General features: G+C 68.8%; 53 protein-coding genes and 1 pseudogene. 39 read left to right on the top strand and 15 right to left on the bottom strand.

Translation table 11 applies throughout. The features are described 5' to 3' along the window. Window positions 1-69: 69 nt before the first annotated feature. The 12 genes and pseudogenes from M4D53_RS14715 to M4D53_RS14660 all read left to right on the top strand — a co-directional run. Window positions 70-693 (top strand): annotated as a pseudogene (locus M4D53_RS14715) (YggS family pyridoxal phosphate-dependent enzyme); the annotation flags it as partial. A 43-nt stretch (window positions 694-736) separates the two neighbouring features. Further along, window positions 737-1,210 carry a cell division protein SepF gene (locus tag M4D53_RS14710; RefSeq protein WP_259954731.1) on the top strand — a complete coding sequence of 158 codons (474 nt, stop codon included), beginning with the start codon at window positions 737-739 and terminating at the stop codon, window positions 1,208-1,210. Window positions 1,211-1,213: 3 nt separating this feature from the next. Next, entirely contained in the window at window positions 1,214-1,513 is a 300-nt protein-coding gene (locus M4D53_RS14705) for a YggT family protein (RefSeq protein WP_187661789.1), read from the top strand. 181 nt (window positions 1,514-1,694) lie between these two features. Beyond that, window positions 1,695-2,294, top strand: a complete 600-nt coding sequence (locus tag M4D53_RS14700; RefSeq protein ID WP_187661788.1) for a DivIVA domain-containing protein — start codon at window positions 1,695-1,697, stop codon at window positions 2,292-2,294. Window positions 2,295-2,303: 9 nt separating this feature from the next. Then, window positions 2,304-2,876, top strand: coding sequence for a signal peptidase II (gene lspA, locus M4D53_RS14695; protein ID WP_396817685.1), 573 nt, complete (start codon window positions 2,304-2,306; stop codon window positions 2,874-2,876). A gap of 2 nt (window positions 2,877-2,878) precedes the next feature. Then, window positions 2,879-3,799 carry an RluA family pseudouridine synthase gene (locus M4D53_RS14690; protein ID WP_259954730.1) on the top strand — a complete coding sequence of 307 codons (921 nt, stop codon included), beginning with the start codon at window positions 2,879-2,881 and terminating at the stop codon, window positions 3,797-3,799. Between the two features lie 53 nt (window positions 3,800-3,852). Beyond that, complete coding sequence (locus M4D53_RS14685) at window positions 3,853-4,434, top strand: GNAT family N-acetyltransferase (protein WP_259954728.1); 582 nt, start codon at window positions 3,853-3,855, stop codon at window positions 4,432-4,434. A 74-nt stretch (window positions 4,435-4,508) separates the two neighbouring features. Next, window positions 4,509-8,027, top strand: coding sequence for a DNA polymerase III subunit alpha (gene dnaE, locus M4D53_RS14680; protein WP_259954726.1), 3,519 nt, complete (start codon window positions 4,509-4,511; stop codon window positions 8,025-8,027). Between the two features lie 67 nt (window positions 8,028-8,094). Then, on the top strand, window positions 8,095-9,342 hold the full coding sequence (locus M4D53_RS14675) for a hypothetical protein (RefSeq protein WP_259954724.1): 1,248 nt from the start codon (window positions 8,095-8,097) through the stop codon (window positions 9,340-9,342). Between the two features lies 1 nt (window position 9,343). After that, the gene (gene hisD / locus M4D53_RS14670) at window positions 9,344-10,648 is read left to right on the top strand and encodes a histidinol dehydrogenase (RefSeq protein ID WP_259954723.1); all 1,305 of its coding nucleotides are present in this window, start codon (window positions 9,344-9,346) and stop codon (window positions 10,646-10,648) included. 10 nt (window positions 10,649-10,658) lie between these two features. Further along, window positions 10,659-11,129, top strand: a complete 471-nt coding sequence (nrdR, locus tag M4D53_RS14665) for a transcriptional regulator NrdR (RefSeq protein ID WP_187661782.1) — start codon at window positions 10,659-10,661, stop codon at window positions 11,127-11,129. Between the two features lie 10 nt (window positions 11,130-11,139). Next, window positions 11,140-12,177 (top strand): quinone-dependent dihydroorotate dehydrogenase, encoded by a 1,038-nt coding sequence (locus tag M4D53_RS14660; protein ID WP_259954722.1) that lies wholly within the window; start codon window positions 11,140-11,142, stop codon window positions 12,175-12,177. On the opposite strand, the gene M4D53_RS14655 is transcribed toward M4D53_RS14660, so the two are convergent. Continuing rightward, entirely contained in the window at window positions 12,152-12,724 is a 573-nt protein-coding gene (locus tag M4D53_RS14655) for a DUF3043 domain-containing protein (RefSeq protein WP_259954721.1), read from the bottom strand. The two genes, M4D53_RS14660 and M4D53_RS14655, sit on opposite strands and share 26 nt — an antisense overlap. A gap of 45 nt (window positions 12,725-12,769) precedes the next feature. Between M4D53_RS14655 and M4D53_RS14650 the strand changes: the two genes are divergently transcribed. From M4D53_RS14650 to M4D53_RS14630, 5 genes are all read left to right on the top strand, one after another. Further along, the gene (locus M4D53_RS14650) at window positions 12,770-14,173 is read left to right on the top strand and encodes a dipeptidase (protein WP_187661780.1); all 1,404 of its coding nucleotides are present in this window, start codon (window positions 12,770-12,772) and stop codon (window positions 14,171-14,173) included. A 66-nt stretch (window positions 14,174-14,239) separates the two neighbouring features. Next, complete coding sequence (gene erpA, locus M4D53_RS14645) at window positions 14,240-14,602, top strand: iron-sulfur cluster insertion protein ErpA (RefSeq protein WP_187661779.1); 363 nt, start codon at window positions 14,240-14,242, stop codon at window positions 14,600-14,602. Window positions 14,603-14,741: 139 nt separating this feature from the next. Then, the gene (ctaC, locus tag M4D53_RS14640) at window positions 14,742-15,638 is read left to right on the top strand and encodes an aa3-type cytochrome oxidase subunit II (RefSeq protein WP_187661778.1); all 897 of its coding nucleotides are present in this window, start codon (window positions 14,742-14,744) and stop codon (window positions 15,636-15,638) included. Between the two features lie 3 nt (window positions 15,639-15,641). Continuing rightward, on the top strand, window positions 15,642-17,375 hold the full coding sequence (gene ctaD / locus M4D53_RS14635) for an aa3-type cytochrome oxidase subunit I (protein WP_187661777.1): 1,734 nt from the start codon (window positions 15,642-15,644) through the stop codon (window positions 17,373-17,375). A gap of 3 nt (window positions 17,376-17,378) precedes the next feature. Continuing rightward, complete coding sequence (locus M4D53_RS14630; RefSeq protein WP_025105064.1) at window positions 17,379-17,813, top strand: cytochrome c oxidase subunit 4; 435 nt, start codon at window positions 17,379-17,381, stop codon at window positions 17,811-17,813. 63 nt (window positions 17,814-17,876) lie between these two features. Here the strand turns inward: M4D53_RS14630 and M4D53_RS14625 are convergent, their stop codons facing one another. The 7 genes from M4D53_RS14625 to ctaE form a co-directional block, all read right to left on the bottom strand. Then, on the bottom strand, window positions 17,877-18,296 hold the full coding sequence (locus M4D53_RS14625; protein ID WP_187661776.1) for a rhodanese-like domain-containing protein: 420 nt from the start codon (window positions 18,294-18,296) through the stop codon (window positions 17,877-17,879). 77 nt (window positions 18,297-18,373) lie between these two features. Next, window positions 18,374-18,901, bottom strand: coding sequence for a GNAT family N-acetyltransferase (locus M4D53_RS14620; protein WP_259954720.1), 528 nt, complete (start codon window positions 18,899-18,901; stop codon window positions 18,374-18,376). Next, on the bottom strand, window positions 18,898-19,185 hold the full coding sequence (locus tag M4D53_RS14615; protein ID WP_259954718.1) for a Rid family hydrolase: 288 nt from the start codon (window positions 19,183-19,185) through the stop codon (window positions 18,898-18,900). Before M4D53_RS14615 ends, M4D53_RS14620 begins: the two co-directional genes overlap by 4 nt. A gap of 77 nt (window positions 19,186-19,262) precedes the next feature. Beyond that, a complete protein-coding gene (gene qcrB / locus M4D53_RS14610) occupies window positions 19,263-21,077 on the bottom strand; it encodes a cytochrome bc1 complex cytochrome b subunit (RefSeq protein ID WP_259954717.1) in 1,815 nt (604 codons plus the stop codon). Continuing rightward, on the bottom strand, window positions 21,074-22,150 hold the full coding sequence (gene qcrA / locus M4D53_RS14605; protein WP_187661772.1) for a cytochrome bc1 complex Rieske iron-sulfur subunit: 1,077 nt from the start codon (window positions 22,148-22,150) through the stop codon (window positions 21,074-21,076). Before qcrA ends, qcrB begins: the two co-directional genes overlap by 4 nt. 36 nt (window positions 22,151-22,186) lie before the next feature. Beyond that, window positions 22,187-22,987: a cytochrome bc1 complex diheme cytochrome c subunit gene (qcrC, locus tag M4D53_RS14600; RefSeq protein WP_187661771.1), complete on the bottom strand. Its 801-nt coding sequence runs from the start codon at window positions 22,985-22,987 to the stop codon at window positions 22,187-22,189. A gap of 20 nt (window positions 22,988-23,007) precedes the next feature. Further along, complete coding sequence (ctaE, locus tag M4D53_RS14595; protein WP_101845082.1) at window positions 23,008-23,661, bottom strand: aa3-type cytochrome oxidase subunit III; 654 nt, start codon at window positions 23,659-23,661, stop codon at window positions 23,008-23,010. Window positions 23,662-23,853: 192 nt separating this feature from the next. Between ctaE and trpD the strand changes: the two genes are divergently transcribed. Both trpD and M4D53_RS14585 read left to right on the top strand, forming a co-directional pair. After that, entirely contained in the window at window positions 23,854-24,924 is a 1,071-nt protein-coding gene (gene trpD / locus M4D53_RS14590; RefSeq protein ID WP_187661770.1) for an anthranilate phosphoribosyltransferase, read from the top strand. 2 nt (window positions 24,925-24,926) lie between these two features. After that, window positions 24,927-25,913 (top strand): PHP domain-containing protein, encoded by a 987-nt coding sequence (locus M4D53_RS14585; protein ID WP_187661769.1) that lies wholly within the window; start codon window positions 24,927-24,929, stop codon window positions 25,911-25,913. Between the two features lie 12 nt (window positions 25,914-25,925). Here the strand turns inward: M4D53_RS14585 and M4D53_RS14580 are convergent, their stop codons facing one another. From M4D53_RS14580 to M4D53_RS14570, 3 genes are all read right to left on the bottom strand, one after another. Beyond that, window positions 25,926-26,876 (bottom strand): 5'-3' exonuclease, encoded by a 951-nt coding sequence (locus M4D53_RS14580; RefSeq protein WP_259954715.1) that lies wholly within the window; start codon window positions 26,874-26,876, stop codon window positions 25,926-25,928. A 32-nt stretch (window positions 26,877-26,908) separates the two neighbouring features. Then, entirely contained in the window at window positions 26,909-27,409 is a 501-nt protein-coding gene (locus M4D53_RS14575) for a hypothetical protein (RefSeq protein ID WP_259954714.1), read from the bottom strand. 227 nt (window positions 27,410-27,636) lie between these two features. Continuing rightward, window positions 27,637-28,176 carry a hypothetical protein gene (locus tag M4D53_RS14570; protein WP_259954712.1) on the bottom strand — a complete coding sequence of 180 codons (540 nt, stop codon included), beginning with the start codon at window positions 28,174-28,176 and terminating at the stop codon, window positions 27,637-27,639. A gap of 235 nt (window positions 28,177-28,411) precedes the next feature. Between M4D53_RS14570 and rpsA the strand changes: the two genes are divergently transcribed. The 7 genes from rpsA (at window position 28,412) to M4D53_RS14535 (ending at window position 36,616) form a co-directional block, all read left to right on the top strand. Further along, a complete protein-coding gene (gene rpsA, locus M4D53_RS14565; protein ID WP_259954710.1) occupies window positions 28,412-29,866 on the top strand; it encodes a 30S ribosomal protein S1 in 1,455 nt (484 codons plus the stop codon). A gap of 143 nt (window positions 29,867-30,009) precedes the next feature. Next, window positions 30,010-30,858 (top strand): ABC transporter ATP-binding protein, encoded by an 849-nt coding sequence (locus M4D53_RS14560; protein ID WP_259954708.1) that lies wholly within the window; start codon window positions 30,010-30,012, stop codon window positions 30,856-30,858. Next, on the top strand, window positions 30,855-31,895 hold the full coding sequence (locus M4D53_RS14555; protein WP_259954706.1) for an aliphatic sulfonate ABC transporter substrate-binding protein: 1,041 nt from the start codon (window positions 30,855-30,857) through the stop codon (window positions 31,893-31,895). The genes M4D53_RS14560 and M4D53_RS14555 overlap by 4 nt, the downstream gene beginning before the upstream one ends. After that, window positions 31,892-32,749: an ABC transporter permease gene (locus tag M4D53_RS14550; RefSeq protein ID WP_259954705.1), complete on the top strand. Its 858-nt coding sequence runs from the start codon at window positions 31,892-31,894 to the stop codon at window positions 32,747-32,749. Before M4D53_RS14555 ends, M4D53_RS14550 begins: the two co-directional genes overlap by 4 nt. After that, entirely contained in the window at window positions 32,740-34,746 is a 2,007-nt protein-coding gene (gene acs / locus M4D53_RS14545) for an acetate--CoA ligase (protein WP_396654770.1), read from the top strand. The genes M4D53_RS14550 and acs overlap by 10 nt, the downstream gene beginning before the upstream one ends. Beyond that, entirely contained in the window at window positions 34,743-36,047 is a 1,305-nt protein-coding gene (locus M4D53_RS14540; RefSeq protein WP_259954704.1) for an O-acetylhomoserine aminocarboxypropyltransferase/cysteine synthase family protein, read from the top strand. Before acs ends, M4D53_RS14540 begins: the two co-directional genes overlap by 4 nt. Then, window positions 36,044-36,616 (top strand): CoA-binding protein, encoded by a 573-nt coding sequence (locus M4D53_RS14535; RefSeq protein WP_259954702.1) that lies wholly within the window; start codon window positions 36,044-36,046, stop codon window positions 36,614-36,616. The genes M4D53_RS14540 and M4D53_RS14535 overlap by 4 nt, the downstream gene beginning before the upstream one ends. Window positions 36,617-36,641: 25 nt before the next feature. Here the strand turns inward: M4D53_RS14535 and M4D53_RS14530 are convergent, their stop codons facing one another. Genes M4D53_RS14530 through M4D53_RS14520 form a run of 3 tightly spaced genes read right to left on the bottom strand, consistent with a single transcriptional unit; the run spans window position 36,642 to window position 38,280 of the window. Further along, window positions 36,642-37,175, bottom strand: coding sequence for a hypothetical protein (locus M4D53_RS14530; RefSeq protein ID WP_187661759.1), 534 nt, complete (start codon window positions 37,173-37,175; stop codon window positions 36,642-36,644). Beyond that, on the bottom strand, window positions 37,172-37,687 hold the full coding sequence (locus M4D53_RS14525) for a signal peptidase I (RefSeq protein WP_187661758.1): 516 nt from the start codon (window positions 37,685-37,687) through the stop codon (window positions 37,172-37,174). The genes M4D53_RS14530 and M4D53_RS14525 overlap by 4 nt, the downstream gene beginning before the upstream one ends. Before the next feature lie 35 nt (window positions 37,688-37,722). Further along, window positions 37,723-38,280, bottom strand: a complete 558-nt coding sequence (locus tag M4D53_RS14520) for a hypothetical protein (protein ID WP_187661757.1) — start codon at window positions 38,278-38,280, stop codon at window positions 37,723-37,725. A 126-nt stretch (window positions 38,281-38,406) separates the two neighbouring features. Between M4D53_RS14520 and coaE the strand changes: the two genes are divergently transcribed. The 3 genes from coaE (at window position 38,407) to M4D53_RS14505 (ending at window position 41,506) form a co-directional block, all read left to right on the top strand. Next, complete coding sequence (gene coaE, locus M4D53_RS14515) at window positions 38,407-39,006, top strand: dephospho-CoA kinase (RefSeq protein ID WP_259954699.1); 600 nt, start codon at window positions 38,407-38,409, stop codon at window positions 39,004-39,006. A 71-nt stretch (window positions 39,007-39,077) separates the two neighbouring features. Continuing rightward, the gene (gene uvrB, locus M4D53_RS14510) at window positions 39,078-41,150 is read left to right on the top strand and encodes an excinuclease ABC subunit UvrB (RefSeq protein ID WP_187661755.1); all 2,073 of its coding nucleotides are present in this window, start codon (window positions 39,078-39,080) and stop codon (window positions 41,148-41,150) included. 11 nt (window positions 41,151-41,161) lie between these two features. Continuing rightward, complete coding sequence (locus M4D53_RS14505; RefSeq protein ID WP_187661754.1) at window positions 41,162-41,506, top strand: TfoX/Sxy family protein; 345 nt, start codon at window positions 41,162-41,164, stop codon at window positions 41,504-41,506. A 9-nt stretch (window positions 41,507-41,515) separates the two neighbouring features. On the opposite strand, the gene M4D53_RS14500 is transcribed toward M4D53_RS14505, so the two are convergent. After that, window positions 41,516-41,758: a hypothetical protein gene (locus M4D53_RS14500; RefSeq protein WP_187661753.1), complete on the bottom strand. Its 243-nt coding sequence runs from the start codon at window positions 41,756-41,758 to the stop codon at window positions 41,516-41,518. Between the two features lie 45 nt (window positions 41,759-41,803). On the opposite strand from M4D53_RS14500, the gene M4D53_RS14495 reads away from it, so the two are divergent. The 10 genes from M4D53_RS14495 to whiA all read left to right on the top strand — a co-directional run. Beyond that, window positions 41,804-42,247 (top strand): MarR family winged helix-turn-helix transcriptional regulator, encoded by a 444-nt coding sequence (locus M4D53_RS14495; RefSeq protein WP_187661752.1) that lies wholly within the window; start codon window positions 41,804-41,806, stop codon window positions 42,245-42,247. Between the two features lie 63 nt (window positions 42,248-42,310). After that, window positions 42,311-43,063 (top strand): DUF4129 domain-containing protein, encoded by a 753-nt coding sequence (locus M4D53_RS14490; protein ID WP_259954696.1) that lies wholly within the window; start codon window positions 42,311-42,313, stop codon window positions 43,061-43,063. Further along, a complete protein-coding gene (locus M4D53_RS14485) occupies window positions 43,060-43,533 on the top strand; it encodes a hypothetical protein (protein WP_259954694.1) in 474 nt (157 codons plus the stop codon). The genes M4D53_RS14490 and M4D53_RS14485 overlap by 4 nt, the downstream gene beginning before the upstream one ends. After that, window positions 43,530-44,501, top strand: coding sequence for an AAA family ATPase (locus tag M4D53_RS14480; protein WP_259954692.1), 972 nt, complete (start codon window positions 43,530-43,532; stop codon window positions 44,499-44,501). Before M4D53_RS14485 ends, M4D53_RS14480 begins: the two co-directional genes overlap by 4 nt. 130 nt (window positions 44,502-44,631) lie before the next feature. Further along, window positions 44,632-45,804 (top strand): DUF58 domain-containing protein, encoded by a 1,173-nt coding sequence (locus tag M4D53_RS14475; RefSeq protein WP_259954691.1) that lies wholly within the window; start codon window positions 44,632-44,634, stop codon window positions 45,802-45,804. Beyond that, window positions 45,801-46,376, top strand: coding sequence for a hypothetical protein (locus M4D53_RS14470; protein ID WP_187661748.1), 576 nt, complete (start codon window positions 45,801-45,803; stop codon window positions 46,374-46,376). Before M4D53_RS14475 ends, M4D53_RS14470 begins: the two co-directional genes overlap by 4 nt. Before the next feature lie 9 nt (window positions 46,377-46,385). After that, entirely contained in the window at window positions 46,386-49,274 is a 2,889-nt protein-coding gene (gene uvrA / locus M4D53_RS14465) for an excinuclease ABC subunit UvrA (protein WP_187661747.1), read from the top strand. Then, the gene (gene uvrC, locus M4D53_RS14460; RefSeq protein ID WP_187661746.1) at window positions 49,274-51,178 is read left to right on the top strand and encodes an excinuclease ABC subunit UvrC; all 1,905 of its coding nucleotides are present in this window, start codon (window positions 49,274-49,276) and stop codon (window positions 51,176-51,178) included. The genes uvrA and uvrC overlap by 1 nt, the downstream gene beginning before the upstream one ends. Window positions 51,179-51,216: 38 nt before the next feature. Beyond that, on the top strand, window positions 51,217-52,089 hold the full coding sequence (gene rapZ / locus M4D53_RS14455; protein ID WP_187661745.1) for an RNase adapter RapZ: 873 nt from the start codon (window positions 51,217-51,219) through the stop codon (window positions 52,087-52,089). 63 nt (window positions 52,090-52,152) lie between these two features. After that, the coding region (gene whiA / locus M4D53_RS14450) for a DNA-binding protein WhiA (RefSeq protein WP_259954690.1) at window positions 52,153-52,594 on the top strand (442 nt) is incomplete at its 3' end.

Below are 52,594 nucleotides of genomic sequence, written 5' to 3'. Positions count from 1 at the left end.
CCCCCCCGCCGGGGGGGCGGGGGGGGGGGGGGGCGGCGCCCGCGCCCCCCCCCCCCCCCCCCCCCCCCCCGTGCCGCCGGACGTTCGCCGGCGGAGATCACCCGGATCGTCGTCACGAAGTTCCACCCCGCCTCCCTGGTGCGCGATCTGCACGCCCTCGGAGTGCACGCGGTGGGGGAGAACCGACAGCAGGAGCTCACCGCCAAGGAGACCGAGCTGGCCGGTCTCGACCTCGAGTGGCACTTCATCGGACAGGGCCAGACGAACAAGGCCTCCGCGATCAGGCGGAGTGCCGACGTGATCCACTCCGTCGACCGTGACCGCTTCGCCGACGCCCTGCACCGAGCCGCCGTGGACGACGACGTGCTCGACGTGCTCGTGCAGGTGAATCTGACGGAGGACGAAGGGCGCGGAGGCGTCGCCCCGGCCTCCGCGGTGGCGTTGGCCGAGCACGTGCTCACCCTGCCCTCACTGCGCCTCCGCGGCGTCATGGCGGTGGCTCCTCTCGATGAGGAGCCCACGGCCGCCTTCGACCGCCTGCGGCGGATCGCCGACGACGTGCGATCGGTCGCCCCCGAGGCGACCTGGATCTCCGCCGGGATGACCGGCGATTTCGCCGAGGCGATCGCCGCCGGCGCGACACACCTGCGGATCGGTTCCGCAATCACGGGCCCGCGCCCCGCCCGGGGCTAACCTGTGACAAGACCAGCCCGAAACGTTCGAACCGGAGGACACGATGGGTAACCCGCTGAAGAAGACCATGGTGTATCTCGGCCTCGCCGATGAGGAAGAGGTCTACGAGGAGGAGACGTCGGCGCCCGCCCGTGCCCAGCGCGAGCGTGAGCGTGACCGCGAAGAGCCGGCTCCGGCTCCCGTCACGCCGCTCCGTCGTCCCGTCGCCGTCCGCCAGCCCGCAGCAGGAGCCGTGAACGAGATCCTCACCGTCCACCCGAAGCAGTACCGCGACGCCCAGCTGATCGCGGAGAGCTTCCGCGAGGGCGTCCCGGTCATCATCAACCTCTCCCAGATGAGCGACGCCGATGCGCGCCGCCTCATCGACTTCGCGAGCGGTCTCTCCCTCGGCCTCTACGGTCGCATCGAGCGGGTGACCTCGAAGGTCTTCCTGCTGTCGCCGGAGAACATCGCGGTGTCGGGTCACGGGGGCATCGCGCACGCAGACGCCGAGTCTGCGGGCTTCGACCACTCCTAGACCGTGCAGCTGGTCTCGGTCCTCGCCAGCATCGTCCATCTGATGCTGCTGGTGTACATCCTCGTGCTCTTCGCGCGGCTCATCCTCGACTACATCCCGATGTTCAATCGGGAGTGGCGTCCGAAGGGTTTCGGCCTCGTGGCCGCTGAAGCGGTCTACACCGTCACAGATCCGCCCATCCGGTTCTTCCGGCGGATCATCCCTCCGCTGCGCATCGGCCAGCTGTCGCTGGATTTCGGCTTCGCGCTGACCCTGCTGGTCGTGCTGATCCTGATGAACATCGTCCGGTTGTTCATCCGCTGACCACCCCGCGTGTCGCGCCCGGGAACCGCCGCGAGTTGTCCGAGCCTGGGTGTCGCGGCATCGCGACGCCAAGGCTCGGGGGCTATGCTGGCACCCAGGTGCGCGCCCCGGGTTCGCGCCACATCACGAACACGCCATACATCGGTACTGGCAATCGAACTCATCGAAAGAGGAGCCACCCATGGCACTTACCCCGGATGACGTCGTCACCAAGCAGTTCCAGCACGTCCGCTTCAAGGACGGCTTCGACCCGGACGAGGTCGACGACTTCCTCGACGAGATCGTCATCGAGTGGCGCAAGGCCCTCGAGGAGAACGCCGAGCTGAAGGCGAAGCTCGCCGCGTACGAGTCGGGTTCCACCCCTGCTCCCGCCGCTGCCGAGCCGGCTGCCGCCACTCCCGCTCCGGCCCCCGCGGTCGAGGCACCCGCTGCCGACGCCGCACCGACCGGCTCCGCGACCGCCACCGCCGGCATCATCGAGCTCGCGCAGCGTCTGCACGACGAGCACGTCGCCGAGGGTGAGGCGAAGCGCAACCAGCTCATCTCCGAGGCCGAGGCCGAGGTCGCCCGCATCCGCACGGAGGCCGAGGCGAAGCAGCGCGAGGAGACCGCACGTCTCGAGCGCGAGCGCAACACGCTGGAGGCCCGGATCACCGAGCTGCGCAACTTCGAGCGCGACTACCGCTCGCAGCTCCGCGGCTACATCGAGGGCCAGCTCCGCGAGCTCGACGAGAAGTCGGCGTCCACGGACTCCACCCCGGTCTCCGCGATCGGCCTGTAAGGCGCCCTCTTGTCAGGACGTCGTCCCCTTCGTCGGTCGGCGGCCGGTGCGATCGTTGCGATTCTCGCAGCGGTCGTGCTGGCCGCCGATCAGTTTGTGAAGTACCTCACGATCGAGAACCTGCCGCTGCACGAGGAGGTCCCGGTTCTCGGAGAGTTCCTGCAGCTCTACTACGTGCGCAATCCCGGCGCGGCGTTCTCCCTCGGTTCCGGCGTGACCTGGATCTTCACGATCGCTCTCGCCGTGGTGGCGGGTGTCATCGTCTGGAAGGCGTTCGGGCTGCGTTCGCGCCTCTGGGCGGTCGTCCTCGGCTGCCTGCTCGGCGGCGTGCTGGGCAATCTGTCGGACCGACTGTTCCGCGAGCCCGGTTTCCCCGTCGGCCACGTGGTCGACATGATCTCCATGCCGTGGATGATGCCGGCCATCTTCAACGTCGCCGACATCTTCATCGTCACCGGGATGATCTCGGTCGCCTTGCTCGTCGTGTTCGGACTGCGCTTCGACGGCACGCGGGAGAAGGACCACGCCCCGGTCGAGACCGACGAGGACGCCGAGGCGGCCGCCGCGTCCGAGGGGCGCTGAGCGTGGAGTCCCGGTCGCTGCCCGTCCCGGACGGGCTCGATGGCACGCGCGTCGACGCCGCCCTCGCCAAGCTCCTCGGGTTCTCGCGGACCTTCGCGGCCGAGGTGGCCGGATCGGGCGGCGTCCGCCTGGACGGCGTCACCCTCGACAAGTCGGACCGCCTGCGTGGCGGTGCCTGGCTCGACGTCGAGTGGGAGCCGAAGGAGGGGCCGAAGATCGTCCCGATCGCGGTGCCCGAGCTCGGCATCGTGTACGACGACGACGACATCGTCGTCGTCGACAAGCCGACCGGCGTCGCCGCCCATCCCTCGCTCGGGTGGGAGGGCCCCACGGTCGTCGGTGCTCTCGCCGCCGCCGGGTTCCGCGTCGCCACGAGCGGCGCGCCGGAGCGTCAAGGCGTCGTGCACCGGCTGGACGTGGGGACGAGCGGGCTCATGGTCGTCGCCAAGAGCGAGGCCGCCTACACCGCGCTGAAGAGAGCGTTCAAGGAGCGCACGGTCGAGAAGGTCTATCACGCGGTGGTGCAGGGGCATCCGGACCCGCTCGTGGGTACGATCGACGCCCCGATCGGTCGGCACCCGAACCACTCCTGGAAGTTCGCGGTCGTCCCGGACGGCAAGCCCTCCGTGACGCACTACGAGACCCTCGAGGCGTTCCCCGGTGCCTCCCTGCTCGAGATCCACCTGGAGACGGGCCGCACCCACCAGATCCGCGTGCACATGGCCGCGCACCGCCACCCGTGTGTCGGCGATCCGCTGTACGGTGCCGACCCGACGCTGTCCGCCCGGCTCGGTCTCACCCGGCAGTGGCTGCACGCGCATCAGCTCGCCTTCGCGCATCCGACGACGGGGGACTGGGTGCAGTTCACCTCGCCCTATCCGGACGACTTCCAGCACGCACTGGACGTGCTCCGCGGAGAATAGGTCCCGCGGAGCGTCGCTTCCGCGGTGTCGGTGGTCTCCGCCACACTGACCGCATGAGCATCGTGGTGCGTCCGGCGACGGTCTTCGACGACGTCGCGGCGGTGGTGGGACCGAAGAAGCCGACGTCGAACGTCTGCTTCTGTCTGAGCTACCGGATCGGCAACAAGGAGAACGTCTCCCTGCGCGGTCCCGCGCGTGCCGACCGGGTGCGCGAGCTCTGCCACCAGGACCCTCCTCCCGGTGTGCTCGCCTACCTCGACGACGAGCCGGTCGGCTGGGCGGCGCTGCATCCTCGGCGCGACACGAGCTTCGCGCGCAACCGCCTCATCCCGCACGTCGACGACCTCGACGTGTGGTCGCTGTGGTGCTTCCGAGTCCGGCCGGGGCACCGCAAGCAGGGCGTGTCGCATGCGCTCATCGAGGGAGCCGTCGCCTACGCCAGAGAGCGCGGCGCCCCCGCCGTCGAGGGGTACCCGGTCGACAACGCCGGGGCGAAGGTGAACCTGACGATGGCGTACGTGGGCACGCGGCGTCTCTTCGAGAGCGCGGGATTCCGCAAGGTCGCGGACACGGGCTCGGTGCTCGACGGGTTCCCCCGCGTGCTCATGCGGCTGGACCTCCGCGAGGACGCGTGAACCGGGTTCCGCGGCGCGCTCGCTGAGGGAGCGCGACGCATGCCGGTGTCCGGGGCCGAACGTAGACTCGAAGCATGGCATCCGACTCCTTCGTCCACCTGCACGTGCACAGCGAGTACTCGATGCTCGACGGGGCCGCGAAGATCAACGCGATGACCCAGGCGGCCGCCGATTACGGCATGCCGGCGATCGCGGTGACGGACCACGGGAACACCTTCGCGGCGTTCGAGTTCTACAACGCCGCGCGCAACGCCGGCATCAAACCCATCGTCGGTCTCGAGGCCTACGTCACCCCGGGCACGCACCGCAGCGACAAGACCCGGGTGCAGTGGGGCTCGGCGGACCAGCGCAGCGACGACGTCTCGGGTTCGGGCGCCTACACCCACATGACCATGTGGAGCCAGAGCACCGAGGGCATGCACAACCTCTTCCGGCTGAGCTCGCTGTCGAGCATGGAGGGCTACTACTTCAAGCCCCGCATGGACCGCGAGCTGCTCCAGACCTACGGAAAGGGTCTCATCGCCACGACGGGGTGCCCGTCGGGGGAGGTGCAGACCCGGCTCCGGCTCGGCCAGTACGACGCCGCCAGGGCCGCGGCGGCGGAGTTCCAGGACATCTTCGGCAAGGAGAACTACTTCGCCGAGATCATGGACCACGGTCTCTCCATCGAGCGCCGTGTCATGACCGATCTGCTGCGGCTCGCGAAAGACCTCGGCATCCCGCTCGTGGCCACCAACGACTCGCACTACACCCACCAGCACGAGGCCGACGCCCACGCTGCCCTGCTATGCGTGCAGTCCGGCTCCACGCTCGACGACCCGAACCGCTTCAAGTTCGACGGCGACGGCTACTACATCAAGACCGCCGCCGAGATGCGGCAGCTCTTCCGGGACCACCCGGAGGCCTGCGACAACACGCTCCTGATCGCCGAGCGCTGCGAGGTCGAGTTCAACACCTCGGCGAACTACATGCCGCGGTTCCCGGTCCCGGACGGCGAGACCGAGGACAGCTGGCTGATCAAGGAGGTCGAGAAGGGCCTCCACTACCGGTACCCCAGCGGCATCCCGGACAAGGTGCGCAAGCAGGCCGAGTACGAGACCGGGATCATCCTGCAGATGGGCTTCCCCGGCTACTTCCTCGTCGTCGCCGACTTCATCAACTGGGCGAAGGACAACGGCATCCGCGTCGGCCCGGGTCGTGGCTCCGGTGCCGGCTCGATGGTCGCCTACGCGATGAAGATCACGGATCTCGATCCCCTCGAGCACGGTCTGATCTTCGAGCGCTTCCTCAACCCCGACCGCGTCTCGATGCCCGACTTCGACGTCGACTTCGACGATCGTCGCCGCGGCGAGGTCATCGAGTACGTGACCCGGAAGTACGGCTCCGAGCGCGTCGCGCAGATCGTCACCTACGGCACGATCAAGTCGAAGCAGGCCCTCAAGGACGCCGGTCGCGTGCTCGGGTTCCCGTTCAGCATGGGGGAGCGGCTCACCAAGGCGATGCCCCCGGCGGTGATGGGCAAGGACATGCCGCTAGACGGCATGTTCGATTCCGCGCACCCCCGCTACAAGGAGGCCAGCGAGTTCCGCGCCCTCATCGAGACCGATCCGGAGGCGAAGACCGTCTTCGACCGGGCTCTCGGGCTCGAGGGGTTGAAGCGGCAGTGGGGCGTGCATGCCGCCGGCGTCATCATGTCGTCCGAGCCCCTGCTCGACATCATCCCGATCATGCGCCGGGAGCAGGACGGCCAGATCGTCACGCAGTTCGACTACCCGTCGTGCGAGTCCCTCGGCCTCATCAAGATGGACTTCCTGGGCCTCCGGAACCTGACGATCATCTCGGACGCGCTGGACAACATCCGGATGAACCGCGGCGAGGAGCTCGATCTGGAGCACCTCGGGCTCGATGACCCCGCCGTCTACGAACTGCTGGCCCGTGGCGACACCCTCGGCGTGTTCCAGCTCGACAGCCCGCCGCTGCGCTCGCTCATGCGACTCATGAAGCCGGACAACTTCGGCGACATCTCGGCCCTCATCGCGCTGTACCGTCCTGGACCGATGGGAGCGAACTCCCACACCAACTACGCGCTGCGCAAGAACGGTCAGCAGGAGATCTCCCCGATCCATCCCGAACTGGCGGAACCGCTCGCGGAGATCCTGGAGGAGTCCTACGGACTCATCATCTACCAGGAGCAGGTCATGGCGATCGCGCAGAAGGTCGCCGGATTCAGCCTCGGTCAAGCCGACATCCTGCGCCGCGCGATGGGCAAGAAGAAGAAGTCCGAGCTGGACAAGCAGTACGCGGGGTTCGCGGCCGGAATGACCGAACGCGGCTTCGGCGAGGGGGCGGTCAAGGCGCTCTGGGACATCCTCCTGCCGTTCTCCGACTACGCCTTCAACAAAGCGCACTCCGCTGCGTACGGTCTCGTGTCGTACTGGACCGCGTACCTCAAGGCGCACTACCCGGCCGAGTACATGGCCGCGCTCCTGACGAGCGTCGGCGACTCGAAGGACAAGATGGCGCTCTACCTGAACGAGTGCCGCCGGATGGGCATCAAGGTGCTGCCGCCGGACGTCTCCGAGTCGATCAACTTCTTCGCGGCCGTCGGCGACGACATCCGCTTCGGTCTCGGCGCGGTCCGCAACGTCGGCACGAACGTCGTCGACGGCATCGTGCAGTCCCGCAAGGACGAGCGGTTCACGTCCTTCCATCACTTCCTCGACAAGGTTCCCCTGCACGTCGCCAACAAGCGCACGGTCGAATCGCTCATCAAGGCTGGTGCCTTCGACTCGATGGGGGACACCCGCCGGGCGCTCCTCGAGATCCATGAAGACGCCGTGGAGGCGGCGGTCGACAGGAAGCGGAACGAGGCGCAGGGCGCCATCGGCTTCGATTTCGACAGTCTCTACGACGGTATGGAGGAGGCGGCGCCCGCGAAGGTGCCCCCACGTCCGGAATGGATCAAGAAGGACAAGCTCGCGTTCGAGCGCGAGATGCTCGGCCTCTACGTCTCGGATCATCCGCTCGCCGGTCTCGAGGTGCCGCTCGCGAAGCACGCCTCGATCTCCATCCACGACCTCAACAACTCCGAGGATCTGCAGGACGGTGATCAGGTCACCGTGGCCGGCCTCGTCACCAGCGTGCAGCATCGTGTGGCGAAGGCGAGTGGGAACCCGTACGGCATGATCACCGTGGAGGACTTCAACGGTGAGGTCACCGTGATGTTCATGGGCAAGACCTACCTCGAGTTCCAGCACACCCTGCAGCAGGACGCCATCCTCGCGGTGCGTGGACGGGTCTCACGCCGTGACGACGGGCTGAACCTGCATGCGCAGTCCGCGTTCGCACCCGACATCGGCTCCTTCGACGCTGCAGGCCCGCTGTCGCTCGTCCTCGCCGAGCAGCGCGCCACCGAGCGGGTCATGACGGAGCTGGCCGAGGTCCTCCGGCGGCACAGCGGGGACACCGAGGTGCTGCTCCGCGTGCACCGCGCGGGCACGGCGAAGGTGTTCGAGGTGCCCATGCCGGTGAAGGTCTCGGCCGACCTCTTCGGTGACCTCAAGTCTCTGCTCGGACCGACCTGTCTGGGGTGAGCGGGTAGGATCGGGAGCCGTCGAGAGCACCGGAGAGTCGTGGTGCGCCGACGAGGAAAGGACGACTATGAGCACGGATCTTCCCGAGCCGGACGCCGAAGCGGTGTTCAGCGATGAGGACGGCGTCCTCTACGACGACGAGGTCACGCCGGAGTACGGCATCCTCGGCTTCACGCTGCGCGAGCTGATGATCGTGGGCGTCTGGCTGGTCTCCTTCCTCGTCTCCTTCTTCCCGCTCAGCGGCGGCATCTCCCTGTGGGGCATCGGCATCCAGTGGATCCTGCCGATCGGCGTGCCCACGGTGGCCGTCTTCCTCCTCGTCCTCCGGCGCTTCTCGCCGGACGGCATCCGTCGCGTCGGTTCGCTCGGCATCGACCAGTTCGCCTCCGTGGCGTTCTCGGTCGCGGCCTGCGTGTGGGCCGGCAACCTGTGGCTCGCCCTCTCGGCGGTCATCTCCACGGGGAACTGGGGGCTGCCCTGGAACGCGGTCGTGCAGGTCATCACCTCCGCCGCCCTCGTCGTCCTCACCGTCTTCGCGCCTCTCATCCCGGGGCTCAAGGAGGATTTCCAGGGGCGGCTCGTCACGCTCGCCCACCGCAACGCGAACCCCGTGCGCCCGGTGATCGCACGCCCGCGTCCCGAGGCGACGCCGAGTGGATCGGCGGCCGAGGCGGCTGTCGAGGCGTCTGCGGACGCCGTCCCCCCGAGCTCTCCTGCGGCGGATGAGACGGCCGTGATCGCCGATGCCCACCTCGAGCCGACCCCCGCGGACCAGGACGACGCCGTCGACGTCCGTGAGACGGCCACCGCCGACCGCGGCGCCTCCGTGGACGACGCGGATCGCGTTCCGCTCACCGCACACGCCTCGGGTGGGGGGACCGGAACCGTCCCTGTCACCTCGGAACCCGAGTACACCCCGGTCTACTCGCGGCGTTCCCGCGGGGAGCAGCCCGAGATCGTGTCCGACACCGGCAGCATCGAGTCGCTGCTCGGCGCCAAGGCACTCTCCGAGGAGGAGCTCGCCGCCGCCCAGGAGCCGACACCGGACGACGCGACCGCTGTGCACCCGGTGATCAGCGACCACGCCGATCCGCAGGCTGCCGCTCCGCGACAGAGTGCTGCTGAGGCGCAGCCCTTCTGGATCCTCGCCCCGACGGAGCGCGACGTGCACGACGAACGCGGAGAGCCGATCTTCCGCATCGGCCCGACCGCCTGGGCACTCGTGATCGAGGACCGGGGCGGCGCCTTCGTCGTGCGTCACGACGACGGCCGTATCGGCTACCTCCACGACATCGCCGGCATCACGAAGGGCTGACATGCGCACGATCGATCTGCGGGGGCGCGAGCTCTCGCCCGCTGACATGCTCGCCGCCGTCCCGCGCGCGACCCAGGCTCGGGCCGAGGCGCTCGACACCGCGGCGCGCCTCGTGGACGACGTGCGGGAACGCGGCGAGGACGCGCTGCGCGAGCAGGCGGAGCGCTTCGACCGCGTCGTCGGTCACGCGGTTCGTGTTCCGGAGTCCCACCTCGCGGAAGCCCTGTCGGATCTCACTCCCACGGTCCGCGCAGCGCTCGAGGAGGCCATCCGCCGTGTGCGTCTCGCCTCGGCCGCGCAGGTCCCCGCCCCGCAGGTGACGCGGATCGGCGAGGGAGCGACCATCACGCAGCGGTGGCAGCCGGTGTCTCGCGTCGGGGTGTACATCCCCGGGGGCAAAGCCGTCTACCCGTCCAGCGTGGTCATGAACGTCGTCCCCGCGCAGGTCGCCGGGGTGCAGCAGATCGCCCTCGCCTCGCCGCCGCAGGCGGATCAGGACGGCCGTGTCCACCCGACGATCCTCGCCGCGGCGGCGCTGCTCGGCGTCTCCGAGGTCTATGCGATGGGCGGGGCCGGAGCCATCGGAGCACTCGCCCACGGCGTCGCGAGCCTGGGACTCGATCCGGTCGACGTGGTATCCGGACCGGGCAACAACTACGTCGCGTCGGCGAAGCGTGCCGTGGCCGGGGTCGTCGGCACGGACTCCGAGGCCGGCGCGACCGAGATCCTCGTCGTCGCGGACGCCGCGTCCGACCCCCGTCTCATCGCCGCCGACCTCGTCAGCCAGGCCGAGCACGACGAGCAGGCCTCGGCCGTCCTCGTGACCGACGCGGTGGAGATCGCCGAGCAGGTCAGGGCCGAGGTCGAACGGCAGGCTGCGCGCACCCGGCACAGCGAGCGCGTCGCGGCGGCGTTGTCCGGGCCGCAGTCGGCGATCGTGCTCGTGGACGACAGGGCGGCGGCGATCGCGTTCAGCAATGCCTACGCCCCGGAGCACCTGGAACTGCACCTCGCCGACGCGGAGGAGGCGGCCGCCGTCTTCACGAGCGCGGGTGCCGTGTTCGTCGGCGATCAGACGCCGGTCAGTCTCGGCGACTACATGGCCGGCAGCAACCACGTTCTGCCGACGGGCGGTCAGGCGCGCTACGCCCCGGGCCTCGGTGCGTACACGTTCCTCCGCCCGCAGCAGGTCGTGTCGTACGACCGCGACGCCCTCGCCGCCGTCCGGGACGGCGTCGTCGCGCTGGCCGACACCGAGGTGCTCCCCGCCCACGGCGAGGCGATCGAGGCCCGTTTCACCGCGTAGGATCTGTCAGATGCACTGCCCCTTCTGCCGTCACCCCGATTCCCGGGTCATCGACTCGCGCACCAGCGACGACGGGCTCTCCATCCGTCGTCGTCGCCAGTGTCCGGAATGCGGGGGACGTTTCTCGACGACGGAGACCGCGAGCCTGAACGTCATCAAGCGCTCGGGCGTCATGGAGCCGTTCAGCAGGGAGAAGGTCATCTCCGGAGTGCGGAAGGCCTGTCAGGGGCGTCCCGTGACCGAGGCAGACCTCGCGATCCTCGCGCAGCGCGTGGAGGAGGCGGTCCGGCAGACCGGTGTCTCCCAGCTCGACACGAACGAGATCGGCCTCGCGATCCTCGGACCGCTCCGGGAGCTCGACGAGGTCGCGTTCCTCCGCTTCGCGAGCGTCTATCAGGCGTTCGACTCGCTCGAGGACTTCGAGTCCGCCATCGGCGACCTCCGGGCCGACCACGCCAAGGCGGAGGCGGCGGACCGGTAATCTGGCAGGGATGTATCCGCTGCTCTTCCGCGCCGTCCTCTCGCGCTTCGATCCCGAGTTCGCCCACCACGCCGGTATGGCGGTGATCCGCGTGCTCGGTGTGCCGCCGTTCTCGTGGGCCACGCGCGCGATGACCCGGCCCGACCCCTCCCTGCGGGTCGAGGCGCTGGGGCTGACGTTCCCTTCGCCGTTCGGCGTTGCGGCCGGGTTCGACAAGAACGCCGTCGGCGTCCGTGGCCTGGCAGCCCTCGGCTTCGGGCACGTCGAGGTCGGAACGGTCACGGCCGTCCCGCAGGAGGGCAATCCGAAGCCCCGGCTGTTCCGACTGGTCGAGGACCGCGCGGTGATCAACCGCATGGGCTTCAACAACCGTGGTGCGGATGCCGCAGCCCGTCGTCTCGCACGGCTTCGTCGTGGCGCGCCCGACACGGTGATCGGCGTCAACATCGGCAAGAGCCGTGTGGTGGACGTCGAGGACGCCGTGGCGGACTATGTCGCGTCGGCCACCCGACTGGCCCCGCTCGCCGACTACCTCGCCGTCAACGTCTCGTCGCCGAACACCCCTGGACTTCGCGGTCTGCAGGCCGTCGAGACGCTGGCGCCGTTGCTGCGGGCCGTCCGCGAGGCAGCCGGGGCGACCCCGCTGCTCGTGAAGATCGCCCCCGATCTGCCGGATGACGAGATCGCCGCGATCGCGCGCCTCGCCGTCGAGGAGGGGCTCGCGGGCATCATCGCGCACAACACGACGATCAGCCGGGACGGGCTCCGCACCGATGCGGCCGCTGTCGAGGCGGCCGGCGCGGGCGGTCTCTCCGGTGCTCCGCTCAAGAAGCGGTCGCTCGAGGTCCTCCGGGTCGTCCGCACCGCGGTCCCCGAGGACTTCTGCGTGATCGCGGTGGGCGGTGTCGAGACGGCGGCGGATGTGCAGGAGCGTCTGGATGCCGGGGCCACCCTGGTCCAGGGCTACACGGCGTTCCTCTACCGCGGACCGTTCTGGGGCCGCGAGATCAACCGGGGACTGGTCAGTCCGGGTACTGCCCGCGCTTGACCTGCGGCTTCGGCAGGCGCATGAAGCGCATCTGCAGGGCGCGCATACCCGCGTACCAGCCGAGGCCCTTCTCGACGCGGTCGTTGCCGAACTTCGCGGCCGCCTTGCGCTTGACCCGCATGCCGAGGAGGATCATGCCGCCGATCGCGATGACGAGGTACGCCATCATGAACAGGTACGCGTAGAACGAGATCATCATGTTCGTCGGCAGCAGCGAGGCCAGGATGACGAGCACCATGACCCCCATGACGAACTCGGCGGGGTGCCAGCCGGCGTCCACGTAGTCGCGCACCCACCGACGCTGCGGGCCCTTGTCGCGCGCGGGGAGGTACTTCTCCTCGCCTGCGGCCATGCCCGCCTGCGCCTTCGCGCGGCGCTCGTTGAGCTCGGCGCGGGCCGCGGCCTTGGCCTCCTTGGTGTTCGCCACGAGGGGGCGGCGACGGGCGGCCTCCTGCTCGGCGCGGGTCGGCGTCGCGCGTCCCTTGCCGACGGCAGGCGTCTGGGGGGCGTCGTCGTTCGTCGAAGGGGAGGCGGGGGTAGTGGCCACGAGGTTCCTCGGTTCGCTGGGGTGGGTCGCCTTAAGATTACTCGCATGACCTCACCTGCTCTTCCCAGCGAGTCCGACGCCGCCGTCCTCGAAGCCGTCGCCACCGGTATCCCCTCCGCGCTGTCGGACCTCGGGAACCTCGTGCGCATCCCCGGCATGGCCTGGCCTGCCTTCGATCAGACGCAGCTGGAGCGCAGCGCCGACGCCGTCGCCACCCTCGCGCGTGGCACCGGCGTCTTCGACGAGGTGACCGTGCTCCGTGCCGACATCCCCGGCACCGACGAGCAGGGTCAGCCCGCGGTGCTCGCGACGCGCGCGGCCCGGAATGGCAAGCCGACGATCCTCCTCTACGCCCACCACGACGTGCAGCCTCCGGGGGACGACGCCCTGTGGGAGACGCCGCCGTTCGAGCCCACCGTGCGGGACGGCCGCCTGTACGGCCGCGGCGCCGCAGACGACAAGGCGGGGATCATGGCGCACATCGGGGCGATCCGCGCGGTCGCGGAGGTGCTCGGCGACGACCTCGACCTCGGCATCGCGATGTTCGTCGAGGGGGAGGAGGAGTACGGTTCGCGGTCCTTCGCCCAGTTCCTCTCCGACAACAAGGACGCCCTCCGCGCCGACGCGATCGTGGTCGCGGACTCCGGCAACTGGGACTCGGTCACGCCCGGCCTGACCGTCTCGCTCCGTGGCAACGCGCGCTTCACCATGAAGGTGCGCACGCTCGACCACGCCTCGCACTCCGGGATGTTCGGCGGAGCGGTGCCCGATGCCATGATGGCGACCGTGCGGCTCCTCGCCACACTGTGGCACGAGGACGGCTCCGTCGCCGTCGAGGGGATGACGGCGCGGGACGCCGAGACCCCCGAGTACACCGAGGAGACGCTGCGCGACGAGGCCGGGCTCCTGCCGGGGACCACGCCCATCGGTGACGGCACGATCCTCAGCCGCATCTGGAACAAGCCCTCCGTCACGGTCATCGGCATCGATGCGACGAGCGTCGCCGCGGCTTCGAACACCCTGCTCCCTGAGGTGACCGTGGTCATCAGCGCGCGTGTGGCCCCCGGACAGTCCGGCCAGGACGCGTACGAGGCTCTCGAGCGTCACCTCCGCGCACACGCGCCCTTCGGTGCCGAGCTGACCTTCTCCGACGTGGACCTCGGCAACCCTTTCCTCGTGGACACGAGCGGGTGGGCCGTCGCGCTCACCAGGGATGCCATGCGGGACGGGTACGGTGTGCCCCCGGTGGATCTCGGTGTCGGCGGGTCGATCCCGTTCATCGCGGATCTCGTGCGGGAGTTCCCCGAGGCGCAGATCCTCGTCACCGGCGTGGAGGATCCGCACTCCCGCGCGCACAGCCCCAACGAGTCGCTGCATCTGGACACCTTCCGGCACGCCGTGGCGACCGAGGCGCTGCTGCTCGCCCGTATGAACGCGCGTGAGATCTGAGCCTTCCGTCCCCACCGGCGGTAGAATCGTCGAAGAGCCCGTACCCGGCCCGTCATGAGGAGCGACATGAGCGACACCATCCTGTCCGCAGAGACCACCAGCGCACACGGCGTCAAGCTGACGGACGCCGCCGCTACGAAGGTGAAGAACCTCCTGGAGCAGGAGGGCCGCGACGACCTGCGTCTGCGCGTCGCCGTGCAGCCCGGCGGCTGCTCGGGCCTGATCTACCAGCTCTACTTCGACGAGCGTTTCCTCGAGGGGGACGAGACGGTCGACTTCGACGGCGTCGAGGTCATCGTCGACAACATGAGCGTTCCCTACCTCGACGGCGCCTCGATCGACTTCAAGGACACCATCTCGGAGCAGGGCTTCACGATCGACAACCCGAACGCGGCGGGCAGCTGCGCCTGCGGCGACAGCTTCCACTGACAGGTTCTTCCCGCGAACGGCCGTCGTCACCTCGCGTGACGGCGGCCGTTCCGCTTCTCAACCTGCATGGTTGGCATGAATCAGGTGTGAGGTTGCTCTAGACTTGAACATGCCTTGTCCGCGATCTGAAAGGTGCATCGTGCCCTCGAAACGCCGCCTTCGTTGGGCCGCACTCCCTGTGGGAGTTGTGGCAGCTGTGGCTCTGGCGGGATGTACTCCCACCGAGCTGAACGGCTTTCTTCCGGGCTTCGTGGACGGTGGTCCGGCAGCAACCAACCAGACGGAGCGCGTCTCGTCCCTCTGGGTGAACTCCTGGATCGTTCTCCTCGCGGTCGGCGTCGTCACCTGGAGCCTCATGGCCTGGGCTGCGATCGCGTACCGCCGGCGCAAGGGCCAGACCGGCCTCCCGGTGCAGATGCGCTACAACATGCCGATCGAGATCTTCTACACGATCGTGCCGCTCATCCTCGTGCTCGGCATGTTCTTCTTCACGGCTCGCGATCAGACCGAGATCGAGACGAAGTGGGATGACCCCGACGTCGAGATCACCGCGATCGCCAAGCAGTGGGCGTGGGACTTCCAGTACAACGGTGAGACCGAAGAGGACACCGTCTGGACGATGGGCATCCAGGCCCAGCCGGACGCCGCAGGCAACATCGACCAGTCCGAGCTGCCGACGCTGGTGCTCCCGGTCGACCAGAAGGTCACGATCAACCTCCAGTCGCGCGATGTCATCCACTCCTTCTGGATCATCGACTTCCTCTACAAGAAGGACATGTTCATCGGGAAGGACAACTCCTGGTCCTTCATCCCCACCCGCGAGGGCGAGTACGCCGGCAAGTGCGCCGAGCTCTGCGGCGAGTACCACTCGATGATGCTCTTCAACGTGAAGGTCGTCTCGCAGGACGAGTACGACGCCTACCTCGAGTCCCTCGAGGAAGAGGGCAACACCGGGGACATCACCGACGCGTACGACCGTCTCTCGAACCTCCCCGGCACCTCCGGGAAGACCGAAACCGAGGAAGGAGAGGAGTAAGCCATGTCGACCACTGAAGCTCCTCGCACCGACGAGGCACCCCGCTCCCGTCCCACCACCTTGCCCGCGCGTCAGGCCGCTCTGATGAGCTCCTCGCGCGTGGAGCAGAAGGGCAACATCGTCGTCAAGTGGATCACCTCCACTGACCACAAGACGATCGGGTACATGTACCTCATCGCCTCGGTGATGTTCTTCCTCCTCGGTGGCGTGATGGCGCTTGTCATCCGTGCTGAGCTGTTCGCTCCGGGGATGCAGATCGTCCCGACGAAGGAGCAGTACAACCAGCTGTTCACGATGCACGGCACGATCATGCTGCTGATGTTCGCGACGCCGCTGTTCGCCGGCTTCGCCAACGCGATCCTGCCGCTGCAGATCGGTGCTCCGGACGTCGCCTTCCCGCGTCTGAACGCCTTCGCGTTCTGGCTGTTCCTGTTCGGCTCGACCATCGCGGTCGCCGGCTTCCTCACCCCGCAGGGTGCGGCCTCGTTCGGGTGGTTCGCCTATCAGCCGTTGGCCAACGCGTCGTTCTCGCCAGGAGCGGGCGGAAACCTGTGGATGCTCGGTCTCGGCATCTCGGGCTTCGGCACGATCCTCGGTGCAGTGAACTTCATCACGACGATCATCACGATGCGCGCGCCCGGCATGACGATGTGGCGCATGCCGATCTTCAGCTGGAACACGCTCATCACCAGCCTGCTGATCCTGATGGCCTTCCCGGTCCTGGCCGCGGCGATCTTCGCCGCCGCCGCCGACCGTGTGCTCGGTGCCCACATCTACGATCCGCAGAACGGCGGAGTCCTGCTCTGGCAGCACCTGTTCTGGTTCTTCGGCCACCCCGAGGTCTACATCATCGCGCTGCCGTTCTTCGGCATCGTCTCGGAGATCTTCCCGGTGTTCAGCCGGAAGCCGATCTTCGGATACAAGACCCTCGTCTACGCGACGATCGCCATCGCCGCGCTGTCCGTGGCCGTGTGGGCGCACCACATGTACGTCACCGGCTCGGTGCTCCTGCCGTTCTTCGCCCTGATGACGATGCTCATCGCGGTGCCGACGGGTGTGAAGATCTTCAACTGGATCGGCACGCTCTGGCGAGGTTCGGTGACTTTCGAGACGCCGATGGTGTTCGCACTGGGCTTCCTCGTCTCGTTCGTCTTCGGTGGTCTCACCGGTGTGATCCTCGCGGCCCCGCCGCTGGACTTCCACCTCAGCGACTCGTACTTCGTCGTGGCGCACTTCCACTACGTGGTGTTCGGCACGGTGGTGTTCGCCATGTTCGCCGGCTTCTACTTCTGGTGGCCGAAGTGGACGGGCCGCATGCTCAACGAGCGCCTCGGCTACGTGCACTTCTGGATGCTGTTCGTGGGCTTCCACATGACCTTCCTCATCCAGCACTGGCTCGGTGTCGACGGCATGGTCCGGCGCTACGCGGATTACTCCGCGGCGGACGGTTGGACCTGGCAGAACCAGGTCTCCACGATCGGCGCGATCATCCTCGGTGCCTCGATGCTGCCGTTCTTCCTGAACGTCTGGATCACGGCACGCAAGGCGCCCAAGGTCACGGTGAACGACCCGTGGGGTTACGGCGCCTCGCTCGAGTGGGCCACCTCGTGCCCGCCGCCGCGGCACAACTTCACGTCGATCCCGCGCATCCGTAGCGAGCGTCCGGCCTTCGACCTGAACCACCCGGAGGCCGCGGAGTTCGCGACCACCGCACCCGGCGAGCGAGAGGGCCACTGAGTCATGCGCGACAACGTCATCATCTGGTGGGTCCTGACCGCGTTCTTCGCCCTCGTCGGCGTCGTCTACACCGGCTGGAACATCCTGGCTCACCCCGGCCTTCCGCTCGTGAACCAGATCGAGTGGGTCGGCACGGTCGCCCTGTTCTTCTCGGCCTTCATGGGCGCCATGGTCGCGTTCTACCTGGACCGGACGCACAAGGCGCAGAACGGCGAGCTGCCTGAGGACATCCTCACGTCGGACATCGACGACGGCGACCCCGAGCTCGGCGAGTTCAGCCCGTGGTCCTGGTGGCCGCTGGTCCTCGCGGCATCGGCCGGCGTGTTCGTCGTGGGCCTCGCGGTCGGGCACTTCCTCCTCCCGATCGGTCTGGCCATCTTCGTGGTCGCCATCGTCGGCTGGGTCTACGAGTACTACCGCGGTAACTTCGCCCGCTGAGTCCCCGCACACGAGGAAGGCCCTCGGATCACTCCGGGGGCCTTCCTCGTTTGGGCGCCGTGGTCAAGCCCGGGTACGGATCCGGGGGATGCCGGTGAGCGGGTCGATCGGGCGATGGTGCACGCCGTCGGCGTCTTCGACGGGGTACCCCTCGCGGACCCAGTACTCGAAGCCGCCGATCATCTCGCGCACGCGATAGCCGAGGCGCGCGAACTCGAGCGCACCGCGCACACCACCGTTGCACCCCGGGCTCCAGCAGTACACGACCACGTCGGCGTCGCGGGGGATCTCTCGCGGCGCCCTGTCCGCGATCTCGCTGTGGTGCATGTGGACGGCTCCGGCGACGCGCCCTTGAGCCCATGCTTCGGTCGAGCGCACGTCGACCACGACGAGGGGGCGGCCAGCGGCGCGATCAGCATGGACGTCGCTCGGGTCGGTCTCATAGGCGAGGCGGGCAGCGAAGTAGTCGGCACGGTCGATCATGAGTTCAGATTACGGAACGTGGGCGCCGCACGGATGAGTGTTCCCGTCGCGCATCGCACGAATCCTGCCGATCCTCCTCAGAGCGGTGCGGTCATCTGGATCCGTCGGCCGTGGACGGAGAGGTTCAGCCGTTCTTCGACGCCGACGAGCGCGCGCAGGAAGTCGGTGTCCGGCGCGGACTCCTCGAAGCCGCACCGGGCGTAGAAGGGGGCGTTCCACGGCACGTCCGCGTAGGTGCGCAAGGTGAGGCGCCGATGGCCTCGACGTCGCGCCTCCTCCTGCGCGGCCACCACCAGCGCGCGTCCGACGCCGCGGCGGGCGTGCTCCGGGCGCACGGAGAGCTGCTCCAGGTGCGCCTCCCCGTCCACCTCGAGGACGTGCGCGAAGCCGACGGGCGTCGCGGGATCGCCGGCATGCTCGTCGGCGGGGGAGGGGAGAGCCGCCACCAGGACGAACCCCGGGGCATCCTGGCGTTCCTCGTTCGAGGTGGGGGGTGGCCACGACCGCGCCCCGAAACGCTCGATCAGGATGAGGTCGGCGGCGCGCTCGAGCTCTTCGAGAACGACGTGGTCGGCGGCGGTCGCGAACCGGATGAGTGGCCTCATCGGGCGGTGACGAGCTCGCGCTGCGCGGAAGAGGCCACCAGGACCCGCGTACTGATGACATCCATCAGGGTGGCGCCGGCGGCCTGGAGAGCCTGCTCCACGGTCTCCACGCACCCCGCGGCCCGCGCTGCGTCGTCGCCCGGAGCCGTGGCCGTGCCGTCATCCTCGAGGGGGCAGGCTCCGGCGAGGAAGACGAGACGGGCGTCCGCGGGTGCGGTGGCTGCATAGGCGTCGGGGGCATCGGCGAGCTGGGGTGCGTGGAGGAGACGGACGACGGATGACATGATTCGATCCTCTCATCGGGGCGAAGACGACGAAGGCCCCGTCCGAGCGGACGGGGCCTTCACGAGGGGGGTGACGATTACTCGTCGTCCTCCGACTTCTTCTTCCGAGGCTTCTTGACCGGCTCGGTGGAGATCACCGAGCTGGGCGTGTTCGGAGTCTCATCGACGTGCGTCTCGTCGACAGTGAGCGGGGCGTCGGGGAAGCCGGCACGCTCATGAGCGCCCTGGATCTCTGCGACCTCCGCCGCCTCGTTGCCCTCGGTGACGTGGTGCTGGTGAGCGTCCGCGGCATCGATCTCGGCCTGCGTGAGCGGGGCGAGGCGATCCTCGAAGAACCAACGCGACATCGCCGAGCGGAGGTTCTCCGTCCACGGGATGCGGCCCTTCGCGTTCGGACGGACGACGAGCGGCTCGTAACCGTCGATGTCGATGAGCTTCCAGCGGTCGTACTTGTCGACCGGCTGGTGCACCTCGATGAACTCGCCGCCGGGGAGACGCACGATGCGGCCCGACTCGAAGCCGTGCAGGACGATCTCGCGGTCCTTCTTCTGGAGCGCGATGCAGATGCGCTTCGTGACGAAGTAGCCGATGATCGGGCCGAGGAACAGCAGCGCCTGCAGCGTGTGGATCACACCCTCCATGGTGAGCATGAAGTGCGTCGCGATGAGGTCGGACGAGGCCGCCGCCCACAGGACCGCGTAGAAGATGACGCCGGCGACGCCGATCGCGGTGCGGGTGGCCGCGTTGCGCGGGCGCTGGGCGATGTGGTGCTCACGCTTGTCACCGGTGACCCACGCCTCGATGAAGGGGTAGATCGCGACGATGACGATGAACAGGCCGAGCACGGCGACCGGGGCCAGGATGCCGAACGACCAGGTGTGGTCGAGGAACACGATGTCCCAGTTCGACGGCGCCAGACGGAGCGCGCCGTCCGCGAAGCCGATGTACCAGTCGGGCTGCGTACCCGCCGAGACGGGGGAGGGGTCGTACGGTCCGTAGTTCCAGATCGGGTTGATCTGGAAGAACGTCGCGATCAGCACGATGGTGCCGAAGACGATGAACAGGTAGCCGCCCATCTTGGACATGTAGACCGGCATCATCGGGTAGCCCACGACGTTGTCGTTCGTCCGGCCGGGGCCGGCGAACTGCGTGTGCTTGTTGATGATCATGAGCATCAGGTGCACGGCGATGAAGGCGATGACCAGCATCGGCAGCAGCAGGATGTGCAGGGTGTACAGGCGTCCGACGATGTCGGTACCGGGGAACTCGCCGCCGAAGAGGAGGAACGAGGTCCAGGTGCCGATCAGCGGGAGACCCTTGATCATGCCGTCGATGATCCGGAGGCCGTTACCCGAGAGCAGGTCGTCGGGGAGCGAGTAGCCGGTGAAGCCCTCCGCCATCGCGAGGATGAACAGCACGAAGCCGATCACCCAGTTGAGCTCGCGCGGCTTGCGGAACGCACCCGTGAAGAACACGCGGAGCATGTGCACACCGATTCCGGCGATGAACACCAGCGCGGCCCAGTGGTGGATCTGGCGGACCAGCAGACCGCCGCGGAGGTCGAACGAGATGTGCAGCGTCGACTCGAGGGCCGACGACATCGCGATGCCGCGCATGGGGGCGTATGCGCCGGTGTAGTGGGTCTCCACCATGGAGGCCTGGAAGAAGAACGTCAGGAAGGTTCCGGAGAGGAACACGACGACGAAGCTCCAGAGCGCGATCTCACCGAGCATGAACGACCAGTGGTCGGGGAAGATCTTGCGACCGAGCTCCTTGACGAAGCCCGAGAGGCTGGTGCGCTCATCGATGTAGTTCGACGCGGCGCCGACGAAACGGCCGCCGAGAGGCGCCTTGGTGTCCTTCTCGTCCTTGGACAGCGTTGCGGTGCTCAATGGCGCTCCCAGAAGCTCGGGCCGACGGGTTCGGTGAAGTCGCTGCGTGCGATGAGGTAGCCCTCGTCATCCACGGTGATGGGCAGCTGGGGCAGCGGCCGGGCGGCCGGGCCGAAGATGACCTTCGCGTGGTCCGTGACGTCGAACTGCGACTGGTGGCACGGGCACAGCAGGTGGTGGGTCTGCTGCTCGTACAGCGCGACGGGGCAGCCGACGTGCGTGCAGACCTTGGAGTAGGCGACGATGCCGTCGTAGGACCAGTCCTTGCGGTCCTCGGCCTCAGTGAGCTGCTCGGGGCGGAGGCGCATCATCAGCACGATGGCCTTGGCCTTCTCCTCGAGGTAGCCCTCGTCGTGCCCGAGCTCCGCGAGGTCCTCGGGGATGACGTGGAAGGCGGAGCCGAGCGTCACGTCCGCTGCGCGGATGGGGGTGCCGTCCGGGTCGCGCACCAGGCGCATGCCCTCGTCCCACATCGTGTGCTTCAGCAGCGCGACCGGGTCGCCCGCGGTGGGGTCGTCCGGCGTCGAGTGCGGAGCGAGGCCGCGGAACAGCGTCACGCCGGGGATGATCGACGCCACGATCGCGGCGAACAGCGAGTTGCGGATCATCGTGCGGCGTCCGAACCCGGACTCCTCGTTCGCGTCGGAGAACGCCTTGATGGCGGCCTCACGCGTGGAGTCCTTGCCCCGGGTGGGGTGGCGGTGCTCGATGAACTCCTTGTCGGACATCAGCGCCTTGGACCAGTGGATGGCACCGATTCCGAGGGCCAGCAGCGCGAGCGCGATGCCGAGACCGATGAAGAGGTTGTTCTGACGGATGTCGATGAGCGCGCCGCTCTCGATCGGGAACAGCATGTAGGCGGCGACCGCCCAGATGCTCCCGGCGAGGGACAGGTAGAACAGCGTGTAGACGGTGCGGACCGCGGTCTTCTCGGCGCGCGGGTCCTTGTCGGTCATCCGCTCGCGGTGCGGCGGAAGACCGGGGTTCTGCACGGGATCGCTGACTGCGACACCCAGCCCCGGAGAGGGCTGGTAGGCCCTGTCAAGAGCCTGCGAGTCGTCGTCGTGTGCCATGGTGCTCCTCGTACGTTCCTCTTCGATGAATAAGCGTCAGTTGGACTTCGCCGTGATCCACACGGTGATGGCGACCAGAGCGCCGATACCGAAGATCCACACGAACAGGCCCTCGGAGACCGGTCCGAGCGAGCCGAGGGAGAAGCCGCCGATCTGGACGGACTGCTGCTGGAAGAGCAGAGCCGAGATGATGTCGCGCTTGTCCTCGTCGGACAGGTTCATGTCGCCGAAGACCGGCATGTTCTGCGGGCCGGTGACCATGGCGGCGTAGATGTGCAGCGCGCTGGTCTCGGTGATCGCCGGAGCGTACTTGCCCTCGGTCAGTGCGCCACCGGCGGCGGCCACGTTGTGGCACATCGCGCAGTTGACGCGGAAGAGCTCGGCGCCGTGCGCCACGTCGCCCTCGCCGTCGAGGATCTTCTCGGAGGGGAACTCCGGTCCGGGGGCCTCGGACTGCACGTAGGCCGCCATCGCGAGGATCTGCTCCTCGGTGAACTGCGGCTCCTTCTGCGGGGCCTGCGGTCCCTGCATCTGCAGCGGCATGCGGCCGGTCGACACCTGGAACTCCACCGCGAGCTCGCCGACGCCGTAGAGGCTCGGGCCGTTGGGGGTGCCCTCCAGGTCGAGGCCGTGGCAGGTAGCGCAGTTGGCCGTGAACAGCTTCTCGCCGTCCTCGACCGTCAGCTGCGTCGATGCCGTGGGCGCGTCGTTGGCGGCGAATGCCGCGGTCGCACCCGCGTACACAGCGCCGGTGATCATGAGGCCTGCTCCGATGAGCGCGGCCGCCGCCAGTGGGCTGCGACGACCGCTCGAACGGCGCTTCTTCTCTCGTGCCATCTCGGGGATCAGCTCCGCTCTTATTTCAGGAAGTAGATAACGAAGAACAGCACGATCCAGACGACGTCGACGAAGTGCCAGTAGTAGGACACCACGATCGAGGAGGTCGCCTCCTTGTGCCGGAAGTTCTTGACGGCGTACGCGCGGCCGATCACCAGGAGGAACGCGACGAGTCCGCCGGTGACGTGGAGGGCGTGGAAGCCGGTGGTCAGGTAGAAGGCCGAGGCGTAGGCGTCAGCCTGGATGGGCATGCCCTCCGCGACCAGCTGTGCGTACTCCCAGACCTGGCCGGAGACGAAGATCGCGCCCAGGGCGAAGGTGAGGAAGAACCACTCGACCATGCCCCAGCCGAACAGGCGACGGCGGCCGGCGCCGTTCTTCTGTCCCTTGCCGATCTTGTACGGCTGCAGGTCCTCCGCCGCGAACACACCCATCTGGCAGGTGAACGAGGAGAGCACGAGGATCGCCGTGTTCACTGCCGCGAAGGGGACGTTCAGGAGCTCGGTACGGTCGGCCCACAGCTCGGGTGAGGTGCTGCGGAGGGTGAAGTAGATCGCGAAGAGTCCCGCGAAGAACATCACCTCGCTGCCGAGCCACACAATGGTGCCGACAGCTACCGGGTTGGGCCGCTTGATGGTTCTCGCCGCCGGGGCATACGTCGCTGAGGTCGTCACCCCTCCATTATGGCCGATCCGCGAGCGTGATTCTTGCACCCCCGGCCCTCGATTCGCCCGTCGGTGACTTAGGGGACCCTAAGAAAACACTGCGAATACCCGGTGAATACGCGGGAAACGCCGCACATTCGGTGTCTGCGCGCCCGCTCGGATCGCACTGCACGTTTTCTCCGCGCCGATAGGATCGCACACATGGCTGATTCCCTGACCTGGTCCGACGTGCTCACCTCTCTCCTGGAGCGTCGCGACCTCAGCGTCTGGGAGTCCACCTGGGCCATGCGGCAGATCATGCAGGGTGGGGTCTCCGAGGCGCAGCTCGCGGGGTTCCTCGTGGCGCTGCGCGCGAAGGGCGAGACGATCGATGAGATCGTCGGCTTCCGTGACGCCATCCTCGAAGCGGCCGTGCCGCTTCCGGTCTCCCCGAATGTGCTGGACATCGTCGGCACGGGTGGGGACCGCGTGGGTACGGTGAACGTCTCGACGACGGCGGCCGTGATCATCGGCGCGACAGGCATCCCGGTGGTCAAGCACGGGAATCGGGCGGCGAGTTCCGCGTCCGGCTCCTCCGACGTCCTCGGTGCGCTCGGCCTCGAGCTCTCGCTCGACCCGGCGGCCGTCGCCTCGATCCTCGACCGGACAGGCATCACCTTCGCCTGGGCCGGGGCCTTCCATCCCGGGTTCAAGCACGCGGGTGCCGTCCGGTCGCAGCTCGGCGTGCCGACCGTGTTCAACATGCTCGGTCCGCTGTGCAACCCGGCGCGCGCGGAGGCGAACGCGGTCGGCGTGGCACAGATGGAGCGGGTGCCGCTGATCACCGGCGTCTTCCGCACGCGGGGGGCCACGGCGCTGGTGTTCCGCGGCGACGACGGCCTGGACGAGCTGACGACCACAGGGCACAGCAGGATCTGGGAGGTCACCCGCGGGGACATCCATGAACACGATCTCGACCCGCGCGACCTGGGCATCCCCCTCGCCGACCTGTCCGACCTCATCGGCGGGTCTCCCGCCCACAACGCGGACGTGCTCCGGCGGACGCTCGCGGGGGAGCAGGGGCCCGTCCGGGACATCGTGCTCCTGAACGCCGCCGCCGGGATCGTCGCCTTCGAGCTCTCCCAGGACGCGACCCAGGTGCAGCGGCCGATCCTCGAGCGCCTCCGCGACGGGCTCGCCCGTGCATCCGCTGCCGTGGACGACGGGAGTGCACTGGCCAAGCTCGACCAGTGGATCGGCGTGAGCCGCGAGCTGGCGGCCCCTCAGGAGTGACCATGGATCCGGTCGACGCGCTGCTCGAGATCGCCTCGCTGCTGGAGCGGGAGCGGGCGTCACGCTACCGGGCCAAGGCCTTCCGTCAGGCGGCCGCGACATTCCAGGACCTCCCTGCCGATGTGCAGGACGACCCGACCCGTCTTCGGGCGGCCAAGGGCATCGGCGAGTCGACCTTCGCCGTCATCCGGCAGGCTCAGGCCGGTGACGTGCCGGAGTATCTGATCGAACTGCGCGGGGACGTCGAGCCTGAGCGGGTGTCTGCGCTCCGTGGAAAGCTGCGCGGGGACCTGCACGCTCACACCGAGTGGTCAGACGGGACGACCTCCATCGAGGTGATGGCCGCCGCAGCCCGCGCGCAGGGGCATGAGTACCAGGCCATCACGGATCATTCGCCGCGCCTCCGCGTGGCCCGAGGTCTCTCGGTGGAACGGCTGCGTGAGCAGATCCCGCAGGTGCGGGCGCAGTCGGGGGACGGATTCACGTTGCTCGCCGGCATCGAGGTGGACATCCTCGAAGACGGCGCCCTCGATCAGGACGACGCCGTGCTCGCTGAGCTGGATGTGGTCGTCGCCTCCGTGCACTCGAAGCTGCGCATGGACGGCCGGGCGATGACGAAGCGGATGATCGCCGCGGTGTCGCATCCGCGGGTGAACGTCCTCGGGCATTGCACGGGTCGTCTCGTGCAGGGGGACCGTGGCACGCGCCCGCCTTCGGCCTTCGACGCCGCGGCCGTCTTCGCGGCCTGTGCGGAGAACGGGGTCGCCGTGGAGATCAACTCCCGTCCCGAGCGTCAGGATCCGCCGGACGAGCTCATCGCGATCGCGCTCGACGCCGGTTGCCTGTTCTCCATCGATTCCGACGCACACGCCCCCGGCCAGTTGTCGCTCCTGGACCACGGAGCCGAGCGGGCGGAGCGTGCCGGGGTGCCGGCATCACGCATCGTCACCACGTGGGGCCTGTCGCGTCTGCTCGCCTGGGCGGAGTGACGGGCGCCCTCGTCAGGCGTCCGCGACCGCCTTCGCCGCCTCGGTGACCGCGGTGACGGCGCGGGCCATGGAGCTGCCGAGGTTCCAGCGCTCGGCGAGGGCCGTGGCCGCCTCGGCCTCGTCCGGCGTGAGGGCATGCAGGGCGACACCCGGGGCGGTGATCGGGAGCGACGTGGCGACGGCGACGACGGTCGGAGCGACGTCCAGGTAGGCCTGCGCGTCGAGGATCTTCGCGCGGATGCCCGCGCTCATGCCCTCACCCGCGTCCGCGGCCTCGCGGATACCGAGCAGATCGCCGTGCTTCTGCAGGAGCGTGGCGGCCGTCTTCTCGCCGATGCCGGCGACACCGGGGAGCCCATCCGACGCGTCCCCGCGCATCGTCGCGAAGTCCGCGTACTGCGTCGGCAGGACACCGTACTTCGTGACGACCGTCGCGTCCGTGACGAGTTCGAGATTGCTCATGCCGCGGGCCGTGTAGATCACCCGGACGTCCCGGGCGTCGTCGACGAGCTGGAAGAGGTCGCGATCGCCGGTCACGATGTCGACCGGCATCGTCGCGTTCGTCGCGAGGGTGCCGATCACATCGTCCGCCTCATGCTCGGCGACGCCGACGATGGGGATGCCGATGGCGGCGAGCGTCTCCCGGATCAAGGGGATCTGCGCCTCCAGCGGGTCGGGGACCTCCTCGACGTCCGGCGCACCGGTGACGACCTCGACCACGCGGTGCGTCTTGTAGCTGGGGATGAGGTCGACCCTCCACTGCGGACGCCAGTCGTCATCCCAGCACGCCACGACGTGGGTCGGCTGGTAGGTCGTCACCAGCTTGGCGATCATGTCCAGCAGGCCGCGTGCGGCGTTGATCGGGGACCCGTCCGGGGCTGTGACCTTGTCGGGCACCCCATAGAACGCGCGGAAGTAGAGGCTGGCGGTGTCGAGCAGCATGAGGCGTTCGGCGCGGGTCATGGATTCAGGGTAGAGCGTGTCCCATCGGGCGCTCAGCAGCCGGCCGCCGCGGGTCGTTCCTCACACGTCCGCGCCACGAGCGCGGTGGTCGCCTCGTAGATGCGGATGTCCTGGGACGCTCCCTCTATCGACAGCTCACCGGGAACCGCGAACCAGCCGCCGCCGACGTCGACCTGCGCCGTGTACGCGACCGTCGTCCTCGTCGAATAGGTGCCCCGTCGCGCATAGGTATAGCTCGTCTCGGTCGGCGTGAACGGCGCCTGCCCGAGCATCGACCAAGTGCGACCGCCGTCGGGCGTCACCGCCGTCGTGCCGTCGCCGTGGTCGAAGACGACGCGAACGGGCGTGAAACGCACCGTCACGGGCCGGTCGAGGAGTGTGCCGGTCGCCGTGTGTGCGGCGACGGTCGCCACGAAGTTGGTCGGCATCCCCACGACGCCCACGTTGCCCGGCTCGGCCGTCGTGGTCACGGGGGCGGGTGCGAACTGCGCGACATCCTCGATCGTGAGCGGCGTCCCGGACTCCTCCGTCACCCGCACCGCGTACATCCCGCACGACCGGCTCAGCACCGTGTCGGTCCGGCACGCCTTGCTTTCCGTCTCGGGGACCGCAGGGGGCCTACGGTTCGAATGCGTCCATAGATCGGAAGGGTGAGTCGCGGCGGAGACGCTCACGGTCGAACCGTCCGTCCCAGCTAGGAAATCTGAGAATCCCGGCGAATCGGCCCCAGAAGCGAACTGCACTAAGAGCATGATCACGACTACGAACCTGGGCACGAAGCATCCTCAATGCGGTTTGCAGTGTCGACAGTCAGAACTCCGTGCGGATGCGCCAGCAACAAGAGCTCCAGAGCGTAGGCACTGGGACGGTCAGGAGAAACGCCAGAGGTGCCGTCTTGGTTTGTGATTCGGACCTTCGACACATCTAGGCATGCAGATGCGCGGATGCGTTCGAACGGGGGCTCGCTTTCTTGCCCCTCAAAGAAGATGATGCTTGTATTCCCCGCCAGTACTTGCCCTTCCGCGTGCATCCGCGAGAAGTTCTTTCGATCCGATGCCTCCACCCCGCCACTGGACAGCTCAAACAACGGCTCGAACGTCGATGGGTCTCGGGTGTCGACGCGATTGAGGGCGTCGATGTAGTCGGAGAAGGTGGCCTCGGCGGCGGCGAAGGCCTCTTCTTCGGACGAGAACGCGGGGGAGGGAGTCGGCGTGGGCTCCGCAGTGGGGGTACACCCGGAGAGCATCGAGACGCCGACTGCCAGCGTGGCGAGCAGGCGGAAAGCGGTGGGCGAGATCACCGGGCCACCGTATGCGGAATGCCGAGCTCGCTGCCGACGTTATCCACAGAGCGGCTGCGAGGAATCGGCTCCTTCATAGGGCGGCAACTTCTGGTAGCCTGAACTGTCACTCGTGGCGTGTACACGCATGCCCAGGTGACGAACACACCACAATCCACCTGCTGCGAAGCACATCCCGACCGTGCGCGGTCATGCTCCGCAGCCCGAGTATCCATTCACAAGGACAACCCACTACATGACTACCGCAACGACCGCCCCGGCCACCAAGCAGGTCGCCATCAACGACATCGGATCTGCTGAGGACTTCCTGGCCGCGGTCGAGAAGACCCTGAAGTTCTTCAACGACGGCGACATCATCGAAGGCACGATCGTCAAGATCGACCGCGATGAGGTCCTGCTCGATGTCGGCTACAAGACCGAGGGTGTCATCCCCTCGCGCGAGCTCTCGATCAAGCACGACGTCGACCCCAACGAGGTCGTCAAGGTCGGCGACGAGGTCGAGGCCCTCGTCCTCCAGAAGGAGGACAAGGAAGGCCGCCTGATCCTCTCCAAGAAGCGTGCGCAGTACGAGCGCGCCTGGGGAGACGTCGAGAAGATCAAGGAGAACGACGGCGTCGTCACCGGTACGGTCATCGAGGTCGTCAAGGGTGGACTCATCGTCGACATCGGCCTCCGTGGCTTCCTCCCGGCCTCGCTCATCGAGCTGCGCCGCGTCCGCGACCTCACGCCGTACCTCGGCCAGGAGATCGAGGCGAAGATCCTCGAGCTCGACAAGAACCGCAACAACGTCGTCCTCAGCCGCCGTGCGCTCCTCGAGCAGACGCAGTCGGAGTCGCGCACCACGTTCCTGAACAACCTGCACAAGGGTCAGGTCCGCAAGGGTGTCGTGTCGTCGATCGTCAACTTCGGTGCGTTCGTCGACCTGGGCGGCGTGGACGGCCTCGTGCACGTCTCCGAGCTGTCCTGGAAGCACATCGAGCACGCCTCCGAGGTCGTCGAGGTGGGCCAGGAGGTCACCGTCGAGATCCTCGAGGTCGACCTCGACCGCGAGCGCGTCTCCCTGTCGCTGAAGGCGACGCAGGAGGACCCGTGGCAGGTCTTCGCCCGCACCCACGCGATCGGTCAGGTCACGCCGGGTAAGGTCACCAAGCTCGTTCCGTTCGGTGCGTTCGTCCGCGTCGCAGACGGCATCGAGGGCCTCGTCCACATCTCCGAGCTCTCCAGCAAGCACGTCGAGCTGGCGGAGCAGGTCGTGTCGGTCGGCGAAGAGGTCTTCGTCAAGGTCATCGACATCGACCTCGAGCGTCGCCGCATCTCGCTGTCGCTGAAGCAGGCCAACGAGTCGGTCGACCCCAACGGCACCGAGTTCGACCCGGCTCTGTACGGCATGCTCGCCGAGTACGACGAGAACGGCGAGTACAAGTACCCGGAGGGCTTCGACGCCGAGACCGGTCAGTGGAAGGAAGGCTTCGACGCCCAGCGAGAGGCATGGGAGCAGGAGTACGCTGCGGCCCAGGCTCGCTGGGAGGCGCACAAGGCTCAGGTCGCGAAGGCGGCCGAGGCCGAGGCTGCGGCCGGCGACGACTTCGGCGGCCAGTCCTTCTCGAGCGAGACGGCCGGCGCCGGCACGCTCGCCGACGACGAGGCTCTCGCGGCTCTGCGCGAGAAGCTCTCGGGCGGCAACTCCTAAGTAACACTCCGAAAAGGGTCGTCACCCCGCTTCACGGCGGGTGTGACGGCCCTTTTCGTATGCCCGGACCCCCGGAAACCGCTGCGTGACGCAACGTTACGGCCGCATTCGTAACAATCCAGCGCCTCCGACACGATGGGGACATGACCGCCCTCCTGCCCGCTGCGTCGAGCACTGCCGAGGCCCCGAAGGGGTCGGGTTCCGCGCAGCCCGTCCGCCTCGACGGCATCGCGCGCTCGTTCCCGCTCGCGCAGGGCCGGCGAGAGGTGCTCCGCGGCATCAACCTCGACATCGCCGCCGGGGAGATCGTCGCCGTCGTCGGTCCGTCGGGATGTGGGAAGTCCACGTTGCTGCGCCTCATCGGCGGCCTCGACGCTCCCACCACGGGCACGATCCGGCTCGACGGTTCGAGCGTCGCCGACGTGGACGAGCGCACCGCTGTCGCGTTCCAGGAGCCGCGGCTGCTTCCATGGCGCACGCTCGCCCAGAATGTCGAACTGGGACTGCCGCGCGGGACCGGCCGGGTCGCCGGACGGACACGTGTGCGTGAGCTGCTGCAACTCGTCGGACTGGAGCATGCCGCCGACCAGCGCCCTCGTGAAGTCTCCGGCGGCATGGCCCAGCGCGCCTCGCTCGCCCGCGCTCTCGCCCGCAACCCCGGGGTGCTGCTGCTGGACGAGCCGTTCGGCGCGCTCGACGCCCTCACCCGTCTGCGCATGCACGACCTGCTGCTCAAGATCCACGCCGCCGAGCCCACCACGGTGCTGCTCGTGACCCACGACGTGGAGGAGGCCCTCTACCTCGCCGACCGCGTGCTGCTGCTGCGCACCGTCGGCGCGGGAGACGACGAGTCGTCCGTCGCGCGGACGGTCGACGTCCCCGGCGTCCGCCCCCGAGACCGCGCCGACCGCGGCCTCGCCGACCTGCGCGCCGAGCTCCTCGAAGGGCTCGGCGTCGACACGCACCACCACACCCCCGAGGAGAACCGATGAGCACCATCACCCGCCGCATCATCCCTGCGATCGCCGTCGCCGGGACGATGATGCTCGTCGCCACCGGCTGCGTCGCCGGCGAGAACGCGACGGCCGACGCCGAGTCCACGCCCGCCGGGAGCGGCGAGTGGTCCGCCGACACGCTGTCCATCGACTTCGCGACCTACAACCCGCTCAGCCTCGTGATCCGCGACCAGGGCATCCTCGAGGACATCCTCGGCGACGACGTGACCGTCGAATGGGTGCAGTCCGCCGGGTCCAACAAGGCCAACGAGCTGCTGCGTTCCGGCTCGGTCGACGTGGGTTCGACGGCGGGCTCGGCCGCGCTGCTCGCTCGCGCCAACGGTTCCCCCATCCAGGTCATCGACATCTACTCCCAGCCCGAGTGGTCGGCCATCGTCGTCGGTCCCGACAGCGACATCACGTCGGTGGAGGACCTCAAGGGCGCGTCCGTCGCGGCCACCAAGGGCACCGACCCGTACTTCTTCCTCCTCCAGGCGCTGGAGGAGGGTGGGCTGTCGCTCGCGGACGTCGAGGTGCAGAACCTCCAGCACGCGGACGGGCGGGCCGCGCTCGACGGCGGGTCCGTCGACGCGTGGGCGGGTCTCGACCCCATCATGGCCGCTGCGGAGCAGGAGTCGGGCGACACGCTCATCTACCGCAACGTCGACTTCAACACCTACGGTTTCCTCAACGCGACCGAGGACTTCATCGACAACCACCCGGATCTCGCACAGGCCGTCGTCGACGCCTACGAGGAGGCGCGCGTCTGGGCGCTCGAGCACCCGGAGGAGACGGCCGCCCTGCTCGCCGACGTCGCGGGCATCGACCTCGAGGTCGCGACCACGGTGATCCAGGAGCGGTCGAACCTCGACGTGAGCGGCGTCCCCGGTGACGACCAGCTCGCCGTTCTCGAGAAGATCGCGCCGGTGCTCGTCGAGTCCGGCGATGTGCAGGGCGGTCAGGCATCGGTCGACAAGGCGCTCTCCAGCATCATCAACGACACCTTCGCGACGAAGGCGGGCGCAAGCGAGTGACCGGTTTCGAGGAGCGGGTGGTCGTCCCGGCGGAATCGCGGGACGCGCTCGAGTTCGCGAAGGGTGCTCCCCGCGGGAAGCCCGGGGGAGCACGGCGTGGCCTGCCGCCTGTCGTGCGGATCCTCGGGGGCTTCCTGCTCCCCGCCGTGATCCTCATCGCCTGGCAGGTGGTCACGACGGCCGGGCTCATCGAGCCGTACCGACTCCCGACGCCCGGATCGGTCTTCCAGGCCGGAGTGGAACTCGCCGAGACCGGACAGCTCTGGACCCACATCGCCATCTCGGTCCAGCGGGTGCTGCTCGGATTCGCGATCGGCTCGGTCATCGGGCTCGCCGCGGCCGGCATCGTCGGACTCTCGCGGTGGGGTGACGTTCTGCTCAGTCCCACCCTCGCCGCCGTTCGCGCCGTCCCGTCGCTCGCCTGGGTGCCGCTGCTGATCCTGTGGATGCAGATCGGCGAGGAGTCCAAGGTGACCCTCATCGCAATCGGCGCGTTCTTCCCGGTCTACACGACGGTCGCCTCGGCACTGCGTCACGTGGACCCGCAGCTCGTCGAGGCGGGACGCTCGTTCAGCCTGCACGGCTGGTCGCTGTTCCGCACGGTCCAGCTCCCGGCCGTCGTGCCCTCCGTCGTCGCGGGGCTGCGTCTCGCGCTCGCGCAGGCATGGCTGTTCCTCGTGGCCGCCGAGCTCATCGCTTCGTCCATGGGGCTCGGGTTCCTGTTGACGGACTCGCAGAGCACCGGGCGTGTCGACCGTATCCTGCTCTCCATCGTGTTGCTGGCGCTGCTCGGCACGATCACCAACGGCGTGCTCGCACTGCTGGAGAAGTACCTGTTGCGGCGATGGACGTGACGATGACCGAGGCCCGGCTGCAGGAGGAACGGGTCTATCCTCCGTCGCCCGCGTTCCTCGATGCCAACGTGACCGCAGAAGCCTATGCCCGCGCGGCCGCTGATCCTCTGGCCTTCTGGGAAGATGCGGCCCGCCGGCTGGACTGGGTCGAGCCCTGGCACCTCGTGCACGACTGGGAGCCGCCTCTCGACGGTGCGGTCCCCGCGGCGCGATGGTTTCTCGGCGGGCGGCTCAACGTCGCGGTGAACTGCGTCGATCGGCATGTCGATGCCGGACGCGGAGACAAGGTCGCCCTCCACTTCGAGGGGGAGCCGGGCGACCGGACCTCGGTGACCTACGCCGACCTGCAGCGTCGTGTGGCCCAGGCGGCGCACGCGCTGGAAGACCTCGGGATCCGACCGGGCGATCGCGTGGTGATCTACCTCCCCGTGCTCGTGGAGACCGTGGTCGTCACGCTCGCGTGCGCGCGGATCGGAGCCGTCCACTCGCTCGTCTTCGGAGGGTTCTCCGCGGAGGCCGTGCGGTTCCGGCTCGAGGACACCGGGGCGAAGCTGCTCGTGACCAGCGACGGCCAGTTCCGGCGGGGGACGGCGACCGAGGTCAAGTCCGCCGCCGACGCCGCCGCTGCGGGACTGCCGGACCTCGAACACGTCCTCGTGCTCCGTCGTACCGGACAGGTCGTCCCGTGGACCGACGGCCGTGACGTGTGGTGGCACGACGTCGTCGACACGGCACCGAGCGAGCACCAGGCTGAGGCCTTCGATGCCGAGCACCCGCTGTTCATCATCTACACCTCCGGCACGACAGGGAAGCCGAAGGGGCTCGTGCACACCTCCGGCGGCTACCTGACGCACGCGAGTTGGGCGCACTGGGCGCACTTCGACGCCAAACCGGATGACGTTCACTGGTGCACGGCCGACCTCGCCTGGGTCACCGCGCACACCTACGAGATCTACGGACCGCTGTCGAACGGGCTCACCCAGGTCATCTACGAGGGCACGCCGGACACTCCGCGTCGCGAGCGGCACCTGGAGATCATCGAGCGCTACGGCGTGACGGTCTACTACACGGCGCCGACACTCATCCGGACGTTCATGACCTGGTTCGGCGACGAACTGCCGGGCGGACACGACCTGTCGAGCTTGCGGCTGCTCGGCACGGTGGGTGAGGCGATCAATCCGGAGGCCTGGGTGTGGTTCCGCCGGAACTTCGGGCGGAATGAGCTCCCCGTCATCGACACATGGTGGCAGTCGGAGACCGGTGCCGCGATGATCGCCCCCTTGCCCGGCATCACGCCCCTGAAGCCCGGCTCCGCGTCGGTCCCGCTTCCGGGCATCGACGTCGCCGTGGTCGACGAGAACGGTGACGAGGTGGCGCCGGGCCGATCCGGGACCCTGGTCGTCCGGCGCCCGTGGCCGGGGATGGCGCGGACCGTCTGGGGGAACCCGGAGCGCTACCGCGACGCGTACTGGTCCGCGTACGCCGGAGTGGGGGCGCACGGCGGCTACTACGTTGCGGGAGACGGGGCGACCCGCGACGCCGATGGCTTCATCTGGATCCTGGGGCGGCTCGACGACGTCGTGAACGTCTCCGGTCATCGCCTCTCGACGATCGAGATCGAGTCGGCGCTCGTGGCGCACGAGACGGTCGGCGAAGCCGGGTCCGCCGGTGTGGCGGACCCGGTCACCGGGCAGGCGGTCGTGGCGTTCGTCACCCCGTCCGGCCGGGCGGAGATCGACGCGCACGCGCTGCGCGCTGAGGTCGCCCGCTCGATCGGTCCGGTCGCGAAGCCGAAGCACGTCGTCGTCGTGCCCGATCTGCCCAAGACGCGCTCGGGGAAGATCATGCGCCGCCTCCTCGCGCAGCTCTGGGACGCGGAACAGGATCGGCGGGCGGGACGGACCCCGCAGGCGCTCGGCGACACGACGTCACTGCAGAACCCCTGGGCCGTCGACGACATCGCCGGCGCTCTCGCCGCAGAATCGAGGACATCATGACCGACGACCATCGTTTCGGGTTCCGCACCCGCGCCCTTCACGCCGGGGGCACCCCGGACGCCGCCACCGGGGCGAGGGCGGTGCCGATCTATCAGACGACGTCGTTCGTCTTCGACGATGCGGCCGACGCCGGAAACCTCTTCGCGCTGCAGAAGTACGGCAACATCTACTCGCGTATCGGCAACCCCACGGTCGCCGCCCTGGAGGAGCGCCTGGCTTCGCTGGAGGGCGGAATCGGTGCGGTCGCGACCGCCTCCGGCATGAGCGCGGAGTTCATCACGTTCGCCGCCCTCGTGGGCGCGGGCGATCACGTCGTCGCCGCGGCGCAGCTCTACGGGGGCACGGTCACGCAGCTCGACGTGACACTGCGTCGCTTCGGCGTGGAGACGACCTTCGTCAGCTCCTCCGACCCGGCTGACTTCGCCGCGGCCGTCCGTCCCGAGACCAAGGTCGTCTACGTCGAGATGATCGGAAACCCCTCGGGCGAGATCGCCGACATCGAGGGTCTCGCCGCTGTCGCCCACGAGGCAGGCGTGCCGCTCGTCGTGGACGCCACCCTGGCCACCCCGTACCTCGCGCGTCCGCTGGAGCACGGGGCGGACATCGTCATCCACTCGGTCACGAAGTTCCTCGGCGGTCACGGGACGACCCTCGGCGGCGTGGTCATCGAGAAGGGCACCTTCGACTGGGGCAACGGCAAGTTCCCCCAGATGACCGAACCGGTGGCCTCCTACGGCGGCATCTCCTGGTGGGGCAACTTCGGGGAGTACGGGTTCCTCACCAAGCTGCGCTCCGAGCAGCTGCGCGACATCGGCCCGGCGCTGAGCCCGCAGTCGGCGTTCACGCTCCTGCAGGGCGTGGAGACGCTGCCCCAGCGCATCGACGCTCACCTCGCCAACGCCCGGGTCGTCGCCGAGTGGCTGGCGGCAGACCCCCGCGTGTCCTACGTCACCTGGGCAGGGCTCGAAGGCCATCCGCATCATGAGCGTGCCGCCCGGTACCTGCCGCTGGGACCGGGATCCGTGTTCGCGTTCGGGGTCGCCGCCGAGGACGGCCGCGCTGCGGGGGAGGCGTTCATCGAGAACCTGCAGCTCGCGTCCCATCTCGCCAACATCGGCGATGCCCGCACCCTGGTCATCCACCCGGCCTCCACGACGCATCGCCAGCTCACCGAGGAACAGCTCGTCGCCGCCGGCGTGCGCCCCGACCTGATCCGCATCTCCGTCGGCCTGGAGGACGCGGAGGACATCATCTGGGACCTCGATCAGGCCCTCACCCTCGCGACGGGAGCCCACCGATGAGCACGACCTCCGCCGGCGACGCCTGCACCCTTCCTGCGACCACGGACGCGACCAGCTGCGCGCTTCCCGTCACCGTCGAACCGGGCCGCACGTGGACCGGACCCTCGCAGCCGCAGCGGTTCGGGCTGCTGCGCCGGGCACGATCCATCGCGATCGTCGGTGCCTCCGGGAATCCGTCACGGGCCTCGTACTTCGTCGCGACCTACCTGCTGTCCAGCACGGACTACGACGTCTATCTCGTGAACCCGAGGGAGACCGAGATCCTCGGACAGCCGGTCTACCCGTCGTTGAGCGCCCTGCCCGTGCAGCCTGACATCGTGGACGTGTTCCGTCGTCACGACGACCTCCCGGGGGTCGCGCAGGAGGCCATCGACAGCGGGGCGAAGACCCTGTGGCTCCAGCTCGGCTCCTGGAACGAGGAGGCCGCTGCGCTCGCCGAGGCGGCGGGCCTCTCGGTCGTCATGGACCGCTGCATCAAGATCGAGCACGCCCGCTTCCACGGCGGACTGCATCTCGCCGGCTTCGACACCGGCGTGATCAGCTCCCGACGGCAGCTGCTCGCGCGCTGAGGGGGCTGCGCCGCGCCCAGGAGGCTCAGGTGCAGATCGTGTCCGCCGTGGTGCGGTGCAGCGTCACGGGAACCTGAAGGTCGGTGAGGTGCCAGTCGAGGCTGCGTCCGGTGAGCCGGGGCAACGAGGAGCACGTCCACGCGGGGTCCGGCGTGACGTGACTGCCCGGGAGCACCCCCGCAGCGTTCCACGAGGTCCACGTCCGGGGAAGGCCCGTCGCCTTCTTCAGATCCACGTCGACGTCGACGTGGTGCGACCCGCCCGGGGCGTTCGTGCTGATGTAGAAGTGGCCGGAGGTGTCGCTGATCTCCTCGTAGCGGATCGCCGTGATCGCGCAGGTGGTGGGGGCGGCCGTGGGGCTGCTGTACGCCTTGCACGTGTTCCCCGTGAACGGGGACAACCAGGCGGATGCCGCCGTCACCGTTCCCTTGACGACCGCGCGGTCCGTCCACGCCGCGCTGGTGGTGGGAACGCTCGCCTGTGCGAGCGACACGAAGACGACCACCACCGCGAAGGCGAAGCCGGCCAGCGGGACCACCAGTCGTCGCGCCGGGGTCACGTCGTCAGGGGCTTCCGCGCCGGGTGCTCCACGGGGCTCATCATGCTGAGACCGAGCAGCCCCAGGAGCCCGAGGAGCAACGGGAGGGCGACAGCGGGCGTCGTCATCCGCATGATCGCGGTTCCCCACCCGGGAAGCTGCACCGCCGGCTTCCACACGTCGCCGCTCACCGGATAGTCGAGAGCGTCGGAGAACTCGTTGGCGTCGCCCTTCATGGTGATGGTGCGCGCGCCATCGGCGGCTTCGATGGCGGTGATGCGATGGGTGACCAGGGAGTCGGTCAGCGCGCTCGGCAGGCTGACGACGTCACCCACCTCCAGAGAGTCGGCGGGGACCTTCGTGGCGATGAGGAGATCGCCCGTCATGATCTCGGGCTCCATCGAGCCCGAGATCACGACGAGCGGCTGGAGGACTCCGATGGCCGTGGCGCCCCAGACGACGCCGCAGCCCACCCCCATGACGGCCAGCGTCCAGAGAACGGGCAGGGCGAGCCGGCGGAGGAGCTGCACCACGATTCGTCCTTCGTCTCGGCTGCGGCGGTGGGTGGTCAGTTGGTCGCGGTCGCGGAGACCGTGACGAGGATCGTGCCGGTCTTGCCCTGGTTGCTGGTCGCCCAGTCCGCCGGAGTGGTGACGACGAGCTCGAACTCATCGGCGGCGGTGGACCCCGAGGAGGTCAGCGACGCCGCGAGTCCGGTGATCGTGGCGGTCGGCTTGACCGTGAAGTCGGTCGCCGTGGTGCCGGGGGCGTACTCGACGGTGGAGGTGAGCGCGGCGTTGACGGAACTGACGTTCTTCACCCAGAGCTTGATGGTGCGGGTCTCGCCGGGAAGCAGGTTCGCCAGCTTCTCGGCGGGGACGACGAGCTCGATGCTGTTCTTGGCCGCCGACTCCTTCCAGGTGGTTCCGTCGACGGAACCCTGGAGGTTGAAGGTGGCTCCCGCGGCGGGGGCGCTGAAGAAGGTGTTGTCCGTCCACGCGGCGCTGGTGAGCGCCGCGCCGATGCCGCCGGTCGCGAGCACGGCCAGCGCGAACGCCATGATCGGGCGTCGCCGGGAGCGTCGCTCGGTGCGGTGAGGGCGTGTGGAGGCATCCGTGTTCGTCATGGTTTCGACGTTACGCAGCACACCTCAGGGGACTGTCAAGTCTTCCTCAAGAGGGGCCGAAGCTTTCCCGATTGTTCCGTTTCCGCGTCGTGCGGCCCCGGGCCCGGAGCGTGGCAGGATGGTCGGATGCCGCTCATCGCTCTCACCGGAGGCATCGCGTCGGGGAAGTCCACCATCGCGAACCGGCTCACCGAGCTCGGCGCGGTCGTCGTCGACGCGGATCAGATCGTGCGCGAGGTCCAAGCTCCGGGATCCGAGGTGCTCCGCACGATCGCGCGGACGTTCGGAGACACCGTCATCGCCGAGGACGGATCCCTCGACCGGGCTGCCCTCGGGTCGACCGTGTTCGCCGACCCGGACCGGCTCGCTCAGTTGAACGCCATCGTGCACCCTGCGGTGCGGGCAGAGTCCCAGCGCCGTTTCGACGCGGCGTTCGCCGCCGACCCGGAGGCTGTCGTCGTGTACGACGTTCCGCTCCTGGTGGAGGCTCGTGTCGATGACCCCTGGGATGAGATCGTCGTCGCGCATGCGCCGGAGGACGTCCGTCTCGAGAGGCTCGTCGGCCTGCGCGGAATGACTCCCGAGGCCGCGCGCGACCGGATCGCCGCCCAGGTCTCCGACGAACGGCGGCTCGCGATCGCCGACGTCGTGATCGACACCTCGGGGTCGATCGAGCACACCCTGGATCAGACCGACGCGCTCTGGGACCGGCTCCGCGCGCGCTGAAGGACAGCCGCCCGCCGGAGGCTTCCGACCCGGCCGGCCCCGATGTCGGAGGGGCGGCATACGCTTGAGGTATGCAGCCCACCCGCAGTGTCCGCCCTTTCGAGGTCATCAGCGAGTACGCCCCCGCCGGTGATCAGCCGCAGGCGATCGCCGATCTGGCTTCCCGCATCAATGCGGGCGAGACCGACATCGTGCTGCTCGGCGCCACCGGAACAGGCAAGTCCGCGACCACGGCCTGGCTCGTCGAGCAGGTGCAGCGCCCCACACTCGTGCTGGCGCATAACAAGACCCTCGCCGCCCAGCTCGCCAACGAGTTCCGTGAGCTCATGCCGAACAACGCCGTCGAGTACTTCGTCTCCTACTACGACTACTACCAGCCCGAGGCCTACGTCCCGCAGACGGACACCTTCATCGAGAAGGACTCCTCGATCAACGCGGAGGTCGAGCGCCTTCGCCACTCGACGACGAACTCCCTGCTGAGCCGCCGCGATGTGGTCGTGGTGTCGACCGTGTCCTGCATCTACGGCCTGGGCGCGCCGGAGGAGTATCTGCGCGCCATGGTCGCGCTCCAGGTGGGGGAGCGGTACGACCGCGACGCCCTGATCCGTCAGTTCATCGCGATGCAGTACAACCGCAACGACGTCGACTTCTCGCGCGGCAATTTCCGGGTCCGCGGCGACACCATCGAGATCATCCCGGTGTATGAGGAGCACGCCATCCGCATCGAGCTCTTCGGCGACGAGATCGAGGCGCTGTACTCGTTGCATCCGCTGACGGGCGAGGTCATCGAGAAGCTCGACGCCGTGCCGATCTTCCCCGCCTCGCACTATGTCGCGGGCACCGACGTCATCCAGCGCTCGATCGGCACGATCGAGCACGAGCTGGAGGAGCGGCTCAAGGAGTTCGAGCGGCAGGGTAAGCTCCTCGAGGCGCAGCGCCTCCGGATGCGGACGACCTTCGACCTGGAGATGCTGCAGCAGCTCGGCTTCTGCTCCGGTATCGAGAACTACTCGCGCCACATGGACGGGCGCATGCCGGGGGAGCCCCCGCACACGCTCCTGGACTTCTTCCCCGACGACTTCCTGCTCGTCATCGACGAGTCGCACGTGACGGTGCCGCAGATCGGTGCCATGTACGAGGGTGACGCCTCCCGCAAGCGCACGCTCGTCGACCACGGCTTCCGCCTGCCGAGCGCGATGGACAACCGACCGCTGCGCTGGGACGAGTTCAAGAACCGCGTGGGGCAGACCGTCTACCTGTCGGCGACCCCGGGCAAGTACGAGATGGGCATCGCCGACGGTGTGGTGGAGCAGATCATCCGCCCGACGGGACTGGTCGACCCGGAGATCATCGTCAAGCCGTCGAAGGGACAGATCGACGATCTGCTCGAGGAGATCAGGCTTCGCGTGGAGCGGGACGAGCGCGTCCTCGTCACGACCCTCACGAAGAAGATGGCCGAGGAATTGACCGACTTCCTCGGGGAACACGGCGTGCGGGTGCGCTACCTGCATTCCGATGTCGACACCCTGCGCCGCGTCGAACTGCTCAGCGAGCTGCGCGCCGGTGTGTACGACGTCCTGGTGGGTATCAACCTGCTCCGAGAGGGACTCGACCTCCCGGAGGTGTCGCTCGTCGCGATCCTCGACGCCGACAAGGAAGGGTTCCTCCGCTCCGGGACGTCACTCATCCAGACCATCGGCCGGGCAGCGCGTAACGTCTCGGGCGAAGTGCACATGTATGCGGACAACATGACCGACTCCATGGCCAAAGCCATCGAGGAGACCGACCGTCGGCGCGAGAAGCAGATCGCGTACAACAAAGAGCACGGGATCGATCCGCAGCCGCTGCGCAAGCGCATCGCCGACATCACCGAGGTGCTGGCGCGCGAGGGGCAGGACACGGCGGAGCTGATGTCCGGGCGAGGCCGTGCGTCGGGCAAGGGCAAGTCGCCCACGCCGAACCTGCGGCGCACCGGCATCGCTGCCGAGGGAGCGCAGCAGCTCGAAGCCACGATCCAGGACCTCACCGATCAGATGCTCGCCGCTGCCGCGGAGCTGAAGTTCGAGCTCGCCGGGCGCCTGCGTGACGAGGTGCAGGATATGAAGAAGGAGCTCCGCTCGATGGAGCGGGCCGGGCACGCGTAGACGGAGACCAGATGGACGCGGCAGGAGAGGAACTCGCGGACCGAGTCCGGGCGCTGCTCGGCGCTGACCCCTCGATCGAGGAGAGGCGGATGTTCGGAACCAGGGCATTCCTCGACGAGGGCCGCATCCTCGTCGGAGCACGGAAGGACGGCACGCTCCTCGTCCGCGTGGATGAGGAGAACGGGGCCGTCGCCGTGACCCAGCCGGGAGCTTCTCGGGCCGTGATGGGGTCGCGCACCATGGGGTCGGGCTGGATCGACGTCGCCGCGTCCGCGATCACCGATGATGCGGCGCTGATGATGTGGATCGACATGGCCCGAGAGTCCGTGGGGGCCGCCACCGCGGACGGCGACTGACCCGAGCAGTTACGGGCAGTGCACCAGGGTCTTCGGCCCGGAGCGGTCGATCTCGTGTTCCGTCATCGGTGCTCCGCAGAGCGGGCAGGCGCGTTCGGCGCGTTCCGCGGCGCTCGGCGGCGGCGTCTTCTCGTAGGGCCCGACGGAGGCCGGGCCCGCAAGACGCACGAGGTTGGTGTTCACCCAGGCATAGAGGCCCCCCGCTTCGCGGATGCGGGTGCGAAGAGGGGGCCGGCTGGAGTCGCGTGACATGTTGATTAGTGTACTAATGATTCGTGCAGATGTATAGTCGGGATCGTGACCGACACCGATGATCTGCTCCGCCTCGAGAACCAGCTCTGCTTCGCCGTGGTCACGGCGGCGCGGAACGTGGTGGCGATCTACCGGCCGATCCTCGAGCCGCTCGGGCTGACCCATCCGCAGTACCTGGTGATGCTCGCCCTCTGGGAGCGGGCTCCGCGAACCCTCAACGACCTCGCCGCCGACCTCGCGCTGGAGCCCGCGACGGCGTCGCCCCTCGTCAAGCGGCTCGAAGCCGACGGCCTGGTGGCCCGCCAGCGCAGCAGCGAGGACGAACGCCGACTCGAGATCACGCTCACGGATGCCGGTGCTGCCCTGCGTGCCAGGGCGGTGGACGTGCCGCGGCAGGTGATGGCCGCCGTGGGGATGGACATCGACGAGGTGGCAGCACTGCGGGACGGACTGGGCGCCTTCGCGGGGCCCCGCCCCGCCCACCCCTGACCGTTCCGCGGCATCCCGATATGAAGCGCTGGTGCTCGCCTGCGCACCCCTAGGGTGGGAGGCATGTCGCGCCCCGAGCCTCCGGTCCCCGCGCCGGAGCGTGTGCGTCGACCGGGGCCGCCGATGCTCCTCGGCCTCGCCGCCGTGGCCGGACTGTTCGGTCTCCTCATGTTCGCCGCGGCCGTGCAGGGCACCCCGCAGTTCGCGTCGACGGAGGCCGAGAGCACATCGCCGCCCCAGGAGAACGTCGTGCTCCCCGCCCCGACGGCGACGGAGACACCGCTGCCTCCGGAATCATGGGGGGATCCGGTTCTCGCGCAGGTGCTCGGCATGGTCTTCGGTCTCGTGCTGGGGCTGGCCGTCCTCGCGCTCGTCGTCGTGGTCGTTCGCCAGCTCATCCGATTCCTCGTGCGGCTGTGGCGGGACCGTCCGCTCGCACGCCGCGATGCCGCGGCTGCCGGGCCGGGTGCCAGCCCCACGTCGCCGGATATCCTCCCTGACGAGGTGACCATCCGCCGCGGGGTCTCCGATGCGCTTCGCACGGTCAGCGAACGACCAGTACCCGGTGACGCGATCGTCGCGGCGTGGATCGGCTTGGAGGAATCCGCCGCCGACGCCGGTCAGGGGCGCGCTCCGACGGAGACGCCGGCAGAATTCACCGCCCGGGTGATCGGCGGGCGCCACGGCATCGCCGCGGACGTCGCGGTCCTGCAACGCCTCTATGAGCGGGTGCGCTTCGGCGGGCTGATCGCAGACGAAGGCGACCGGCGGAGCGCCGCCGACGCGCTTCGCGGCATCAAGGCGGGGTGGCGATGAGAGGGAGGATCGTCCTGGCTCTCCTCAGCGCCCTCGTCGCCGCTGGTCTTCTCGTCGTGATGCTCACCTTCGGAGTGCCCGCCCCCTTCGCCGTCGCATGGACCCTCATCCTGCTCGCTATCGTCGCGGCCACCCGCCAGGCCTTCGTCGACGAGGTGGTCGTGTGGCCGCCGGAGGCGCCCCGAGCGGAGGGCCGTGGCTCGGACGTGTCGCGGTTGGCGTGGGCGATCAACACCCGCACCGGCGTCGCGGGCCATGTCGTCGTCCGACGCGTGCAGGGCGTGGTCCGTCGGCGCCTCGCGCATCTCGGCCTCGACCTCGATGACCCTCAGGACCACCCGCGTATCGACGCGGTGCTGGGAGACGGTGTCCGCGCCTCCCTGCATGCGCGAGAAGTGCAACGCGTGGACATCGAGCGCGTCCTCGACGCCCTCGACCGCATCCCCATCGACACGGAGGAGACAACATGACCACCGACGAAACCACGCAGATCGCCGATGTCGGACGCCGCGTGCTCGCGGGCGTCAAGACGGCCGTCGTCGGGATGGACGAGCCCCTGACGATCGCGCTGGCCGCGATCCTGGCGGGCGGCCACGTGCTCTTCGAGGACGTTCCCGGCCTCGGCAAGACGCTCGCCGCGCGCAGCCTCGCGGGTGCGCTCGGGCTGGACTTCCGTCGGCTGCAGTGCACACCCGACATGTTGCCGGGCGATGTCACCGGTTCCTACGTCTACGCGCCTTTCACCGGGGACTTCGCCTTCCGCCCCGGTCCGATCTTCACGGGACTGCTGCTTGCGGACGAGATCAACCGGACGACGCCGAAGACACAGTCGGCGATGCTCGAGGCGATGGCCGAGCACCAGGTGACGGTGGAGGGCAACAGGTTTCCGCTCCCGCGTCCGTTCCACGTGATCGCCACATCGAACCCGATCGAGTACGAGGGGACGTACGCGTTGCCGGAGGCGCAGCTCGATCGCTTCATGGTGCGGCTCGCGGTGGGGTACCCGCAGCCGGAGGAGGAAGCGCGGATCATCCTCGACCGTGTGGAGCGGCAGAGCCCGGATGTCGAGGTCGAGCCCGTAGTGGACGCCGACGGCCTGCGGCGGATCCAAGCAGCGGTCGAGGGCATCCACGTCGACCGCGATGTCGTGCGATACGGTGTCGAGCTCACGCGGGCGACACGCGAGGCGGCGACGGTGGCCGTCGGCGCCTCCCCGCGTGGTTCGCAGGCGCTCATCCTCCTCGGACGCGCGCTCGCCGCGCTGGACGGGCGGGCATATGTACGGCCGGACGACCTCAAGCGCGTCGCGGTGCCGGTCCTCGCGCATCGATTGACCCTGACGCCGCAGGCCTGGGCACAGGGAGTGGACCCGCGGACGGTCGTCGACGCGGCCTTGGCGCGGACGGCCGTGCCTCCGACCGTCGCGGCGGCCCCGTGACGGACGAGGCGGCGGTGCAGACGGCGACCGCGGTCGCCTGGCGGCGGACGCCGGTCATCGCTCTCGGCATCGGCGGCGCGGCGATCATCGCCGCGGTGGGGCTCGCCTTCTCCCGTCCGGATATCGTCCCATGGGCCTGCCGCTGGCGCTGGCCGCCGCGTGGGCGCTCCTCCGCCGCCCGAGCCCCGGAGAAGCGCGAATCGCTCTGCGCGCGCACGCGGCCGGCAGCGTCGATCGCCCGGAAGTGCAGACCGCCGCGGATGTGGTGCTGGCGGCGGATGCGGTGCAGATCGCCGTGGATCAGGATGGGCAGCGAACCGGTCTCGTGGATGTCCGACCGGGAACGGCCTGTCTCACGGCGCGCGGCGTGCTGCAGCATTCGGGTCCGAGTGAGCCGCTCGCCGTGACCCTGCGGGGGTCGAGTCTCGACGGCGCGTGGGTCTCCGATATCGTCCCTCGGACGGCGCTCCCCTGGAACGCGCCGCCGCGCGCGGTGCGGATCGGCAGCCTCCCGGTGGCGCCGCGGCTCACCGGACTGCACGGGTCGCATCCGGGTTCCCGCCCGGGGCAGGGTGGCGACTTCCGGGATATCCAGCCCTTCGTCCCCGGAGACGAGCTCCGTCGGGTCGACTGGCGCGCGACCGCCCGCGCCGCACGTCGACCAGGAGATCTCCTGGTGCGCAGGGACGACGCGCTGAGCGACTCGTCGGTCGTGCTCGCGATCGACACCGCCGAAGATCTCGGTGCCGCCGTGGCCGCGTGGGGGAGCGGCGACCCCGATCGCTCCGGAGTGACCTCACTCGATCTCGCGCGGGAAACGGCCCTCGCCATCGCCACCGCGGCGATCGGCGTGGGCGACCGCGTGGCCTATCACGCGCTCTCTCCGGACGGCCTCTCGCTGCCCTCCGGCGGTGGCGCCCGGCACCTCGCCCGTGTGCGCCGCGCGATCGCCGCGACCGGCATCGGCACCGATCCGTCCTATCGGCGGTCCCCGGCCGTGCCGCCAGGGTCGATCGTCTTCGTGCTCTCGACGTTCGTCGACGGGGTGGCGGCACGGCTGGCGACCAGCTGGCGCGCCGCCGGCCACGCCGTCATCGCCGTCGATGTGCTTCCGACTCCCGAGGAGAGCCGCCTCAGTCGCGAGCAGCGGATCGCCCTGCGCACTCTGCTCGCCGAGCGCACCGACGTCCTGGCCGAGCTGAGACATGCCGGCATCGAGGTGGTGCCGTGGTCCGGTGGTCTCGATGCCGCGATGCGCCGTGCCGCCCGCCGTCTTGCGCGTCGCGGGAAGGGGCGCCGATGACTCGCGCCGTCCGCTCTTTCCGCGCCGGTGTCGCGGTCCCGGGGGCCGTCCTCCGGCTGGCAGTGGTCGCCCTGGCCGCCGGGGGAGCACTGCTCCTGATCCCCTTCCCGCTGTGGCAGGGCATCGCGGTGCTCGCCGCTGCCGTCGCCGTCGCGATCCCCCGCAGTCTCGCCGCCTGGGTGGCGCTGGCCTGCCTCCCGTTCGGCGTGATCCTCTCGGAACCGGATCCCTCCCGGACCGCGCTGGCTCTGCTGTTCGTGCACGCCCTGCATGTCTGCGCGTCGCTGAGCCTCGTGGTGCCGCTCTCCTCGCGCGTGGCCCTGTCCGTCCTGCTTCCGAGTGCCGGCCGCTTCCTCGCTGTTCAGCTGATCGCGCAGCCGCTGGCGTTCGGCGTCTGGCTGCTCGCCGAGCGGCCGGACACCCCCGAGGTCGTGATCCTGGCTCCGTTCGCCGCGGCGGCGCTGCTCGGCGGGATCCTGGTCGCCCTCCGTGCGGCGAGACGGGCGGGCGCGGCGGCGTCCGCACCAGGCGCGTACGGCGTTCTCGGAGCCGATGTCCGTGGCCCCTCGTAGACTTGTTCGGTGCCCATCGTCCCCGTTGCTTCCCCAGGAAAACTCAGTGTCCGCGGCGCCCGCGTACACAATCTCAAGAACGTCGACATCGACATCCCCCGCGACTCGCTGGTGGTCTTCACCGGCCTCTCCGGATCGGGGAAGTCCAGCCTCGCCTTCGACACGATCTTCGCCGAGGGGCAGCGCCGGTACGTCGAGTCGTTGAGCGCCTACGCCCGGCAGTTCCTCGGCCAGGTCGACCGGCCGGACGTCGACTTCATCGAGGGGCTGAGCCCGGCGGTGTCGATCGATCAGAAGTCGACGAACCGCAACCCGCGGTCGACGGTCGGCACCATCACCGAGATCTACGACTACATGCGCCTGCTCTGGGCGCGTATCGGCGTGCCGCACTGCCCGGTCTGCGGCGAGAAGATCCAGCGCCAGACGGTGCAGCAGATCGCCGACCAGCTCATGGAGCTTCCGGAGCGCACCCGGTACCAGGTCGTGGCGCCGATCGTCTCGCAGAAGAAGGGCGAGTTCGTCGACCTCTTCCGCGAGCTGGGGGCGAAGGGCTACTCGCGCGCGATCGTCGACGGCGAGCTCATCCAGCTGGCCGAGCCGCCGACGCTCAAGAAGAGCTACAAGCACGACATCGCCGTGGTCGTCGACCGTCTCGTCGCCTCGCCGGACATCCTCGGGCGCGTCACCGACTCCGTGGAGACCGCCCTCGGGCTCGCCGGCGGCGTCGTGCAGATCAATTACGTGGACGGCGAGGGCGACGACGCGTGGCAGACCTTCTCGGAGAAGCTGGCGTGCCCCAACGGACACGCGCTCACCCTCACCGAGATCGAGCCGCGCACGTTCTCCTTCAACGCGCCGTTCGGCGCCTGCCCCGCATGCTCGGGCCTCGGCACGCGCATGTCCGTCGACGTGGACCTGATGCTCGGTGACGAGGACCTCTCGATCCGCGAAGGCGTCATCATCCCCTGGACCACCCAGGGCAAGGGGCTCTTCCAGTACTACGAGCGGCTGCTCGAAGGACTCTCGCGAGACCTCGACTTCTCCCTCGACACCCCGTGGCGGGACCTGCACTCCGACGTCAAGGAAGCGGTGCTGCGCGGAGAGAACTACAAGGTCACCGTCAAGTGGAAGAACCGCTACGGCCGTGAGATGCGGTACGCGTCCGGCTTCGAGGGCGTGGTGCCCTACATCGAGCGGCAGTACCTGCAGGCCGAGTCCGACACGCAGCGCAGCCGGTGGGGCGAGTACCTCCGCGAGGTTCCGTGTCCGGTGTGCAACGGCGACCGGCTGAAGCCCGAGGTGCTGGCCGTGCAGGTGCACGGTCACTCCATCGCCGAGGTCTCGCACCTCAGTCTCGCCGACGCCCGGGCGTTCATGGAGAAGCTGCAGCTCACCGAGCGCGAGGCCAAGATCGCCGCCCAGGTGCTCCGTGAGATCCGCCTGCGTCTCGACTTCCTCCTCCAGGTGGGGCTGTCGTACCTCAACCTGAGCCGCTCCGCAGGCTCCCTGTCGGGTGGTGAGGCGCAGCGCATCCGGCTCGCGACGCAGATCGGCTCCGGCCTGACCGGGGTGCTCTACGTGCTGGACGAGCCCTCCATCGGCCTTCATCAGCGCGACAACCGTCGACTCATCGAGACACTGCTCACTCTGCGCGACCTGGGGAACACCCTGATCGTCGTCGAGCACGACGAGGAGACGATCGAGGCGGCGGACTGGGTGGTCGACATCGGTCCGGGCGCCGGCGTGAACGGCGGCGCCGTGGTCCACTCCGGGCCCTACTCCGCGCTGCTCGCCGACACCGACTCCATGACCGGCGACTACCTCTCCGGCCGTCGGGAGATCCCGATGCCGGCGAAGCGCCGGAAGATCGACAAGAAGCGCATGCTGAGCGTCGTGGGCGCACGCGCCAACAACCTCCGCAACGTCACGGCCGACTTCCCGCTCGGCGTGCTCACGGCGGTCACGGGCGTCAGCGGATCCGGGAAGTCGTCCCTCGTGAACGACATCCTGTACCAGGTGCTCGCCTCGCGACTCAACGGGGCGCGGACGGTGCCGGGCAAGCACACGCGCGTGACCGGGCTCGACAACCTCGACAAGGTCGTGCACGTCGACCAGGCGCCGATCGGCCGCACCCCGCGATCTAACCCGGCGACCTACACCGGCGTCTTCGATCGCATCCGCACGCTCTTCAGCGAGACGCCCGAGGCGAAGGTCCGCGGCTACCAGCCCGGGCGCTTCAGCTTCAACGTCAAGGGCGGACGCTGTGAGGCCTGCTCCGGTGACGGCACGATCAAGATCGAGATGAACTTCCTCCCGGACGTGTACGTGGACTGCGAGGTGTGTCACGGCAAGAGGTACAACCGCGACACCCTTGCTGTGCACTACAAGGGCAAGAACATCGCCGAGGTGCTGGAGATGCCGATCGAGGAGGCGGCCGAGTTCTTCGAGCCGATCCAGGCCATCCACCGCTACATGAAGACCCTGGTCGATGTGGGGCTGGGATATGTCCGCCTCGGGCAGTCGGCGACCACGCTCTCCGGCGGTGAGGCGCAGCGCGTGAAGCTCGCGACCGAGCTCCAGCGCCGCAGCAACGGTCGGAGCATCTACGTGCTCGACGAGCCGACGACGGGTCTGCACTTCGAAGACGTGCGCAAGCTCCTCGAGGTGCTGAACGGTCTGGTCGACAAGGGCAACACGGTCATCGTCATCGAGCACAACCTCGACGTGATCAAGTCGGCCGACTGGGTGATCGACCTCGGTCCCGAGGGCGGCTCCGGCGGCGGCACGATCCTCGCCACCGGCACGCCGGAGCAGATCGCGCGGGTCGAGGAGAGCCACACCGGCCAGTTCCTCGCCGAGATCCTGGGTGAGGGGCGCTCTGCGCGGAAGGCCAGCTGATGGCCGACGTCCTGCCGTACAAACCCCGGGCCGGCGAGATACCGACCGACCCGGGGGTGTACCGGTTCCGTGACGCCAACGGCCGCGTGCTGTACGTCGGCAAGGCGAAGAACCTCCGTCAGCGGCTGTCGAACTACTTCGCTCCGCTGCGGACGCTGCACGAGCGCACGCGCCGGATGGTGACGACGGCGGCGTCGGTGGAGTGGACGGTCGTACCCACGGACGTCGACTCGCTGCAGCTCGAGTACATGTGGATCAAGGAGTTCGATCCGCCGTTCAACGTCAAGTACCGGGACGACAAGTCGTACCCGTTCATGGCCGTGACGATGGGGGACGAGGCGCCGCGCGTGCTCGTGACCCGGAACCGGAAGATCCCCGGCGCCCGCTACTTCGGCCCGTACCCGAAGGTCTGGGCGGTGCACGAGACCATCGACCTGATGATCAAGGCGTTCCCGATCCGCACGTGCAGCGACGCGAGCTACAAGCGGGCGATGCAGACGGGACGCCCGTGCTTCCCGGGGCAGATCGGCAAGTGCGGCGGGCCGTGTTCGATGACGGTGTCGATCGAGGAGCACCGGGCCATGGTCGACGACTTCGTCGCCTTCATGGCGGGTGGCGACGAGCGGTTCACCCGGGAACTCACCCAGCGCATGCTCGCCGCGTCGGCCGCCATGGACTACGAGGCGGCGGCGAAGTACCGCGACAAGCTCTCGGCGATCGAGGCCGTGCTCGGCAAGAGCGCTCTCGTGCTGCCCGCGGACGAGGACGCGGACCTGTTCGGTATCGCCGAGGACGAACTCGCGGCCGCCGTGCAGCATTTCGTCATCCGCGGAGGTCGTGTCCGCGGCGTGCGTGCTCTGACGATCGAGAAGGAGATCGACATCACGGGCGGAGAGCTCGTGGAGCAGGTTCTCCAGCAGGCGTACGGGGAAGCTCAGGACGTGCCGCGTCGCATCCTGGTGCCCGTGCTCCCCGACGATGCGTCCGAGCTCGAGGTGTGGCTGCGGGAACGCCGAGGCCGGAAGGTCGAGATCGCGGTGGCGCATCGTGGTCAGCGTGCTGATCTCATGCGCACGGCCACGCTGAACGCCCAGCAGGCGCTGATCCGGCACAAGACCCGGCGTACCAGCGACTACGTCGCCCGTACCCAGGCGCTCACCGATCTGCAGGAGGCGCTGGGTATGGAGGAGGCGCCGCTCCGGATCGAGTGCTTCGACATCTCGCACCTCGGCGGCACGAATGTCGTGGCGTCCATGGTCGTGTTCGAAGATGGTCTTCCGCGGAAGGACCAGTACCGCACCTTCAACATCGCGGAGACGACCGACGACACCGACTCCATGTACCAGGTGCTGCGTCGTCGGCTCGCCTACCTCGACCGCCCGGAAGAGCAGGAGACCGTCGATCCCACCACCGACGAGGTGGTCGCGGAAGACGTCGGCGAGGCGGGGGTGCGCCGCAAGCCTCGCTTCGCCTATCCGCCGCAGCTGCTGCTCGTGGACGGCGGGCAGCCCCAGGTCGAGGCCGCCGCTCGGGCCCTCCGCGACGCCGGGCACACCGAGATCGCCGTGTGCGGCATCGCCAAGCGCCTCGAGGAGATCTGGCTCCCCGGCGACGACTTCCCCGTCATCCTTCCGCGGACCAGCGAATCGCTCTACCTGCTTCAGCGGCTTCGTGACGAGGCCCACCGCTTCGCCATCGTCCATCAGCGGAAGAAGCGCAAGAAGGACATCACGACGGTGCTCGCCGAGGTCCCCGGTCTCGGGGCCTCACGGATCAAGGTCCTCCTCAAGCACTTCGGCTCGGTCACCGCGCTGCGCGCCGCCGAACCCCATCAGATCCAAGAGGTCCAGGGGATCGGCCCGGTGCTGGCTCAGAACATCCATACGCACCTGTCCACTCGCTAGGCTGGGAGGCCGAGGGGGAGAAGGAGCAGTGAGTAGCGATGTCTGACGGGGAGAAGGGCGAGTTCCTCATCGTCACCGGGATGTCCGGCGCCGGTCGCACCACGGTGGCGAACGCGCTGGAGGATCTCGGCTGGTACGTCGTGGACAACCTGCCGCCGCAGATCCTCCGACCGCTGCTCGACCTCACCGGCATGGGCGGGGATTCGCTGCCGAAGGTCGCCGCGGTCGTCGATGTCCGCGGTCGCAACCTCTTCGACGACTTCCCCGGCGTGGCGCGAGTGCTGCGCACCCGTGGATCGATCCGCGTGCTCTTCCTCGACGCCTCCGACGACGTGCTCGTCCGACGCTTCGAGGCGGTGCGTCGTCCGCACCCTCTGCAGGGCGACGGGACGCTTCTCGACGGCATCCGCATCGAGCGCACCCGGCTGGCGCCGATCCGCGAGGCCGCAGACCTCGTGATCGACACGACGGCGTTGAACATCCATCAGCTGGCGACGAAGGTGTCCGACATCTTCTCCGAGGAGGGCGAGGCCCGGCACCGCGTCACGCTTCTCAGCTTCGGGTTCAAATACGGGCTTCCCACCGATGTGGACGTCGTGGCGGACATGCGCTTCCTGCCGAATCCGTACTGGAATGAAGACCTGCGCGGTCTCACCGGACAGGATGAGACGGTGCGGGAGTACGTGCTCTCCCGCGACGGCGCGGAGGAGTTCCTCGACGCCTACGCGAAGGCTCTCGTGCCGGTCCTCGAGGGGTATCAGCGCGAGAACAAGAGCCACTCCACGATCGCCATCGGGTGCACGGGCGGCAAGCACCGTTCGGTCGCCATGTCCGAGGAGCTCGCCCGTCGACTGGCGGGAATCCCGGGCGTCGCGGTCAACGTCCGCCACCGTGACCTCGGCAGGGAATAGGCCCCCGACCGAGTAAGCTGGAGGTTTGCGTCGCGACCCGGCGCGTGAACGTGAAGGAGTCTCGTGGCACTAACCACCGACGTCAAGGCTGAGCTCGTCAGCATCCGCAATGCACCCCCCACGGTGCGCGTCGCTGAGGTGACGGCCATCCTCCGGTTCGCCGGTGGCCTGCACTCCATCGCCGGCCGGGTGGCGGTGGAGGCGGAGGTGGATGCCGAGACCCTCGCCCGTCGTGTGGCCCGAGACCTCGCCGAGATCTACGGCGTCCGTCCGGAGATCGCCCAGGTGCAGTCGAGCACCGCCAACGACGGCGCCCGGTGGGCCGTCCGCGTCATCGCGCAGGGGGAGACGCTGGCCCGCCAGACGGGGCTTCTCGACCAGCGACGCCGCCCGGTCCGCGGGCTCCCGAACCGCCTCACCACGGGTTCCCGCGCCGAGGTCGCCGGACTCTGGCGCGGTGCCTTCCTCGCCGCGGGGGGGCGGCCGGCGCCGGGGCGCCGCCGCC

It is taken from the genome of Microbacterium meiriae, assembly GCF_025143875.1.
In the GTDB taxonomy this organism is placed as follows: Bacteria; Actinomycetota; Actinomycetes; order Actinomycetales; family Microbacteriaceae; genus Microbacterium; species Microbacterium meiriae.
Note: the sequence above shows the minus strand (reverse complement) of the source record. Positions and strands in the feature narration are given on the sequence as shown.

Excerpts from the sequence above, each read along its gene's own strand:
- M4D53_RS14710 (WP_259954731.1), top strand. The coding sequence starts at position 737 with ATGGGTAACCCGCTGAAGAAGACCATGGTGTATCTCGGCCTCGCCGAT.
- M4D53_RS14700 (WP_187661788.1), top strand. The coding sequence starts at position 1,695 with ATGGCACTTACCCCGGATGACGTCGTCACCAAGCAGTTCCAGCACGTC.
- M4D53_RS14685 (WP_259954728.1), top strand. The coding sequence starts at position 3,853 with ATGAGCATCGTGGTGCGTCCGGCGACGGTCTTCGACGACGTCGCGGCG.
- dnaE (WP_259954726.1), top strand. The coding sequence starts at position 4,509 with ATGGCATCCGACTCCTTCGTCCACCTGCACGTGCACAGCGAGTACTCG.
- M4D53_RS14675 (WP_259954724.1), top strand. The coding sequence starts at position 8,095 with ATGAGCACGGATCTTCCCGAGCCGGACGCCGAAGCGGTGTTCAGCGAT.
- hisD (WP_259954723.1), top strand. The coding sequence starts at position 9,344 with ATGCGCACGATCGATCTGCGGGGGCGCGAGCTCTCGCCCGCTGACATG.
- nrdR (WP_187661782.1), top strand. The coding sequence starts at position 10,659 with ATGCACTGCCCCTTCTGCCGTCACCCCGATTCCCGGGTCATCGACTCG.
- M4D53_RS14660 (WP_259954722.1), top strand. The coding sequence starts at position 11,140 with ATGTATCCGCTGCTCTTCCGCGCCGTCCTCTCGCGCTTCGATCCCGAG.
- M4D53_RS14650 (WP_187661780.1), top strand. The coding sequence starts at position 12,770 with ATGACCTCACCTGCTCTTCCCAGCGAGTCCGACGCCGCCGTCCTCGAA.
- erpA (WP_187661779.1), top strand. The coding sequence starts at position 14,240 with ATGAGCGACACCATCCTGTCCGCAGAGACCACCAGCGCACACGGCGTC.
- ctaD (WP_187661777.1), top strand. The coding sequence starts at position 15,642 with ATGTCGACCACTGAAGCTCCTCGCACCGACGAGGCACCCCGCTCCCGT.
- M4D53_RS14630 (WP_025105064.1), top strand. The coding sequence starts at position 17,379 with ATGCGCGACAACGTCATCATCTGGTGGGTCCTGACCGCGTTCTTCGCC.
- M4D53_RS14625 (WP_187661776.1), bottom strand. The coding sequence starts at position 18,296 with ATGATCGACCGTGCCGACTACTTCGCTGCCCGCCTCGCCTATGAGACC.
- M4D53_RS14620 (WP_259954720.1), bottom strand. The coding sequence starts at position 18,901 with ATGAGGCCACTCATCCGGTTCGCGACCGCCGCCGACCACGTCGTTCTC.
- M4D53_RS14615 (WP_259954718.1), bottom strand. The coding sequence starts at position 19,185 with ATGTCATCCGTCGTCCGTCTCCTCCACGCACCCCAGCTCGCCGATGCC.
- qcrA (WP_187661772.1), bottom strand. The coding sequence starts at position 22,150 with ATGGCACACGACGACGACTCGCAGGCTCTTGACAGGGCCTACCAGCCC.
- qcrC (WP_187661771.1), bottom strand. The coding sequence starts at position 22,987 with ATGGCACGAGAGAAGAAGCGCCGTTCGAGCGGTCGTCGCAGCCCACTG.
- trpD (WP_187661770.1), top strand. The coding sequence starts at position 23,854 with ATGGCTGATTCCCTGACCTGGTCCGACGTGCTCACCTCTCTCCTGGAG.
- M4D53_RS14585 (WP_187661769.1), top strand. The coding sequence starts at position 24,927 with ATGGATCCGGTCGACGCGCTGCTCGAGATCGCCTCGCTGCTGGAGCGG.
- M4D53_RS14580 (WP_259954715.1), bottom strand. The coding sequence starts at position 26,876 with ATGACCCGCGCCGAACGCCTCATGCTGCTCGACACCGCCAGCCTCTAC.
- rpsA (WP_259954710.1), top strand. The coding sequence starts at position 28,412 with ATGACTACCGCAACGACCGCCCCGGCCACCAAGCAGGTCGCCATCAAC.
- M4D53_RS14560 (WP_259954708.1), top strand. The coding sequence starts at position 30,010 with ATGACCGCCCTCCTGCCCGCTGCGTCGAGCACTGCCGAGGCCCCGAAG.
- M4D53_RS14555 (WP_259954706.1), top strand. The coding sequence starts at position 30,855 with ATGAGCACCATCACCCGCCGCATCATCCCTGCGATCGCCGTCGCCGGG.
- acs (WP_396654770.1), top strand. The coding sequence starts at position 32,740 with ATGGACGTGACGATGACCGAGGCCCGGCTGCAGGAGGAACGGGTCTAT.
- M4D53_RS14540 (WP_259954704.1), top strand. The coding sequence starts at position 34,743 with ATGACCGACGACCATCGTTTCGGGTTCCGCACCCGCGCCCTTCACGCC.
- M4D53_RS14535 (WP_259954702.1), top strand. The coding sequence starts at position 36,044 with ATGAGCACGACCTCCGCCGGCGACGCCTGCACCCTTCCTGCGACCACG.
- M4D53_RS14520 (WP_187661757.1), bottom strand. The coding sequence starts at position 38,280 with ATGACGAACACGGATGCCTCCACACGCCCTCACCGCACCGAGCGACGC.
- coaE (WP_259954699.1), top strand. The coding sequence starts at position 38,407 with ATGCCGCTCATCGCTCTCACCGGAGGCATCGCGTCGGGGAAGTCCACC.
- uvrB (WP_187661755.1), top strand. The coding sequence starts at position 39,078 with ATGCAGCCCACCCGCAGTGTCCGCCCTTTCGAGGTCATCAGCGAGTAC.
- M4D53_RS14505 (WP_187661754.1), top strand. The coding sequence starts at position 41,162 with ATGGACGCGGCAGGAGAGGAACTCGCGGACCGAGTCCGGGCGCTGCTC.
- M4D53_RS14500 (WP_187661753.1), bottom strand. The coding sequence starts at position 41,758 with ATGTCACGCGACTCCAGCCGGCCCCCTCTTCGCACCCGCATCCGCGAA.
- M4D53_RS14490 (WP_259954696.1), top strand. The coding sequence starts at position 42,311 with ATGTCGCGCCCCGAGCCTCCGGTCCCCGCGCCGGAGCGTGTGCGTCGA.
- M4D53_RS14485 (WP_259954694.1), top strand. The coding sequence starts at position 43,060 with ATGAGAGGGAGGATCGTCCTGGCTCTCCTCAGCGCCCTCGTCGCCGCT.
- M4D53_RS14480 (WP_259954692.1), top strand. The coding sequence starts at position 43,530 with ATGACCACCGACGAAACCACGCAGATCGCCGATGTCGGACGCCGCGTG.
- M4D53_RS14475 (WP_259954691.1), top strand. The coding sequence starts at position 44,632 with ATGGGCCTGCCGCTGGCGCTGGCCGCCGCGTGGGCGCTCCTCCGCCGC.
- M4D53_RS14470 (WP_187661748.1), top strand. The coding sequence starts at position 45,801 with ATGACTCGCGCCGTCCGCTCTTTCCGCGCCGGTGTCGCGGTCCCGGGG.
- uvrC (WP_187661746.1), top strand. The coding sequence starts at position 49,274 with ATGGCCGACGTCCTGCCGTACAAACCCCGGGCCGGCGAGATACCGACC.
- rapZ (WP_187661745.1), top strand. The coding sequence starts at position 51,217 with ATGTCTGACGGGGAGAAGGGCGAGTTCCTCATCGTCACCGGGATGTCC.